The 57,671-nt window shown below is 29.5% G+C and carries 59 protein-coding genes, 1 tRNA gene, 1 pseudogene and 1 riboswitch (1 of these 62 cut by a window edge); of the genes and pseudogenes, 13 read left to right on the forward strand and 48 right to left on the reverse strand.

All coding sequences use genetic code 11. The features are described 5' to 3' along the window. Nucleotides 1-288: 288 nt before the first annotated feature. A complete protein-coding gene (locus Q5O29_RS11545) occupies nucleotides 289-1,227 on the forward strand; it encodes an L-lactate dehydrogenase (RefSeq protein ID WP_022213092.1) in 939 nt (312 codons plus the stop codon). A 58-nt stretch (nucleotides 1,228-1,285) separates the two neighbouring features. Here Q5O29_RS11545 and nifJ read toward each other — a convergent pair whose 3' ends face one another. Beyond that, complete coding sequence (gene nifJ / locus Q5O29_RS11550; protein WP_022213093.1) at nucleotides 1,286-4,804, reverse strand: pyruvate:ferredoxin (flavodoxin) oxidoreductase; 3,519 nt, start codon at nucleotides 4,802-4,804, stop codon at nucleotides 1,286-1,288. A gap of 218 nt (nucleotides 4,805-5,022) precedes the next feature. On the opposite strand from nifJ, the gene Q5O29_RS11555 reads away from it, so the two are divergent. Further along, nucleotides 5,023-5,098: transfer RNA gene (locus Q5O29_RS11555), tRNA-Met, on the forward strand. Between the two features lie 39 nt (nucleotides 5,099-5,137). Here the strand turns inward: Q5O29_RS11555 and Q5O29_RS11560 are convergent. The 5 genes from Q5O29_RS11560 to Q5O29_RS11580 form a co-directional block, all read right to left on the reverse strand. Further along, on the reverse strand, nucleotides 5,138-6,793 hold the full coding sequence (locus Q5O29_RS11560) for a cell wall metabolism sensor histidine kinase WalK (protein ID WP_022213094.1): 1,656 nt from the start codon (nucleotides 6,791-6,793) through the stop codon (nucleotides 5,138-5,140). 226 nt (nucleotides 6,794-7,019) lie between these two features. Next, nucleotides 7,020-7,643: a cyclase family protein gene (locus Q5O29_RS11565; protein WP_022213095.1), complete on the reverse strand. Its 624-nt coding sequence runs from the start codon at nucleotides 7,641-7,643 to the stop codon at nucleotides 7,020-7,022. A gap of 172 nt (nucleotides 7,644-7,815) precedes the next feature. After that, a complete protein-coding gene (locus Q5O29_RS11570) occupies nucleotides 7,816-8,262 on the reverse strand; it encodes a dUTP diphosphatase (RefSeq protein WP_022213096.1) in 447 nt (148 codons plus the stop codon). Between the two features lie 103 nt (nucleotides 8,263-8,365). Continuing rightward, on the reverse strand, nucleotides 8,366-8,803 hold the full coding sequence (locus Q5O29_RS11575; protein WP_022213097.1) for a hypothetical protein: 438 nt from the start codon (nucleotides 8,801-8,803) through the stop codon (nucleotides 8,366-8,368). A 127-nt stretch (nucleotides 8,804-8,930) separates the two neighbouring features. After that, complete coding sequence (locus Q5O29_RS11580) at nucleotides 8,931-10,220, reverse strand: uracil-xanthine permease family protein (protein WP_022213098.1); 1,290 nt, start codon at nucleotides 10,218-10,220, stop codon at nucleotides 8,931-8,933. Nucleotides 10,221-10,604: 384 nt separating this feature from the next. Here Q5O29_RS11580 and Q5O29_RS11585 point away from each other — a divergent pair, with 384 nt between their 5' ends. After that, nucleotides 10,605-11,330 (forward strand): polysaccharide deacetylase family protein, encoded by a 726-nt coding sequence (locus Q5O29_RS11585; protein WP_022213099.1) that lies wholly within the window; start codon nucleotides 10,605-10,607, stop codon nucleotides 11,328-11,330. Nucleotides 11,331-11,459: 129 nt separating this feature from the next. Here Q5O29_RS11585 and Q5O29_RS11590 read toward each other — a convergent pair whose 3' ends face one another. The 8 genes from Q5O29_RS11590 to Q5O29_RS11625 all read right to left on the reverse strand — a co-directional run bounded on the left by Q5O29_RS11590 (nucleotide 11,460) and on the right by Q5O29_RS11625 (nucleotide 18,371). Continuing rightward, nucleotides 11,460-12,842, reverse strand: a complete 1,383-nt coding sequence (locus Q5O29_RS11590; protein ID WP_022213100.1) for an MATE family efflux transporter — start codon at nucleotides 12,840-12,842, stop codon at nucleotides 11,460-11,462. A gap of 64 nt (nucleotides 12,843-12,906) precedes the next feature. Next, nucleotides 12,907-13,029 carry a hypothetical protein gene (locus Q5O29_RS11595; protein WP_279288849.1) on the reverse strand — a complete coding sequence of 41 codons (123 nt, stop codon included), beginning with the start codon at nucleotides 13,027-13,029 and terminating at the stop codon, nucleotides 12,907-12,909. Nucleotides 13,030-13,090: 61 nt separating this feature from the next. Then, the gene (locus Q5O29_RS11600; protein WP_022213102.1) at nucleotides 13,091-13,273 is read right to left on the reverse strand and encodes a DUF4250 domain-containing protein; all 183 of its coding nucleotides are present in this window, start codon (nucleotides 13,271-13,273) and stop codon (nucleotides 13,091-13,093) included. 246 nt (nucleotides 13,274-13,519) lie between these two features. Beyond that, nucleotides 13,520-14,389 (reverse strand): ATP-binding protein, encoded by an 870-nt coding sequence (locus tag Q5O29_RS11605; RefSeq protein ID WP_022213104.1) that lies wholly within the window; start codon nucleotides 14,387-14,389, stop codon nucleotides 13,520-13,522. A gap of 152 nt (nucleotides 14,390-14,541) precedes the next feature. Further along, entirely contained in the window at nucleotides 14,542-14,886 is a 345-nt protein-coding gene (locus Q5O29_RS11610; RefSeq protein WP_186834554.1) for a BRCT domain-containing protein, read from the reverse strand. A 120-nt stretch (nucleotides 14,887-15,006) separates the two neighbouring features. After that, nucleotides 15,007-16,647, reverse strand: a complete 1,641-nt coding sequence (locus Q5O29_RS11615; RefSeq protein ID WP_022213106.1) for a site-specific integrase — start codon at nucleotides 16,645-16,647, stop codon at nucleotides 15,007-15,009. 78 nt (nucleotides 16,648-16,725) lie between these two features. Beyond that, nucleotides 16,726-17,463 carry a metallophosphoesterase gene (locus Q5O29_RS11620; RefSeq protein ID WP_022213107.1) on the reverse strand — a complete coding sequence of 246 codons (738 nt, stop codon included), beginning with the start codon at nucleotides 17,461-17,463 and terminating at the stop codon, nucleotides 16,726-16,728. 38 nt (nucleotides 17,464-17,501) lie between these two features. After that, the gene (locus tag Q5O29_RS11625) at nucleotides 17,502-18,371 is read right to left on the reverse strand and encodes a hypothetical protein (protein ID WP_022213108.1); all 870 of its coding nucleotides are present in this window, start codon (nucleotides 18,369-18,371) and stop codon (nucleotides 17,502-17,504) included. A 162-nt stretch (nucleotides 18,372-18,533) separates the two neighbouring features. Between Q5O29_RS11625 and Q5O29_RS11630 the strand changes: the two genes are divergently transcribed. Beyond that, nucleotides 18,534-18,689 carry a hypothetical protein gene (locus tag Q5O29_RS11630; protein WP_022213109.1) on the forward strand — a complete coding sequence of 52 codons (156 nt, stop codon included), beginning with the start codon at nucleotides 18,534-18,536 and terminating at the stop codon, nucleotides 18,687-18,689. Nucleotides 18,690-18,745: 56 nt separating this feature from the next. On the opposite strand, the gene Q5O29_RS11635 is transcribed toward Q5O29_RS11630, so the two are convergent. The 3 genes from Q5O29_RS11635 to pepV form a co-directional block, all read right to left on the reverse strand. Continuing rightward, on the reverse strand, nucleotides 18,746-20,095 hold the full coding sequence (locus Q5O29_RS11635; protein WP_302632163.1) for an FAD-dependent oxidoreductase: 1,350 nt from the start codon (nucleotides 20,093-20,095) through the stop codon (nucleotides 18,746-18,748). 103 nt (nucleotides 20,096-20,198) lie between these two features. Next, the gene (gene pepT / locus Q5O29_RS11640; RefSeq protein WP_022213111.1) at nucleotides 20,199-21,413 is read right to left on the reverse strand and encodes a peptidase T; all 1,215 of its coding nucleotides are present in this window, start codon (nucleotides 21,411-21,413) and stop codon (nucleotides 20,199-20,201) included. 24 nt (nucleotides 21,414-21,437) lie between these two features. Further along, nucleotides 21,438-22,841 (reverse strand): dipeptidase PepV, encoded by a 1,404-nt coding sequence (gene pepV / locus Q5O29_RS11645; RefSeq protein WP_022213112.1) that lies wholly within the window; start codon nucleotides 22,839-22,841, stop codon nucleotides 21,438-21,440. A 288-nt stretch (nucleotides 22,842-23,129) separates the two neighbouring features. On the opposite strand from pepV, the gene Q5O29_RS11650 reads away from it, so the two are divergent. Genes Q5O29_RS11650 through Q5O29_RS11660 form a run of 3 tightly spaced genes read left to right on the forward strand, consistent with a single transcriptional unit; the run spans nucleotide 23,130 to nucleotide 24,196 of the window. Next, nucleotides 23,130-23,354 carry a spore coat associated protein CotJA gene (locus Q5O29_RS11650; RefSeq protein ID WP_279288851.1) on the forward strand — a complete coding sequence of 75 codons (225 nt, stop codon included), beginning with the start codon at nucleotides 23,130-23,132 and terminating at the stop codon, nucleotides 23,352-23,354. Then, nucleotides 23,354-23,614: a spore coat protein CotJB gene (locus tag Q5O29_RS11655; RefSeq protein WP_022213114.1), complete on the forward strand. Its 261-nt coding sequence runs from the start codon at nucleotides 23,354-23,356 to the stop codon at nucleotides 23,612-23,614. Before Q5O29_RS11650 ends, Q5O29_RS11655 begins: the two co-directional genes overlap by 1 nt. A gap of 3 nt (nucleotides 23,615-23,617) precedes the next feature. Next, nucleotides 23,618-24,196, forward strand: a complete 579-nt coding sequence (locus Q5O29_RS11660) for a manganese catalase family protein (RefSeq protein WP_022213115.1) — start codon at nucleotides 23,618-23,620, stop codon at nucleotides 24,194-24,196. Between the two features lie 207 nt (nucleotides 24,197-24,403). Here Q5O29_RS11660 and Q5O29_RS11665 read toward each other — a convergent pair whose 3' ends face one another. The 4 genes from Q5O29_RS11665 to codB form a co-directional block, all read right to left on the reverse strand. After that, on the reverse strand, nucleotides 24,404-24,994 hold the full coding sequence (locus Q5O29_RS11665; RefSeq protein ID WP_022213116.1) for a zinc-ribbon domain containing protein: 591 nt from the start codon (nucleotides 24,992-24,994) through the stop codon (nucleotides 24,404-24,406). Between the two features lie 219 nt (nucleotides 24,995-25,213). Beyond that, complete coding sequence (locus Q5O29_RS11670; protein ID WP_022213117.1) at nucleotides 25,214-25,648, reverse strand: DUF2935 domain-containing protein; 435 nt, start codon at nucleotides 25,646-25,648, stop codon at nucleotides 25,214-25,216. Between the two features lie 132 nt (nucleotides 25,649-25,780). After that, the gene (locus tag Q5O29_RS11675; RefSeq protein WP_022213118.1) at nucleotides 25,781-27,046 is read right to left on the reverse strand and encodes a cytosine deaminase; all 1,266 of its coding nucleotides are present in this window, start codon (nucleotides 27,044-27,046) and stop codon (nucleotides 25,781-25,783) included. Nucleotides 27,047-27,058: 12 nt separating this feature from the next. Further along, on the reverse strand, nucleotides 27,059-28,306 hold the full coding sequence (gene codB / locus Q5O29_RS11680) for a cytosine permease (RefSeq protein ID WP_022167509.1): 1,248 nt from the start codon (nucleotides 28,304-28,306) through the stop codon (nucleotides 27,059-27,061). Nucleotides 28,307-28,696: 390 nt separating this feature from the next. Here codB and Q5O29_RS11685 point away from each other — a divergent pair, with 390 nt between their 5' ends. Both Q5O29_RS11685 and Q5O29_RS11690 read left to right on the forward strand, forming a co-directional pair. Continuing rightward, entirely contained in the window at nucleotides 28,697-28,912 is a 216-nt protein-coding gene (locus Q5O29_RS11685; protein ID WP_022167508.1) for a hypothetical protein, read from the forward strand. A gap of 4 nt (nucleotides 28,913-28,916) precedes the next feature. Further along, the gene (locus Q5O29_RS11690; protein WP_022213119.1) at nucleotides 28,917-29,219 is read left to right on the forward strand and encodes a spore coat protein; all 303 of its coding nucleotides are present in this window, start codon (nucleotides 28,917-28,919) and stop codon (nucleotides 29,217-29,219) included. A 118-nt stretch (nucleotides 29,220-29,337) separates the two neighbouring features. Here the strand turns inward: Q5O29_RS11690 and Q5O29_RS11695 are convergent, their stop codons facing one another. The 10 genes and pseudogenes from Q5O29_RS11695 to Q5O29_RS11745 all read right to left on the reverse strand — a co-directional run bounded on the left by Q5O29_RS11695 (nucleotide 29,338) and on the right by Q5O29_RS11745 (nucleotide 37,623). Beyond that, nucleotides 29,338-29,655 carry a membrane protein gene (locus Q5O29_RS11695; protein WP_022213120.1) on the reverse strand — a complete coding sequence of 106 codons (318 nt, stop codon included), beginning with the start codon at nucleotides 29,653-29,655 and terminating at the stop codon, nucleotides 29,338-29,340. Next, the gene (locus tag Q5O29_RS11700) at nucleotides 29,637-29,972 is read right to left on the reverse strand and encodes a hypothetical protein (protein WP_022213121.1); all 336 of its coding nucleotides are present in this window, start codon (nucleotides 29,970-29,972) and stop codon (nucleotides 29,637-29,639) included. The genes Q5O29_RS11695 and Q5O29_RS11700 overlap by 19 nt, the downstream gene beginning before the upstream one ends. Nucleotides 29,973-30,150: 178 nt before the next feature. Further along, nucleotides 30,151-30,560, reverse strand: a pseudogene (locus Q5O29_RS11705) (peptide deformylase). A gap of 128 nt (nucleotides 30,561-30,688) precedes the next feature. Beyond that, complete coding sequence (locus Q5O29_RS11710) at nucleotides 30,689-31,459, reverse strand: formate/nitrite transporter family protein (protein ID WP_022213124.1); 771 nt, start codon at nucleotides 31,457-31,459, stop codon at nucleotides 30,689-30,691. 640 nt (nucleotides 31,460-32,099) lie between these two features. Then, a complete protein-coding gene (locus tag Q5O29_RS11720; protein ID WP_022167502.1) occupies nucleotides 32,100-32,690 on the reverse strand; it encodes a lysozyme inhibitor LprI family protein in 591 nt (196 codons plus the stop codon). Between the two features lie 336 nt (nucleotides 32,691-33,026). Continuing rightward, on the reverse strand, nucleotides 33,027-33,152 hold the full coding sequence (locus Q5O29_RS11725; RefSeq protein WP_022213125.1) for a hypothetical protein: 126 nt from the start codon (nucleotides 33,150-33,152) through the stop codon (nucleotides 33,027-33,029). Between the two features lie 428 nt (nucleotides 33,153-33,580). Further along, nucleotides 33,581-35,137 (reverse strand): ABC-F family ATP-binding cassette domain-containing protein, encoded by a 1,557-nt coding sequence (locus tag Q5O29_RS11730; RefSeq protein ID WP_022213126.1) that lies wholly within the window; start codon nucleotides 35,135-35,137, stop codon nucleotides 33,581-33,583. A 103-nt stretch (nucleotides 35,138-35,240) separates the two neighbouring features. Continuing rightward, a complete protein-coding gene (locus Q5O29_RS11735; protein WP_022213127.1) occupies nucleotides 35,241-35,798 on the reverse strand; it encodes a DUF3867 domain-containing protein in 558 nt (185 codons plus the stop codon). Between the two features lie 68 nt (nucleotides 35,799-35,866). After that, entirely contained in the window at nucleotides 35,867-36,904 is a 1,038-nt protein-coding gene (locus tag Q5O29_RS11740) for a PotD/PotF family extracellular solute-binding protein (RefSeq protein ID WP_022213128.1), read from the reverse strand. Nucleotides 36,905-37,245: 341 nt separating this feature from the next. Continuing rightward, nucleotides 37,246-37,623 carry a RidA family protein gene (locus Q5O29_RS11745; protein WP_022213129.1) on the reverse strand — a complete coding sequence of 126 codons (378 nt, stop codon included), beginning with the start codon at nucleotides 37,621-37,623 and terminating at the stop codon, nucleotides 37,246-37,248. 143 nt (nucleotides 37,624-37,766) lie between these two features. Between Q5O29_RS11745 and Q5O29_RS11750 the strand changes: the two genes are divergently transcribed. After that, entirely contained in the window at nucleotides 37,767-38,792 is a 1,026-nt protein-coding gene (locus tag Q5O29_RS11750) for a branched-chain amino acid aminotransferase (RefSeq protein WP_022213130.1), read from the forward strand. Nucleotides 38,793-38,823: 31 nt separating this feature from the next. Here Q5O29_RS11750 and Q5O29_RS11755 read toward each other — a convergent pair whose 3' ends face one another. The 8 genes from Q5O29_RS11755 to hemA are packed head-to-tail and all read right to left on the reverse strand — an operon-like array spanning nucleotide 38,824 to nucleotide 46,176. Then, nucleotides 38,824-39,630 carry a formate/nitrite transporter family protein gene (locus Q5O29_RS11755; RefSeq protein ID WP_022213131.1) on the reverse strand — a complete coding sequence of 269 codons (807 nt, stop codon included), beginning with the start codon at nucleotides 39,628-39,630 and terminating at the stop codon, nucleotides 38,824-38,826. Between the two features lie 12 nt (nucleotides 39,631-39,642). Further along, nucleotides 39,643-39,786 carry a hypothetical protein gene (locus tag Q5O29_RS11760; protein ID WP_022213132.1) on the reverse strand — a complete coding sequence of 48 codons (144 nt, stop codon included), beginning with the start codon at nucleotides 39,784-39,786 and terminating at the stop codon, nucleotides 39,643-39,645. Then, nucleotides 39,764-41,059, reverse strand: a complete 1,296-nt coding sequence (gene hemL / locus Q5O29_RS11765) for a glutamate-1-semialdehyde 2,1-aminomutase (protein WP_022213133.1) — start codon at nucleotides 41,057-41,059, stop codon at nucleotides 39,764-39,766. Before hemL ends, Q5O29_RS11760 begins: the two co-directional genes overlap by 23 nt. Further along, complete coding sequence (gene hemB, locus Q5O29_RS11770) at nucleotides 41,059-42,033, reverse strand: porphobilinogen synthase (RefSeq protein WP_022213134.1); 975 nt, start codon at nucleotides 42,031-42,033, stop codon at nucleotides 41,059-41,061. The genes hemL and hemB overlap by 1 nt, the downstream gene beginning before the upstream one ends. After that, the gene (gene cobA, locus Q5O29_RS11775) at nucleotides 42,026-43,501 is read right to left on the reverse strand and encodes a uroporphyrinogen-III C-methyltransferase (protein WP_022213135.1); all 1,476 of its coding nucleotides are present in this window, start codon (nucleotides 43,499-43,501) and stop codon (nucleotides 42,026-42,028) included. Before cobA ends, hemB begins: the two co-directional genes overlap by 8 nt. Before the next feature lie 11 nt (nucleotides 43,502-43,512). Beyond that, nucleotides 43,513-44,385: a hydroxymethylbilane synthase gene (hemC, locus tag Q5O29_RS11780; RefSeq protein WP_022213136.1), complete on the reverse strand. Its 873-nt coding sequence runs from the start codon at nucleotides 44,383-44,385 to the stop codon at nucleotides 43,513-43,515. Continuing rightward, entirely contained in the window at nucleotides 44,354-45,022 is a 669-nt protein-coding gene (locus tag Q5O29_RS11785; RefSeq protein WP_022213137.1) for an NAD(P)-dependent oxidoreductase, read from the reverse strand. Before Q5O29_RS11785 ends, hemC begins: the two co-directional genes overlap by 32 nt. Continuing rightward, the gene (hemA, locus tag Q5O29_RS11790) at nucleotides 44,983-46,176 is read right to left on the reverse strand and encodes a glutamyl-tRNA reductase (protein ID WP_022213138.1); all 1,194 of its coding nucleotides are present in this window, start codon (nucleotides 46,174-46,176) and stop codon (nucleotides 44,983-44,985) included. The genes Q5O29_RS11785 and hemA overlap by 40 nt, the downstream gene beginning before the upstream one ends. A 308-nt stretch (nucleotides 46,177-46,484) precedes the next feature. After that, a riboswitch (purine riboswitch) is annotated at nucleotides 46,485-46,587 on the forward strand. A 30-nt stretch (nucleotides 46,588-46,617) separates the two neighbouring features. On the opposite strand from hemA, the gene ade reads away from it, so the two are divergent. Next, entirely contained in the window at nucleotides 46,618-48,354 is a 1,737-nt protein-coding gene (ade, locus tag Q5O29_RS11795; protein WP_022213139.1) for an adenine deaminase, read from the forward strand. Nucleotides 48,355-48,427: 73 nt separating this feature from the next. Here ade and Q5O29_RS11800 read toward each other — a convergent pair whose 3' ends face one another. The 4 genes from Q5O29_RS11800 to Q5O29_RS11815 all read right to left on the reverse strand — a co-directional run bounded on the left by Q5O29_RS11800 (nucleotide 48,428) and on the right by Q5O29_RS11815 (nucleotide 52,078). Beyond that, nucleotides 48,428-49,930 carry a DUF1846 domain-containing protein gene (locus tag Q5O29_RS11800; RefSeq protein ID WP_022213140.1) on the reverse strand — a complete coding sequence of 501 codons (1,503 nt, stop codon included), beginning with the start codon at nucleotides 49,928-49,930 and terminating at the stop codon, nucleotides 48,428-48,430. 264 nt (nucleotides 49,931-50,194) lie between these two features. Next, the gene (locus Q5O29_RS11805) at nucleotides 50,195-50,845 is read right to left on the reverse strand and encodes a nitrite reductase (RefSeq protein WP_022213141.1); all 651 of its coding nucleotides are present in this window, start codon (nucleotides 50,843-50,845) and stop codon (nucleotides 50,195-50,197) included. Between the two features lie 59 nt (nucleotides 50,846-50,904). Continuing rightward, entirely contained in the window at nucleotides 50,905-51,717 is an 813-nt protein-coding gene (yidA, locus tag Q5O29_RS11810; protein ID WP_022213142.1) for a sugar-phosphatase, read from the reverse strand. An 88-nt stretch (nucleotides 51,718-51,805) separates the two neighbouring features. After that, nucleotides 51,806-52,078, reverse strand: a complete 273-nt coding sequence (locus tag Q5O29_RS11815) for an ATP cone domain-containing protein (RefSeq protein ID WP_302630641.1) — start codon at nucleotides 52,076-52,078, stop codon at nucleotides 51,806-51,808. A 233-nt stretch (nucleotides 52,079-52,311) separates the two neighbouring features. Between Q5O29_RS11815 and Q5O29_RS11820 the strand changes: the two genes are divergently transcribed. Then, the gene (locus Q5O29_RS11820; RefSeq protein WP_022213144.1) at nucleotides 52,312-52,821 is read left to right on the forward strand and encodes a L,D-transpeptidase; all 510 of its coding nucleotides are present in this window, start codon (nucleotides 52,312-52,314) and stop codon (nucleotides 52,819-52,821) included. On the opposite strand, the gene Q5O29_RS11825 is transcribed toward Q5O29_RS11820, so the two are convergent. Both Q5O29_RS11825 and Q5O29_RS11830 read right to left on the reverse strand, forming a co-directional pair. Further along, nucleotides 52,814-53,467, reverse strand: coding sequence for a peptidylprolyl isomerase (locus Q5O29_RS11825; RefSeq protein ID WP_022213145.1), 654 nt, complete (start codon nucleotides 53,465-53,467; stop codon nucleotides 52,814-52,816). The genes Q5O29_RS11820 and Q5O29_RS11825 overlap by 8 nt on opposite strands. Before the next feature lie 143 nt (nucleotides 53,468-53,610). After that, complete coding sequence (locus tag Q5O29_RS11830) at nucleotides 53,611-54,027, reverse strand: DUF3785 family protein (protein ID WP_022213146.1); 417 nt, start codon at nucleotides 54,025-54,027, stop codon at nucleotides 53,611-53,613. A 172-nt stretch (nucleotides 54,028-54,199) separates the two neighbouring features. Here Q5O29_RS11830 and Q5O29_RS11835 point away from each other — a divergent pair, with 172 nt between their 5' ends. Further along, nucleotides 54,200-54,760 carry a hypothetical protein gene (locus Q5O29_RS11835; RefSeq protein ID WP_022213147.1) on the forward strand — a complete coding sequence of 187 codons (561 nt, stop codon included), beginning with the start codon at nucleotides 54,200-54,202 and terminating at the stop codon, nucleotides 54,758-54,760. A 65-nt stretch (nucleotides 54,761-54,825) separates the two neighbouring features. On the opposite strand, the gene Q5O29_RS11840 is transcribed toward Q5O29_RS11835, so the two are convergent. The 3 genes from Q5O29_RS11840 to Q5O29_RS11850 form a co-directional block, all read right to left on the reverse strand. Beyond that, nucleotides 54,826-56,127 carry a homoserine dehydrogenase gene (locus Q5O29_RS11840; RefSeq protein ID WP_022213148.1) on the reverse strand — a complete coding sequence of 434 codons (1,302 nt, stop codon included), beginning with the start codon at nucleotides 56,125-56,127 and terminating at the stop codon, nucleotides 54,826-54,828. Between the two features lie 116 nt (nucleotides 56,128-56,243). Then, nucleotides 56,244-57,191 (reverse strand): ABC transporter permease, encoded by a 948-nt coding sequence (locus Q5O29_RS11845; protein ID WP_022213149.1) that lies wholly within the window; start codon nucleotides 57,189-57,191, stop codon nucleotides 56,244-56,246. Further along, nucleotides 57,191-57,671, reverse strand: partial view of an ABC transporter permease gene (locus tag Q5O29_RS11850; RefSeq protein WP_022213150.1) — the 3' portion only. 608 nt of this gene lie beyond the right edge of the window; only the last 481 of its 1,089 coding nucleotides appear in the window; the start codon falls outside the window, past its right edge; it ends in the stop codon at nucleotides 57,191-57,193. Before Q5O29_RS11850 ends, Q5O29_RS11845 begins: the two co-directional genes overlap by 1 nt.

Raw genomic sequence — 57,671 nt, forward strand, 5'->3', positions numbered from 1 at the left:
AATATCTGTTATTAATACGCCTAAGAGATATATACCAAAAATTATTATGGCTTCTCTAAATAACTTCATTTTTCCACTCTCCTTAATGTTTTTATCTTATTATTCTACAATCCTCATGATGATTATAACACTTATTTTTCAGTGTTATAAAATTTTCAAAAAATTAAAATAATTCTTCTCCTGTCTATAGTACTCTCTATAATCATAAATTATATTGAAAAGAATAAATTCATATTTATTCACAATAATAAATATATGGCTATTAATATTATAAAGGAGTGTTTATTAATGAGTAAAATATCTATAATTGGTGCAGGTTCAATTGGTGCTACTACAGCCTTTGCTCTATTACAAAAAGGAGTTGCCACAGAAATAATCCTTAATGATATAAATCAAGAAAAAGCTTTAGGTGAAGTACTTGATCTAATACATGGAAGTTCCCTTTGTAAACCTTGTAAGATTTCACTGGGAACCCTTGAAGATACAGCAAATTCAGATATAATTATTATAACTGCTGGTTTAGCTCAAAAACCTGGAGAAACAAGATTAGATTTAGTTGATAAGAACTATAATATCTTTAAAAGCTTTATTCCAACCTTAGCTAAGCTAAGTCCTAATTCTATCCTTTTAGTAGTTTCAAATCCTGTAGATATACTAACCTACATGACATATAAGTTATCTGGATTCCCTAAAAACAGAGTTATTGGTTCCGGTACTGTTCTAGATACTGCTAGACTAAGAAGCTTACTGGGAAAATACTTCGAAATTGATGGTAGAAATGTTGAAGGATATGTACTTGGTGAACATGGTGATAGTGAATTTGTTGCTTGGTCAGAACTATCTATCGGAAATATTCCTGTTAAGAGCTTCTCAGAACAGTTTAATATAGAATGGGATAAAGAAACGGAAAATGTTATTGCTACAGATGTAAAAAATGCAGCATATGAAGTTATCAATAGGAAAGGTGCTACTGCTTTTTCAGTTGCCCTTGCACTAGTTAGAATAGTTGAAGCATTTTTAGGTGATGAAAAATCTATCCTTACAGTTTCCACACTACTAGAAGATTACCTTGGCGTAAGCAATGCTTACTTAAGTGTTCCTACTATTGTTGGAAAAAATGGTATTGAAAAAGTTCTTGATATTTCATTAAGCGATGAAGAAAAGGTAAAATTCATCAATTCCGCTAACTTAATGAAAGAATATATAGATAGCATTGATAATAAATAGCTGTATTAAATACTGGTAGTAAATAATAAAGCATAGCTTTTTAGCTATGCTTTATTATTTAATTTATTTCTGATAGTTTCTTATACATACCATATCTTCTAATAGCATCTTCTTTAGTCCTTGCAAATAATTCTTCTGCCAGTTCTGGATATACCTTAGCTAAAGCAGAATATCTCACTTCTCCCATTAGAAAATCATTAAACAAATCATAATTTGGTGCTTTAGAATCTAAAGAAAATGCTGGTTTTTGTCCTACTAAATCTGGATTGTATCTATATAATTGCCAGTATCCACAAGCTACTGCCTTCTTTTGTTCACCTGGTGTATCTCCCATTCCTGATATAATTCCATGATTTATACATGGAGCATAAGCAATTATAAGAGATGGTCCATTATAGCTTTCAGCTTCTGCTATTGCTTTAACTGTTTGATTCATATCAGCCCCTAAGCATACTTGTGCTACATAAACATAACCATAAGTCATAGCCATTAGTCCTAAATCTTTCTTTCTTATTCTCTTACCTGATGCAGCAAATTTTGCTACTGCTGCAGTTGGTGTTGATTTTGATGCTTGCCCTCCTGTATTAGAGTATATTTCTGTATCCATTACTAAGACATTAACATCTTCTCCACTGGCAAGTACATGGTCTAATCCACCATAACCAATGTCATATGCCCAACCATCTCCGCCAAAAATCCATTGTGATCTTTTAACTAAAAATCCTTCATCCTTCTTTATTGCCTTAGCTAGTTCACTTTCTTCATTTTTTAAAGCTGCTTTAACTTTTTCAGCTCTCTCTCTTGTTCCTTCACTTTCATCTTTATTTTCAAGCCACTCTCTTAAAACAGATTTAACATCTTGGCTCATGTCACTTTCCAATGCTTTTTCAATATTACTTGCTATTCTTTCTCTTACAGCCTTAACTCCTAAATACATTCCAAGTCCATATTCTGCGTTATCTTCAAATAATGAATTTGCCCATGCTGGTCCATGACCATTTTGATTCTTTGAATATGCTGTAGCAGCTCCTGCTGCAGCCCATATTGACGTACATCCTGTAGCATTAGCTATCATCATTCTATCACCAAATAACTGAGTTACAAGTTTAGCATATGGAGTTTCTCCACACCCTGCACAAGCACCTGAGTATTCAAGCAAAGGCCTCTCAAATTGACTTCCTTTAACTGTAGTTTTCTTCATAGGATTTGCTTTATCTTTAACCTTATCTGTAGCATAATTCCAAGGTTCTATTTGATTATGCTGAGTTTGTTGTGGTCTCATTATCAATGCTTTTCCTGGTGCTGGACAAATTTCTGCGCAATTTCCACATCCTACGCAATCTAAAGGACTTACACCTATAGTAAAATACTTAAGCTCTGGATCTTTAATTCCTTTAGCATTTATTACCTTAAAATATTTAGGTGTCTGTGCTTTTTCATCTTCATTTAATAAAAATGGTCTTATTGTAGCATGTGGACATACATATGAACACTGATTACATTGAATACAATTTTCAGGAATCCATTCTGGAACATTTACTGCAATGCCTCTCTTTTCAAATCTTGTAGTACCTGATTCAAAAGTATCTCCAGCTCCAGTTTCTACAAATTTTGAAACAGCTAATTTATTACCTTGTAATTTATTTATAGGCTCACATATCTCTCTATAGAAATCAGTTAAATGTTTTTCTATTTTTTCTTCGTTATCTGTAGCATCTTTCCATGAATCTGGTACATTTATCTTTTTAACGGAATTAATACCTGCATCAATGGCAGCAAAATTCATATTGACTACTTTTTCACCTTTTTTACCATAAGAAGTTACAACTGCTTCTTTTAAATACTTAATAGCATCTTCTACAGGTATTATATTAGCTAGTTTAAAGAATACTGATTGCATAATCATATTTATTCTTCCGCCAAGACCTATTTCTTGAGCTATTTTAACAGCATTTATTGTATAAAAATTAATATTATTTTCAGCTATATAACTCTTTAAACTTCCTGGAAGCTTTTCTTCTAATTCTTCTTCATTCCAAATAGTATTTAAAACTAAAGTACCATTTTTCCTTAATCCCTCTACTATATTATATGAAAATACATATGATTGATTATGACAAGCAATATAATGTACTGAATCTATTTCATAATGTGACTTAATAGGTTTATCTCCAAATCTTAAATGTGAAATAGTTATACCGCCTGATTTTTTAGAATCATATGAAAAATAACCTTGAGCATACATATCAGTATGATCTCCAATTATCTTAATGGCAGTTTTATTAGCTCCAACTGTTCCATCTGAACCTAATCCCCAAAACTTACAAGCAGTAATACCTTCTGGTGTTACATCAATATTTTTTACTTCTTCTAAAGATGTATATGTTACATCATCATCTATTCCTATAGTAAACCTATTCTTTGGATTATCCTTACAAAGATTTTCATAGACAGCTACAATATGTGATGGATTTGGATCTTTAGAACCTAATCCAAATCTTCCACCAACTACTACTGGTGCATCTTCCATTTCACTTACTGCCTTAAGTACATCTAAATATAAAGGCTCACCTGAAGCTCCAGGTTCCTTTGTCTTATCAAGTACAGCAATTTTCTTAACAGTCTTAGGAATTTCAGCTAATAATCTTTCATAGCTGAAAGGTCTATATAATCTTACTTTTATCAAACCAACTTTTTGACCTTTATCCATCAAGTAGTCAATGGTTTCTTCTATTACTTCAGCTACAGCTCCCATTGCTATTATTATTCTATCTGCATCTAATGCTCCATAATAATCAAAACAGTGATATTCCCTTCCTGTAATGTGTTTTATCTTATCCATGTATTCCTCTACTATATCTGGTATAGCATCAATATATTTATTGATTGATTCACACATTTGGAAATATACATCTGGATTCTGATTTGTTCCTCTTATAACTGGATGATCTGGATTTAATCCATATCTTCTAAATCTTTCTAATGCTTCTTGGTCTATAAACCCTTCTAGATCTTTACTTTCAATCACCTCTATCTTTTGTAATTCATGCGAAATTCTAAATCCATCAAAAAAGTTTATAAAAGGCATTTGTGCTTTTATAGCAGATAAATGTGCAACTGCTGATAAATCCATAACTTCCTGCACAGATCCTTCACAAAGCATTGCTATACCAGTTTGTCTCGCTGCCATAACATCTTGATGATCTCCAAAAATACTTAATGAAGATGTGGCTATAGCTCTTGCTGCAACGTGAACAACACCTGGAAGCCTTTCTCCTACTAGTTTATATAAATTTGGAATCATAAGTAATAATCCTTGAGATGCTGTATATGTAGTCCCAAGAGTTCCTGCTTGCAAAGCTCCATGAAGTGCTCCAGCTGCCCCTGCTTCAGATTGCATTTCAACAACTTTTACAGGTTGACCAAAAATATTTTTTCTTCCTTTAGCTACCCATTCATCAACATGTTCAGCCATAGGAGATGAAGGAGTAATAGGAAATATTGATGCTACTTCAGTAAACATATAAGATATATGGGCAGCTGCTGTATTTCCATCCATTGTCTTCATTTTTCTCATTATCAGTTCCTCACTTTCCTTTCTTCACTATATAATTATTTTTTATCAAATTAAAATTAATATACCTTCATAGTATTTTTATTATTTAGTTAACTATGCAATTATCTTTTATAAAATTCTCTTTATGTTATAATAAAAAAATTATATATAGTTGACTTTTAAAAATTATAGGCATATAATTAAATTATACCTCAAGTAAACGTTTAAATACATGATGTCGCGGGGTGGAGCAGTTGGTAGCTCGTCGGGCTCATAACCCGAAGGTCATAGGTTCAAATCCTATCCCCGCAACCAAAAAAGAAGTTTAAAACATTTAAACTTCTTTTTTTAGTATTAATATAATTCATATATATCTGAAAATTCTATATTTATTTTTTGTACCAATGGTTTACTTTCAGCATCCATTACTTTATTATAAACATCTAATTCTTCATCAATTTTAATATTAGGTAATTTAACAACAAATTCACTGCCTTTAGAAACTTTTTCTAAATATACTTCTCCATCATGTAACTCTACTAATGACTTAACTAAAGCTAATCCTATACCGCTTCCTTCTTTTTTTCTATTAAAGGACTTATCTTCTTGAACAAATCTATTAAATATTTCTTCTCTAATATCCTCTGAAATTCCAATACCATCATCTTTAACCCTAATAAAAACATACTTCTCATCAGCTTCAATAAAAACCGAAATATTGCCATTATTATCAGTAAATTTAATAGCATTAGATAATAAATTTAATATTACCCTTTCCATACTTTCAGGATCACATCGTATTTTTAACTCTTCTATATATGTATCAAAAACTATATTTATATTCTTTGATTCCACATATGGAACAATTGATAATGTAATATCTTCTACTAAACTTACAATTTCACAATTAATAAATATAAGCTTCATATATCCAGAATCAATTTTAGTCATATCCACAAGATTATTTACTAACCGCAATAGTCTATAACAATTTTGTTTTAATGTATGCTCATATTTATTATAAGCATCACTTAAAGATTTTTCACCATTTTTTTTATTTATATCCAATAATTGAATACAAGAATAAATTATATTAATAGGAGTTTTTATTTCATGAGACAAATTAGCAAAAAATTGACTTTTAGCTTTTTCTATTTCCTTTATTTCTTTATATTTTATTTTTAGTTCATCAAAACCACTTACTTTATTATTTAAACTTATACTTTCCTCAATTTTCCTTATAACTTCTATATATAATCCAATTAATAATATAGTATAAGCAATTAATGTTAACATTTTATTATATTCTAAAATCTTGTCACTATACTTAAAAAATATATCAAAATTAAATATCCTTCTAATTGTAAATATACTAATAGTTGTTATAAATATTGTATATATAAACTTATTTTTTCGTATACATCTTATTGACAATAATATTAGTAGTATAAAATAGTAAATTAATATACTTCCTTGAAAAATATTCCACAAAATTTTATTATTGCTTATTAAAATATAATTTACATTAAATTTCACCTCTATAAATGTAACAACAAAGTTTATTATCATTGCTAAAATAATAGATATTCTCTTATTTTTAAGAATTTTATTGGCATATTTACCTTCATTAAAAATTGCTATTGTAAGTAAAAAAACTCTAAAAACAAAAGTAAATGTTATTAAATGTTGTGTTAATACATTATAGCTATTAATAAAATTCACATAAATATATTCAATTAAAATACTTACATATGATAATGTTAATATAAAAAATTCATTATTTCTATACATATAATAGTATAATATGCAAGTTGGAATAGCTATTATCCCTATAACTATATTAATTGAATTCAAGTCTTCAAGTATAGGCAAACTATTTATACTATTAATGTCTATTATCTGTATTCCTAAGATAGCACACCCTAAAAAAATAATTGTAGTAAATAGCATGTACATAATATGTTTTCTGTTTTTATCTCTATAATCCATTTGTTCACTCTTTAAAATCATATAGCTATAATCTCTTTTCCATCAATATTTATTTCTAATAATAACATAAATTGTCTAATTATGCTATATTTAAATATAGTAATATTTTCAATACTAGCTAATAATAGTTAAGTGAATGTTTTATTGATTTAGATTAAATATTATAATTAGATTACACAAGGAAATATATTTTATCCTATTTTTTCATACTTATTTTACATTTCCCCCCATATGCTTTTTCCTAAAATTAATACCCCTGATATTGAGCAAAGGCTCTAACCAAGCTAGCTTCTGCATTAATTTTTAATGGTTGAGCAAAAACTTCAAACTTTTCAACATATACTAAATCTTTTAAATTTGTTATGTTTTCTAACAATGCAATATCATTCTTTAAAAGTATCTTATGAATATTGTATGGATGTTTATCAGGAGAAGGAGCATCAATTCCTATCATTTTTATTTTCTTAACTACTAAAAATTCAGCAAATTCCTCACTTATCACTGGATGATCTTCAAAATAATCATCTTGACCAAACTTACTGCTACATCCAGTGTAAAATAAAACTATATCATTTTCCTTAATCTTTTTATAGTATTCTTCCTTTAAATTGATAATATCTTCTCCTACTACGTTAATTAATACACCGTTTCCAATAAATCTGTCCAGCGGATATTCACTTATATATTTGCTATTTTCACACATATGCATAGGTATATCTATATGAGTTCCTACATGCAGTCCTGTACTTATATTATAAGCAGTATAACCGTCCTTTTCCAAATCTGCTGCTTGTTTAATACTAAAACTTTCATCTCCAGGATATACCTTTGTATCATTATCTATTATTTGAGTTAAATCAACATACTTCATAAGTTTATATCTCTCCTTCTAAAAGCTTTTATTTTTTCCTAATTTTACCACATTATTTATTATAAGACAACAATTGACTTTGTCAATATTTACATACATTTAAAATTATGCTTTATATATATATCACTAAAGGGTTTATATTAAAAACTTTTAATATAAACCCTTTAAATATCTATTTTACCCCCGTAGTTCCAAATCCTCCACGATCAGAATTTCCAAAGTTATCAACTTCTTCAAGCTCTATTTCTGGCATTACTTCCATAATTCTAAATTGACCTATTTTATCACCTTTTCTTATCCAAGTACCATTCTTTTCATTGTCTTTTCCTTGTAGGCAATATACTGGCATATGCCATTGATCATTATCTCCTATATATGTATCATCAACAACCCCTACACTGTTTGTTTGAATTATTCCCCATGTTTTAAAAGTTGAACTTCTTGGTGCTAAATGTCCTTCCCATCCTTGTGGTAATTCTAAAGCAAAACCTAACGGTATCATCTCTCTCTCATTTACAGGTACAAACACATCTTTATTGGCATAAACATCAATCCAATTACCTTTGCTTATCTTTTCCAATTTCCTTGCTTCTTCAAAATATTTAATTCTTATCTTCATATTTTAATCCTTTCTTTTGTACTATATTCAAATCCTTTTTTATATAGTATCATATATTTTATTGGGATGATAGGATATAATTACAAACCTATCATCTCATTTATCATTTCCTTATCTTATTAATTACAAGAACAGTTTCTTCCTGATTTTCCTCATCTATTGTAACTTCATTCCATTCCATATATGTCGGTTTCTGAAAAAATCTTCTATCTACAATAGCTATCACTCTATAACTACCTTTTTTCAAATTTACAAAAGTAACTTGGCCTTTTTCATTTGTTAATTTTGATGAAATAAGCCTCGGTGAAATTCCATTTAACATGTACAAATTTATTTTACTAGAAGATATTAACGTTCCATCTTTACTACCTAATTTAGATATAACATTTATCTTCCCTCTAATATCTACATTTTCCTTTTTATTATTTTCTACCGGCTCTACCTCATAACTTTCATAAGTTACTATATTTTCTTCAGTGATATTAGGTACTATCTCTTTATCGTCTATACTTCCATAATCATCATCTATTTTAATTTTCATCTTCACCTCTCCTTTTATCATATATTGACATAATATGCTTAAATCCTAATTTTGTGATAAAAAATTAAAATTCACTATAAAGACAAAAAATGAGGCTTAGTTTTAACCAGCCTCATTTCTAATAATACTATTTATTTTTTCTATATGTTAAATTCATAACTTGATTTAAAATAACACCAACAATTCCTGCTAAACTTAATCCTGAAATACTAACACTGCTTGTTACTCTAATTCCTATAGGAGTACTTAAAATATTTCCTGATAAACCAATAAATAATATGGCTATAATTATTATTATATTTTGAATATTCATCTCAACTTTTTCTCTTTTTATTGTTTGCACTCCAACAATAGCTATCATTGAAAATAGCATCAAACTTATTCCACCCATAACTGGGCTTGGCATAGTTACTATTACTGCTCTAAATTTACCTATAAAGCTTAATAGTATTGCAAATACTGCTGTTATTCTTAATATTGAAGGATCATAATTTTTAGTTATTGCAAGTACTCCTGTATTTTCTCCATAAGTAGTATTTGCTGGTCCTCCAATTAGTCCTGCTGCAAAAGTTGCTAATCCATCTCCTAGCATTGTTCTATTTAAACCTGGATCTTCAATAAAGTTTTTTCCTACTACTTGACCATTGGTTGTTATATCTCCAACATGCTCCATAAATACTGCTAATACTACAGGAACAATTATTACTATGGCTGATAAATCAAACTTAGGAAGAGTAAAGTTTGGTACTGCTAGAAGTGCTGCTTCTGATATAGCTCCTGTTTCAACTATTCCCATAGCATATGAAATTCCATATCCTACAACTACTGCTATTAATATTGCTACCTGCTTTAACATTCCTTTGCCATAATGTTTAATTATTAAAGCTAAACCTAAAGTTACAGCTGCTATTAAAACATTTCTTATTGCTCCTGATTCTCCGCCTAACAATCCATTAACTCCAGCATTTTTTAATGCATCTGGAATTAAATTAAGTCCTATAACCATTATCATTGGTCCTACCACTTGTGCTGGTAATACTTTTCTAATTTTATCTACACCAATCTTCTTAATTATAAAAGATAATATTACATAAATCAGCCCTACTGTTACAATTCCACCTTGTGCATATCTTAAATCTCCATATTCTTTTGCCACCACTTGAATTACTGGAATAAATGCAAAAGATGATCCTAAGAATACTGGAACCTTTCCTTTTGTACAAAGATGAAATATTAATGTTCCAAGCCCTGCTGAAAACAATGCTACTGCTGGATCTAACCCTGTTAATAAAGGTACTAATACTGTTGCTCCAAACATTGCAATAAGATGCTGAAACCCTAATATGCCCTTAAAAAATCCGTTTCCAACTTTCGCTTTCTTTAAATCCTTACTTATTTCTTCTGTAAATTGCACCATATGTGGTCACTCTCCTCTTAATTTAATATAACAATGTTACTTGTCTTAACTAGCTAAAAGCCAATTTTCTTAAGGAGAAACTCTATTTCTCCCTTTATAGCCTCTCTGGACTATTATTAAAGGTATTTACATCAAAAAAGCTCCTTACCTGGTCGGTAAGAAGCTATAGATATCACAAAAAAACATAGAATACCACTATATGCTACTTTCCGACCTCTCTGGATCGCTTTAAAGATAAATCTTAAACTAATTATACATAGATGCTTTACTTTTTGCAATGCTAAATCACATATTTTTCTACTTTATTTTAATATTATTCGGAAATACTATAAATATGATTAATTTAATTTTTTTACTTCCTATATTTTGAAAGGAGACTTTTTTATGTGTAATTTTTTTAAAAAAACATCATTTTTCTTGTTGTTTCTAATGTTGATTACTCCTTTTTTTAAGGTGAGATGTGAAGAATGTTCCCTAGAAGAAGAAAGTAAGAAAACCGTCTATCTTACCTTCGATGACGGTCCTGGAGGTAAAGTAACCCAAGAAGTCTTGGACACTTTACAAAAAGAAAATGTTCCTGCAACTTTTTTTATAATTGGTAATCAAGTCTGCGGACAAGAAAATATTATCTTACGAATGAAAAATGAAGGTCACAGCTTAGGACTACATAGTTTTTCTCATGATAGAAATATTTTGTATAGAAGTAATGGTGATTTCATTAATGAAATGAAAAAATGTCAAGATGAATTATTTAAGGTTACAGGGGATTACTACACTATTTTAAGATTTCCCTTTGGTAGCAATAATAGTACCTATAAATTAACTAAAACCATGGTTGATTGTGTACATCAAAACGGCTTCACTATTTACGATTGGACTCAGGATACATTAGATGGCGCTAACCCTAATTCTCCTCCTGAACAAATTTTAAATAGAGCTATTTCTACTAAAGATACGGTGGTAATTTTAATGCATACTTCAAATATTAATATTAATTCTGCCAAAGCTCTTCCTAGTATAATTAAGTATTATAAATCTCAAGGATATATATTTAAAAAAATAACTTCTCATACTGATGAAATTTATAAAATAACAAGACCCAACTGTTAGTTTAATGATGAGTGATGAATTAATAAATAAACTTTCTTAAATAGAGTTTAGAAAATATTATTTATCAGAAACTTTTTAAGTTTCATTATTAATTCATCATTAATTCATTATTAACTAAATTGTGACAATTTAACTAATTGAATTAACGCAGCTACATTCACTGTTTAATTTCTTAAAGGACTTTAGTACCATGAAATAAAAGGCTATAACTAAAAGTATTCCTTTCACCACACTAGAAAGACTTATACTCCACCAGACTCCATCTACACCTAAAGCTAAGCTACTTGCAAGAATTAAGGCTGCTGGCACTCTTAATCCTGTAAAAATTGTACTTATAACAGATGGAATCATAGTTTTTCCAACGCCAAAGAATGCTCCAGTAGTAGTTATTTCTAAACACATAAATACCTGTGAATATCCTAGTATCCTTAAATAATCTGCTCCCTGCTTTATTACTTCAGGTTCATTTATAAATAAGGAGAATAACCATTCACCACCAAATATCAACAATCCAGTAGCAAATATTCCAAGAATAGATGATAGCATTAATGTTTTCTTGTAACCTTCTTTTACTCTTTCATATTGACCTGCTCCATAATTTTGTCCTACAAAAGCTGTTAAAGCAGCTGAAAAACCATCTGCTGTCATCCATGAAATTGATTCTATTTGTGAACCTACCTTCTGTACTGCTATAGGTGTTGCTCCCCATTCTGCAATTATTCTGCCTATTAGCATTGCAAAAAATGAAAATAAGCAATTTTGTGTTGCTGAAGGAGTTCCCCACTTAATAATTTCTTTAGCACTATTTTTTTCTAAATATTTAAAGCTCTTTCTATTTATCCTATAACCCATTTTATAAAATACATAAATAAATATTAATGTTACCATAACTTGTGACAATACTGTTGCAAATGCTGCACCTTTTACTCCCATTGCCTTAAAAGGACCAATACCAAATATCATCACAGGATCTAATACTATATTTATAATTAAGCCTATTGTATTTACTTTAAAGGGAAGTTTGCTATTACCTGAAGCAGTTATTATCCCTGTAAATTGAGGATTCAAAAAAGCACAAATCATCCCTAATGATACAATTACCAAATAGTTTGTTGCCATAGATATTATTTCTTTATCTCCTAATTTAAAAAATCCAATTAATGCATCCTTAAAAATAAGTAAAAATGCTGTATATGCTACTGCAATTATACTACACATAAAAATACTTGTATGTATATATATGTCCTTCTTATTCTCATCTTTTTTTCCTATAGCTTGAGAAACCCCTACTTGTGCTCCAGTTTTTGTAATCATAACCAAAGAATTGCCAAACCAAGTAAAAAAGCTTGCAGTACCTACTGCTGCAACTGCTGCACTTCCAACCTTACCAATCCACATCATATCCACTAAGCTATACGCCATTTGAATAAAAGATGTACCTAAGATTGGTATTGATAGTGTTAATAATGTTTTAAATATATCACCTTTCACCAAATCAACAGTTTTTTTCATAAGCTCCTCCTTTATTTTTTTACAAAAGAAAAAGACGAAGTTCGCCTTTTTATTAGGTATTTATCTAATTATCCTCTTCTTTTGAAACTCTCTTTTTATCATCTAATATTATTTTTACTAAGGCTGTTGATGCTGCAACTAAAGCCGCCAGTTTCAAACTTTTTTTTAATTTCATTTTATGTTTCACCTCACCTATATAATATTAAATACTCTTTCACAATTATACTCTTTTATTCTTATAGAGTAAATTATTTAAATTGATTTAATTGAGTATTATATTCATATCCTACTTTTGATAGCTTCTTAATCAATTCATCTTTATCTATATCTGCATCCTCACAATACTGGTCTAAACTATCATAAAAATCTCTTAACTTCATATTTACAATACTAACTAATATATTAGAATCCATATCTAATAAACTACTCATAAATTTTTCCTCCTATATCTAATTATATATTAATAAAAGCTGCCAAAAAAGGCAGCTTCCACCATTATACTAGAATTACTAAGCTTAGCTTCATTTTATTTTTCCTTACCTACTGAATTAACTTCTGGTACTCTAGCAGCATCATTTTTTTTATGCCCTTTATAACGCTCATGTTCCCAACTTGCTCTTTGATCTTTCTTTGCCATAATACCACCTCCAATAATAGTATTGATATTATGGATATTTTTATTCTAAAGGATTTTCTGGATCTAAGAATGAATATTTCTCTCCATCCTTTTCCCATCCTAAAATTGAATTCATATTTACATTTGTTGCTGACTTAAATATTGATTTATCTACATCTTTAAAATTCTTCTTTAATTCAGCTATCATATCCTTTATTTCATGTCTCTTATTACCAATCTTCTCTGCTGCAACCATGCATGCACAGTTTAATGGCCAAAGACCTGTATATCTGATAAATCTCTTTATATACTCTTCTTCCACAAGATAAAGTGGTCTTATAAGTTCTATTCCTTCAAAATTATCTGCTTGAAGTTTTGGTAGCATGGTTTTGAAATTACCTGCATATAAAACATTTAGCATAGTAGTTTCTATTACATCATTATAATGATGTCCAAGAGCTAACTTGTTACATCCAAGTTCTCTTGCCTTATTATATAATGACCCTCTTCTCATTCTTGCACATAAATAACAAGGATAATCTTTTGCCTTTTCATCAATAATTTCAAAAATTCTTGATTCATATATATGTACAGGAATATTTAAGTGTTGGCAGTTTTCCTCTAATAGTTCTCTTATTTGAGGATGATATCCTGGATCCATAGCTATGAACTCTAGTTCAAATTTTGTTTGTCCATGCTTTTGAAGTTCTTGGAATAACTTTGCCATAAGAAGCGAATCTTTTCCTCCAGAAATAGCTACTGCTATTTTGTCTCCTTTCTCCACTAACTTATACTCTTTTATTGCTTTAATAAATTTAGACCATATAGGTTTTCTATATTTCTTTACAAGACTTCTTTCAATTTCTTCAAGAGTCTTCTTTTCCTCTTCTGGTACTATTCTTGGGCATCCTTGTCCTGCTATACCGCTCATACTATCACCTCATATTTAACTTATGTTTAACTTTTTATCTTAAAAATCCTTTAATTCACTAACTTAAATTATTTTACTTAATTTATTTCATAAAAGCAACTCTATAATTATTGGTGAACATCACCATCTCTTTCAATATTCATAAGCTCCTGCTATATATTTAATATATCTAAGCTTAATTCAATTTCTTTAATATCATTTTCTTCATCTTTTCCCATTAATATATTATAAAAATCATCACAACTTATTATTTTACATCCCATTTTTTTTGCTTTTATAAGCTTTCCACCAGGCTTCTCTCCAACAATTAATAGAGTTGTTCTACTAGTAACAGTACTTTCAACTTTTGCTCTGCAGTTTCTTGCAAATTGAGCTAACTCCCACCTTACTGTAAAACCTCTTCCGGTAAAAACCACAACTTCATTCTCTAATGTTTTTCTGCCTTCATCATAATTAAAATTTCTAGAATCTACTCTATCAATCATTACTTCTGTCATTCCTCTTAGTTTATTTTAATATATTTATATATTATCTAAATATATTTATAAAAGCAAAATTTAATTTATTTCTGGCAATACTTTTAAAAATAAAGGAGCTTTGTTTACAGCTCCTTTTAACTATCCTAAATATTCCATATATTTGAGAATATATTTATCTTTATTCTTCATAGTTTCCTTTATTTTATTTTTTTGCAAATTACTTATAAAACCTTCATCATATAAAAAATTAAAATAATGACTAAGAGCATAAATTTGTGCTTTTATGCTACTTACACTGGTGGCACAAGTAGAAATAAACCATTCTCCTAAATACCTATCAACCATCATATTATCAATTTTCTTAAGTTCTTCTTCACTTTCATAACATAAAAAATCACATATAAACAACTCTATATTTCTACAATATAAAAGAGCTGTTTTTTCCTTAAGTCTCTTTTCTTCAATAAGATACTTGGCAAATTTATTAATATGTTCTTCTGCAAAATAATATAGTTCATCTTCCTTATCATTAATTATGTTCATAAATTTATGAATTATATTTTCATTTTTGCCATATAACTCCTTACATTCTTTATATTTTTCAAGTACATCTCTTTTTTCGTGTTTTGCTTGCTTCACAAATTTTTCCACATTATTCATATGGAAGTTAGATTCTTTATTTTCTTTTATCTTTTCACCATACATCTTTAATAGTTCTAAACCTAACTTAGTTAAGTTATGACCTATTTCATCATTAAAAACATTGGCAGCTTTTTCAAAAAAATCATTACTTTCCTTAAGACCGCATATTATTTCTTCAATTAAAAATGTTCCTAAATATGTTGGTGCTAACAATCCTAAATAATATGAAAATACTGTAGTAAAATAAATATCAAAATACACTCTTATTTCTGTACCCATTATAAAAGCACCTACATTATCACCCATAAGTACCTGTGCAAACTTTATAGTTTCTAAAATATTCTTATCTTCTGTAAGTTGGTCTATATTTTCAATAAAATTATTGGCAAAAGGTAATAATTCATCTATAAACCTATTAAAATCCTCTTCTTTTATGTCATTATTTAAAAATTCTATTATCTGCTTTCTTGTTGCTTTCTTTTGAACATTATTAATATTATTTATATTTCTCATGGTTATGTTAATGGTTGCTTGGAAAATCCTATTTAATTTCTCCTTATTCGACAACATCTTAAAATCTATATAGCTTCCACTCACTTGAAAACATTTACAGTTTATTGCTCTTATTTCTTCAATAATATTTAGTTCCTGACATAATTGAACTAGATAATTTACATAATACAAACTTTGAATTGTAAACTTTCTAACTACACTATCACTAATAGTTAAAATTTTTTCACATTGATTTTGAAATATTATTGAAGGATTAGCTACATTCATCAACATATCTATATCATTAATAATAGGATGTTCCTCTAAACTACAATATTGAAATTCTACATGAAGATTTAAGTTATTATCCTTTACATCATAAAGTAATACAGGTAAAATTACATAATTGCCTGGAAACCTTTGTTGAACTATACTATTAATTAAATAATTTGGAGTTATATATGTTTCATTTATCATAGAAGAAAAGAGCCAGTTTCTAAAAATTTCATCCTTTATTTTTAATAATTCTTTCTTTTCTTTGTTTTTTAGAAGATCATACTGTTCTTTAAATTCATTAATAAAATCTAAAAATAATTCCTCTATATAAGCATTATTTTTTATATATTCAATTACCCCTGATTTCATAAATTTAACTCCTTTTGTAAGATTATTATTTTACTAATTATTATTACCAAAGTTAAATAATATAAATCATAAAGATAATTACAATCTCAAAAATTTTCCACTTCTAATTTCTTTTATGAAAATATCTAAATCTGGTATTTGCTTTTCTATTGCTTCTGCTATTACTTTCTCATTATCATATTTTACCCTTCTGAAGTTTACTCCAAAAGAAGCCTTCTCCTTAAAGCCATATTCCCCTTCAAGTATTACATAAGAAGCCATTGGTATATTATCATAAGGACATCCTACACTCCCTACATTAAACAATATCTTTCCATCCTCAAGATAGTCAATAAACGCACCATGAATATCTCCATATCCAACAATATCAGATTTAATCCCCTCATTATCTAGCCTGCTGATTTTAGGAATATCAAACATTTTTAACTTTTCCTCAATTTCAAGATTAGGATACATTCTTAAATACACATCTTCACTATGAGCATGAAATAACCTAACAAATCTTCCACTTAAATAAAATCCTACAGATTCTGGTAAACCTCTTAAGTATTGTAGTCTCTCATCACCTATCCTATCTAAATACCACTTATTTCTTTCCTCCATTTTATGAGAAAGAAACTTATCCCAATTTCCAGCCACCACAATATCACATTTATATCTACAAAAATCTATAACTCTTTTACAGCTTGGGCCCTTACCAACTAAGTCCCCTAGACATATTATCTTATCTATATCATTTTTCTTTATATCATCAAATACAGCTTCTAAAGCTGGCATATTTCCGTGAATATCAGATATTATTGCTATTTTACTCAATTTATACTCCTCCCCAAAATATATTTTTAAATATATAATTATTGTTTAGTTTTTATATCTATCATTTGTTCAACTACTCCATATAATTCCTCATTAAATATAGATAACTTATCATATAATTCTGTTATATCCTTTTCTGCTTTTAAAGAAAATTCTTTTCTTTTTTCAATATCATCTAACCCTAAATTTGCAAGCTTCATCATCTCACTATCAACTACACATATATTCTTTAAAGCTCTTATATTTTCCTTATCAAAAGTATCTTCTAAAGCTCTCTTTAATTCACCTTCTTTTATATTAGCAAGAGTGATATTAAATTCATCTATAGTCTTATTAATCCATTTTATATCATCACTTTTTATATACGCATCATTGCTATTATAGAATCCATTTCCTTTTTCATCTTCTTTGAATGCCCCACTTATTATATCTTCAATTATCCTATTAATCTTTGAGTAATAGCTCATAAATATTATTTCTATCTTAGTAAACTCATAACCTTTATATGCTGAATCTCCTTCCGTAAATAAATTATCTCTTAATTCATCAACTATATCACTATCTATAGTTAAAAAACCTGTACTAAAATTTCCTGATTCAGCTCCTATAAAAGCAGCCCTTTCTGTCATTATTATCTTACTATTTTTATCTAAATTAAAGCTACTATTTATTTTATTGATTCTTTTTATATTTTCACCTTTTATAGTATCAATATCAGATATTACTGTTATTTTCCCCTTTAAAGACTTTAATGAATCCATAAGCTGAATATTTCTCTGACTCTTGCCAAAAGCCATTATGTAAATTTCTTTGGCTTCCTGTAACTTGCCTAATATATATTTATAGCAACATTCATCACTAGACTGTACAACTTTATAGTAATCACTTATATTTGTTTCAAAAATCATATTTTTGACCCCTTTCTTTTTTGCTTTTAAAAATATTGTATTACTTTTTGTAAAAACTATCTATATTTTTATAAATATCATTTATTACCTAATTTTTTTATTTATTTTACTGTTCATTTCAACTAAAATATTATACATAAAAATAAAAAGAGGTAATTAAAGATGAAAATTGAAAAAAAAAGCTCTAATGCTTCATTGATTTGTCCAATTTGTGGCGATACAATGAAGGATTTCAATTATGCATATGATAATAAGCAATATGGTAAAAATTATTACAAATGTGACACATGTGGTCATAAAGAATGCATTGTCAAATAATTTTTTCATAAAAACCAGGGATAAAATTCATTAAGAACTTTTATCCCCTTTTCTTCTTATAACCTTATGGACTGTTCAAAATCAAAAAAGTTATATGGATCATATTTCTCTTTGATTTTTCTTAATTTTTCTTTAAACGGACCATAATATTCATCTTCATAACTATCTAATTCCTTTAAAGGGAAATTAATAAATGAACCTTTAGTCATCGTCTTTAATAGCCTAAACTTTTCCAACATCCATTTTTTATTTTCTGGAGCATACTTTTGCTCTTCCCACAACACTTGGAAGCCCATTATTGCTTCAGCATCTCTATAGTAAAAACTAGTATTCTCTTTAGGTATTTCTTTTATTACTCCTCCTAGCCCATAAAAAGACACTGCTGCATATTCAGCTGACTTAGGTATATCTGAAATAACATCCACCATCTTAATTATTTCCTCTTCACTATAATCATCATATACAAATCTTCCAGATGACTTATATTTTTCATACTCTGGATGACTATCTTGAATTTTTCTATTGGCTTCAAGAACAGTAGTATATTCCAGATTAAAATCACTATTTATTCCTATATCTTTAAATGGTTTTAAAGCTTCCATAGTCTCTTTTTCATTACCATAAAACAGCCCTGTAATTTTTATCCCAGTACCTTTATGCATGGAATTATATATGGCAGTTTTTAAATTAAGCCTTATATCTAAGCTCTTAAATTCCTTTTGCCAAAGCTTAAATATTAGAACCTTTTCATCAATAGTTAAATTAGGATAATCTATATTTATCAAGGTAGCCTTATTAATTTTATGAGGAAGTTTAAATTTCATAGCAGTAACAATACCAAAATTTCCTCCACCACATCCTCTAAGTGCCCAGAACAAATCACTATTAACCTTTTTATCAGCTAATATTTTTTCTCCTTTATAATTAATGAGCTCCACTTGTAAAAGGCTATCAATCCCTAATCCTAAAAGCCTACTAGAATATCCCCAACCTCCACCTAAGGTAAAACCAACTACCCCGACTGTTGGACATCCTCCTCCTGGAAATAGATAGCCGGCACCACAAACAGCTTCATAAAGTTCTCTATTTCTTACTCCACCTTCTATGGTAACTGTTCTTTCTTCTTCATTTATGTATATTTTATTCATTAAGCTTATATCTATTACTAAGATATCATTACCATTGGAAAATCCCTCATAATGATGTCTTCCGCTTCTTATCCTAAAAGGTAATTTTTCTCTTGCTACAAAGGCCATAGCCTCTATTATTTCATCCTCATTTTTACAAAAAACTATTGCTAGCGGATATTTTTCTACTCCTCTATTCCAGCCTTGCCTTTCTTCTTCATAAGCAAAATCATCTTTGGTAATGACTTTTCCTTTTAATTTTGCAAAATCCACCTTCATTCTCCCACCTGCTTTATCTTTAGATTTCTTATAAAAAAAGCCTCCTGAAAATGGCTGCAATATTTCCTCTACTGCAGCCATTTAAATTTGGCTTAATTCATAACTATTTAGCGTAATTTTTTAAGATTTCTACTATTATATCTGCACATATATCCATGCCTTCAACAGTTATATGTTCATACTCACCATGATAAGCAAATCCACCTGTTCCTAAGTTTGGACAAGGTAACCCCATATAGCTTAATGTAGCTCCATCAGTACCACCTCTGATTGGTTCAATGATTGGCTTTACATTTAAAGTCTTCATGGCAGCTATAGCATTATCTATTAAATGCATACATGGCTTAACATGTTCTGCCATATTTTTATATTGATCAGATATAGTAATCTTTACTGTGCCTTCTCCATACTTTTCATTTAGTAATTTTTCAGCTAATAATAAAGTTGCTTTTTTAGCCTCTAATTTGTTATTATCATGGTCTCTTAAGATATAACTCATCTTAGCATAATCTGTATTGCCGCTGAAACTTTCTAAATAATAAAATCCTTCATAACCTTCAGTATGTTCAGGTTTTTCACATGATGGAAGCATTCCATTTAACTCTATACCTACGTTTACTGCATTAATCATGGTATTTTTTGCACTTCCAGGATGCACAGATACACCATGGATTTCTATTTCCGCTGCAGAGGCATTAAAGTTTTCATAAGAAATCTCACCTTCTATACCTCCATCTATTGTATAAGCAAAATCTGCTCCAAAGTTCTTTACATCAAAATGAGCAGCACCTCTACCAACTTCCTCATCTGGCGTAAAGCCTACACATATCTTTCCATGAGGTATATTTTCATTAATTATTCTTTCACAAGCTGTAAGTATTTCTGCTATACCAGCCTTATCATCAGCTCCTAAAAGAGTATTTCCATCTGTTGTTATAAGTGTTCTTCCTTTTAATTCCTTTAAATGTGGAAATTTGTTAACTGATATAACAGTGCCATTTAATAAAGTAATATCTTGGCCATTGTAATTTTCTACTATTTGTGGATTTACATTTTCTCCTGGAGCCGCTGGTGCAGTATCAAGGTGTGCTATAAGCCCTATTGCTTTTCTATCTTCATATCCTTCAGTTGCTGGAATATATCCATATACATAGCACTTATCATCAACTCTTACGTCTTTTAATCCTAATTCTTTCATTTCTTCCACCAACATATGTGCTAAATCAAATTGTCTCATTGTTGATGGCACAGTTTCAGATTTTGGATCAGACATAGTATAAACCTTAACGTATTTTAACAATCTTTCATATGCTTTCATAATCAATCTCTCCTTAACTATATTCTAGCTGCAAAGTTGAATTATTGCTTCAGTAAATATCTTGGCACTTAAAATTAATTCATCTACTACGGCAAATTCATCATCACCATGCATATTATTATCAGTTCCTGGCATTGTACATCCAAATGCCACACCATTTTTTAAGTTATGGACATATGTGCCTCCTCCAATGGCAAGACACTCTCCCTTTTGACCGCTATATTTTTCATAACAACTTAAAAGTGTTTGAACAAATTCTGAATTTTCATCAACATGATGTCCTGGTAAAACTTCACATGGTTCTAAAATGATACCATTATCCTTTAAATTCTTTGCCACAACATCTCTTAAATTTTCGTTAGTAGCACAAAGTGGTGCTCTACAATCAAAAGTTCCTTTTAAGGAAGTCATATTATATTCAAAGATAGTAAATGATAAAGTAAGTTCTCCTGATACTTCATCACTGATATTCACTCCTATAGCTTTTCCTTTATAGTCTCCATGTGGGAATAATTTATTTACAGCACATAACCTTTTAAATCCTTCACTTTCTGCAAAAGGCATTTCACATAATAATTCAAGCATAGCAGTAAGTGCATTATTACCACTTTCAGGATAAGCTGCATGTGCTCCTGTACCTCTTATATTAATTACACATTTATTATCTTCTTCTGTAATTTTATATGTTATACCTAAAGGTAAAAATTTTCTTTCACAATAGCCTAAAAGCTCATTGTAACTTATACCTTCTATCACTGCAGAAGCTCTGTCTGGAATAACATTCACCTTTACCCCTGAATTTACAGAAACTATTCTTGGAAGCTTTTTATCTTCTACAAATTCTGCTCTAAATTCTGGCTTAAAACTTCCCTTTTCAACATTTATAAGAGGAAAATCTGCATCTGGTGAAAAAGTCATAGGAGCTTCTTCTTCTCTATCATAATAGTACTTTATATCTGAACTTCCACACTCTTCATCAGTTCCAAGGATAAGCCTCACATTTTTATTTAACGGAATATTTAAATCTTTTACTGCCTTCATGGCATATAAAGCTGTTACCGCTGGTCCCTTATCGTCAGAAGCTCCTCTTCCATAAAGTTTTCCATCTTTTATTATAGGTTCAAATGGTTTTGTTACTGTCCATTCATCACTTACTGGTACTACATCTAAGTGTGCTAAAATATCTAATGCCTTTTCTTTTTCATTAAAGTCTACTGCTCCTACATAATTTTCATAATTTTTAGTGACAAATCCCATAGAAGCTGCCATACTTAATGCTTCTTCTAAAACCTTAGCAGGTCCTTCACCAAAAGGCATCCCATCTTTAGCTTCACCTTTATCACTCCTTATTTTTATAAGCTTAAATATATCATTAATCATTTCATCCTTATGGATATTGAAATATTCTTCAATTTTATCTTTATACACCTTATGCCCTCTCTTTCTAAATAAAATTATATTACTATTTTAATACTTTATTATTCTTATTTCTATAACTATCCTAAAGATTCTTTCTTAAAGGGAAAGTTTATATTTCATTATTTTCCCATAACTAAAAACACTCTTATTATATCGACATTTATTTATCTACTTTTTATTTTTTAACACTTTTTCTCTTTTTATTGCATAATATTATCTTGTACAATATTTATTAATGAAAGGATATATATCATGTACTTTTATAGAAAAGACGATTGTATAAAATGTAATGATTGTATGAATGATCCTTGTGATGCTTCTTGTAACACAGCCTGTAATCCAAAAGTAAATTGCTATGAATCTTATAAAGTATTTGCTCCCAATATATATGCAAAACCTTATATTACTTTACAGCCTTATGAACATTTATTTAATTTAAGTGATGCTTTTTATGCTGGCACTATTTTTAAAGATCTTTATAGCCCTTATTGCGATGTAAAATATGTTAAGGGGGTTAAATGATGGATAGAGAAGATTTATTAAATAATATTAGAAAAATGTTATTTTATTGTGTTGATTTAAATCTTTATACTGACAGTTTCCCATGTTGCGAAAAATCCACTGAAGATTATGAAATAATGTCTTCAAAATTAAAAAAAGCAATTTATGAATACGAACAGCAATATGGTCCTTTAATTAATTTCGGATTAGCTTATATGCAAAATCCTAAAGCTTGGATAGATACCCCTTGGCCATGGGAAAAATGTAAGGATGGTGAATAATATATGTGGTGCTATGTAAAAACTCTTCAATATCCTGTTAATTTAAAATGTTCAGATTTAAGTATGGCAAAACTTCTTATTACTCAATTTGGTGGCCCTGATGGCGAACTATCAGCAGCTCTAAGATATTTAAGCCAAAGATTTTCTATGCCTACCAATAAATCTAAAGGTATGCTAAATGATATTGGCACAGAAGAAATGGCCCACGTTGAAATAATTGCCACAATGGTTCATCAAATAATGGAAAACTCTACAATAGATGAAATAAAAAAAGCAGGTCTTGCTGGCCATTATGCAGATCATGGTAAAGGTGTGTATCCTACAGATGCTACAGGTAATCCTTGGAGTGCTACCTTTTTTCAATCTAAAGGTGATGTAATAGCTGATTTACATGAAAATTTAGCTGCAGAACAAAAAGCTCGAGCAACATATGAATGGCTTTTAAATTTAACAGATGATTACGAAATCAAAAAAATTCTGGGATTCTTAAGAGAAAGAGAAGTAGTTCATTATCAAAGATTTGGTGAAACACTAATGCACGTACAAGAGAATCTCTCTCATAAAAATCCAAATTGTAAATAAAACAAACTAGCTATCACAGATAGCTAGTTTTTATGTTATATATTTCAAAATATGATAATAATAAGAATATCAAATATTATAACTGAAATATATTAGAAATCAAAATTGGTATGGCAAAAAATATCAATGCTTTTAATATATTATGTTTTACAAGATTTACCCCCATATTAAACTTTCCCCTTAAGCTAAAATTCCACCTCTTTATTTCTATTGTCTATTATAATATTCAATTCCATCAGATGGCTTAAAATATGTTCTTATATATCCATCTTTTGATACAAAGACAATTTCATTATTCTCTGCATCATAATATATATCATCTCCGTCTTCTGCTTCCTGCTTATGTTTAGAAGAAGCTGAAGTTACTACTTCATTAGCCCCCTCTAAATAATCTTCTTTTGTTGTATAACCAAATTCACCACCATGCTTTAAGAAATGCTCCTCCCATAAATTATCATTACGGAATTCTAAAACACCATCTGCTTTTTGGCTTTGTAGCACACTTCCTATGTTTAAGGCATCAAAATTTATATTAAATACCTTACCTATAAATGATAAAAGAAGTACTACTGCCACTATAATAATATTTCTAAATTTTTTACTTTTATTCTTACTGTTAATCCTTTGGATATTAGTCTCTTTTATACTCTCTTTTTCATTATTATTTATATTCTTATTTTTCTTTCTACATTCACTACATCTCTTTGGCAGATTAAGACCCTTATCATTATAAAATTTTATTTCTGAATCTGTCAGTGTAAATTCCTCTCCACATTGTTTACACTTTCTTTTACCCACTATGTACCTCCAATTATCTTCATTTTTATATTAACCATATATTCTCTTAATAAATTTTCAAATAATATAAATATATTTATTATGTTATCATATAATAAAAAGGAAATCTATTTTTTATACTTGTGATTATTATATGATTATAAGATTTAGGTTTATATATAATTTAAAATCAATAAGAGCAGGTAAAAAACCTGCTCTTCTGCTACATTATTTAAAGCTTTATTCTTCATAAGCTTCTAAAATCCTTAAATAATGATTTGCTTCCCTTAGCACATGGTCTGAAAGAAGTGGTAGGATTATTGACTTTATCTCACATCCTAATATGCCCTTGGTGGCTGCCTTCTTAAAATCAATTAATTTGGCTGTCTCAATCAATGTATCACTTACAATAGTGGTACTGGTAGCTTCATTAATATCAGATGTTTTTTTCATTAACTCTTTAAATTTCTTAGCAAACTTATCAGCAGAATTTATGAGCTTTTCTTCACTTGGATCAAGCATCCCTCTAATAAACATGGCATGCTCCATGAAGATTTCATTCCAAAATCTCTCTACTTTTTTAATTTTATATTGCTCTATATCAATATTATTTTCAAGATCTTTTATATTCTGCTGGTACTTTTTAGCCTCTTCTATTATATGTTCAAGCATCATAGGGTAATTAGAAGTAAATAGCTTACATTTAATTCTATTACTTACCTTGCTCTTCCATCAGCCATCTGGTAATTTTCCTCTAGCAAAAAAGAGCTAGCTATGAGCACTAACTCTTTTTAAAAACATTCTCCACTATCTTTTAAATGTCACTTCTTTTTCTTCATTCATATTTATATAGGACTTGCTTGGTATAGTTTTAGCAATTACTCTTCCTTCTCTTATAGAATATAAGACTTCCGCTCTTCTTCTAACGGCATCATATCCGCTTTCAGCATTTAGTAATATTAAATTCCCTGGCTTGCCTATTTCAATTCCATATTTATCTTCTATATTTAATGTTCTTGCACTATTAGTTGAGATAAATTTTAATGATTCATTTATATCATCATAACCCATCATCTGACATACATGTAAACCAAAATGAACTACTTCTAACATATTTCCTGTTCCCATTGGATACCATGGATCAAATATATCATCATGACCAAAGCATACATTAATTCCTGCTTCATTTAATTCTTTAACTCTTGTTATTCCTCTTCTCTTTGGATATGTATCAAATCTTCCTTGTAAATGTGTATTTACTAAAGGATTAGACACAAAGTTTATTCCTGACATCTTTAATAATCTAAAAAGTTTATATGTATATGCATTGTTATATGAACCCATAGCAGTAGTATGGCTTGCTGTTACTTTATTCTTTAAACCACTTTCTAAAGCTCTTGTTGCTACAACTTCTAAAAATCTTGATTGCTCATCATCTATTTCATCACAATGAACATCCACTAATACATCATACTTTTTAGCTAATTCAAAAATCTTATTTATAGATTCTACCCCATATTCTCTTGTAAACTCAAAGTGTGGTATAGCTCCAATAACATCTGCTCCTAATTTTATAGCCTCTTCAACTAATTCTAACCCATTAGGATATGAAAGAATTCCTTCTTGTGGGAAAGCAACTATTTGTAAAGTAACATAATCCTTAACTTCTTCTCTTACTTCTACCATTGCTTTTAATGCAACTAAACTCTCATCAGTCACATCCACATGAGTTCTAATAAATTGAATTCCATTTGCAACTTGCCATTCAATAGCTTTTTTAGCTCTATTTTTAACATCTTCTTTTGTTAAAAACTCTTTTCTTTGAGACCATCTTTCAATTCCTTCAAAAAGCGTACCACTTTTATTCCACTCTGGCTCTCCAGCTGTTAATGTAGTATCTAAATGAATATGTGGTTCTATAAAAGGAGCTGAAGCTAATGCTCCATTTCCTTCTATAATTTCTTCACCTTCCTTAGCTTGAATTTCTTCAGCTATTGCTTCAAATTTTCCATCTGTTATTCTTATATCAAATAATCCATCTCTATCTAAAAGTCTTACTTTCTTAATTAACATAATATTATCACCTTATCTGTTAGTTATTTTTGTTCCTATTACATAAACTAAAATTGTTGTTACTATTGCATTTAATGCTATAACTCCTACCGACACAACATTAGCCACTATAAATCCTACTAAAAATGCTACTATTGCAATCCAATTTATATTTTTAAATTTTGTATTATCCATAGTATCATATTTTCTTTTCTTTACAAAGAAGTAATCTGCTATTATTATTCCACCTACTGGAGGAAGCATTGAATTTAGAAAAGTTAAGAATGCTGTAAAATTATTATTTAGCCATATTGAGCCTACTGTTCCAATTAATCCACATGCTATTACTAATTTCTTTTTAGGAAGCTTTGTTATATTTGAAAGTCCTAATGCTGATGTATATAAAGCATTATCATTAGTTGTCCATATATTTAATCCTAAAACCAATATTGCAGGTATTACTAATCCTTGAGAGAACATTACATCTGCTATATCAGAATTTCCTGTAACCATTGCTCCTACAGCTCCAAATAAGAACATCAATGAATTTCCTATAAAGAATGCTACAACTGTAGTTGATACTGCAACTTTTTTATTTTTTGAGAATCTAGCAAAGTCTGGTGTTGCTGTTCCTCCACTTATAAATGAACCTACACATAAAGTTACCGCCGTTACTAATGCCATTTTAGTAGTTGGTTCTATGTTCATTAATCCTTGAACTCCACCTACTGAACTTGTTGCCATTGCTACTGATGTACTACCTAATACTGCTATTGCTGGAACAGCTATAGCACTTAATATTGTTAGTGACTTCATTCCAAAGTAAGCTGTTGCCGTCATTAATATACCTGTAATTGCTACTAAAAGATATAAATTTATATTAAATCTATTTGCCACTGGTATTGCAAACATTGCTATACCTACTCCAAACCAACCTATTTGAGTTATACTAGTTATAAATGATGCTACATATGATCCCTTTTCTCCAAAAGAATATCTAGCAAGCAAATGCATTGAAAGTCCTGTATCTGCCCCTATATATGCCAGTGCTCCTGTGTAACATGCCAATATTAAATTACCTATAACTACTGCTATAAAGAAATCTTTTAAAGGTAAGCCTGTCCCTAAGTTTCCTCCTGTCAGCATACTTGCTGAGAAGAATGTAAAACCAAGCATTACTACAAACATTGAAAAGAATCCCTTTTTATCTTTCTGATGAACATGTTCTAAAGCATAATCATGATCATCTATTCTTTCTTCCATTATTAATTTTTCTTCCATTTTTAATCCTCCTAAATTGTATATTTAGGAAAACCAGTACTTATGTGCAAAAAACGACCCTTCTAAAAATATAGAAAGGTCGTTTACACATATAATTAGATATTCATATTAAGCACGTAAAATACTTTCATATTTTGCATATATCACGCTATTCTTTAATTCTATCTAATTATTTTATCTGCCGTATTCTTTCGACCTTATTAATCTCTCTGGACTAAATTTAAAGGACTAGTTTTCTTGAAGACATTATATACTTTTTTGTCGGAATAAGTCAATATAATTTTATTTTATTTTTATTGCATAAAATTCCTAGGATAATTTAAAGCTTATGACACCTCCTAAGATATATGTTTTTTAATTTTTAAAAATTTTATTAGGAGTGATATCAATATGAAGCAACTTTCACAAGTTGAAATTTTATCTTTAACAGCTATATTAAAAGCTGAAAGCGACGGCCTTAAAATGCAAAGAGCTTTAAACACTGTAATTACAGATGAAGATTTAAAGAGACAGTCAGAATCAAGCATTCTAGCTGCAGAAGGAAGAATAAATGGATTAATTCAATTCATTAATGAAAATAACATTTTAACTAATAAGGAGGAATAGTAAAATGCTAAAAGTAATTGGAGATTTGATTAAAGACAATGTAAATATTGATGATAAGGTAATATCTGAAAGTATGATGACAGCAGCAAAAGATGGAGCAATGCTTTATCTTACTTCTGCTTTAACAAGTACTACTCCTGAACTTAGAGCTATTTACTCTGCTGCTATAGGTCAAATGGTAGAAGGTCATACATCTCTTACAGCATTAGCTGTAAAAAAAGAATGGTTAAAGCCATATGAATCACCTGTGAACATGCTTTCTTGTGCCTATAATTGTGCTAGCAACACAGCTGCTAATAAGGATTAAGTCCTTACTAAATAAAAAGAGTTAGGAAAACTCCTACCTCTTTTTATATGTATATTAAATCATTAAAGTCTTGTCCAAAAAAGCATTCTCTTTATTAATGCTTTAATATTTTATATAACTAAACTATTGCTGTACTAGTACCTAAAAACTTCTTTACTGGTCTTTCAACTATAGGTAAGAAAAATTGAATTGTAGGTCCTAAAAGTAATGTTGCTACAATTGTTCCTAAACCAAAAACTCCACCTAATAAGTATCCAGCAACTACATATGTTAAATCTAAACAAATTCTAATCCATCTATATTGAATTTTAAATGATTCTGAAATTACAAATGGAATTTCATCATGTGGCGCCACTCCTAAATTAGCAGTTTTTTGAATTGAAAAACCAATAGAAATAACTACACAACTTATAGCAACTACAAGTATACGTACCACAAAAAAGGCATTGATTCAATAGATAACTTTTGTATAGCTTCATTGGCTATATCTAAAAACATTCCTGCAGCAAGTGTAGCTAAAAAAGTTCCTAAACTTATTTTATTCCTTGCAAAAATTAATAATAGTACTAAAGCACAAAACATAAATATGTAATTTGCAGAACCTACAGTAATATTTAATGCCTTACTTATTCCTTGAATAAATACTACACAAGAATCTCCCCCTGTATTTGCATTTATAAAAGCAGCACATCCTATTTGAATAATAAAACATCCTAATAAAAAACAAAATATTTTTTTAATATATAGCTTCACATTAACACACAACCTTTCTTTAACATTTTTATGTTATCATTTACACTAAGTTTCGTCAATCATTTTTTTCCATTTTTCTCAGATTTATTCTATTTTCATCATAATACTGTTTTTTATTTTTTTATTGAAGAAAAAATGAAGCATTAAAAGTGCTTCATTACTATTAAATAATTATTTATTAAATTATTATTCCATTACAATGATCAATTTCATGCTGGATAATCTGAGCTACAAATCCTGTAAATTTTCCTTTTTGTTTTTTAAACTCTTTATCAAAGTACTCAACTTCTATACTTTCATATCTATTAGTCTTTCTAAATCCAGTTAGTGACAAACAACATTCTTCCGTTTCATAAGAATTTTTTTATCTGTTATTATAGGATTAATCATTGGAACTATCATCTCTCCTACTGAAAATACTATAATACGTTTCTTAACACCTATCATATTTGCAGCCATACCTACACAATCATCTAAATTAGCTCTTAATGTATCTATCAAATCATCAACAATATATAGATCATCCTTAGTGGCTTCTTCTGATTTCTGTGCTAAAAATAATACATCTTTCATAATTGGTTTTATCATTTCAATTCCAACCTTTCTTCTATCTATAATATACAATAACATATCTATATTATCATATTATTTTCTTATACATTTTAATAAAAAAAACTCTAATTTAGCAAACTAAATTAGAGCTCTTATTAATTATCTTATTGTGATTTTTTTGATATTAAGTAATATGGAATTGCTACAAATAGTATTCCTCCAACCATATTACCTAAAGTAACCATTCCTATATTATAAATATATCCAGATATGCTTACTGCTGCTGTTCCTGGAGCTAAAAGTGCTATAGTAAGTAATGTCATATTAGCAACACTATGTTCAAAACCACATGTTATAAAGATAAATAGGCACCAGAATATCATTACTAATTTTGATATATCATCTTTACATCTAAAAGTACACCATACTGCTAAACAAACTAGTATATTACAAAATACCCCTCTAAAGAATAATTCATTAGCTGGCAAACTCATCTTGGTAGCTGCCGTATTTGCAATAAATTCTCCAACTGATCCTTTAGCAAGCCCTGTTAAATAGAACATATATCCTGCAAGTATTGATCCTGCTAAATTACCAATAAAAGCTGCTACCCACACTTTTATAGTATCTATCCATGATACAGCTTTATTTAATGATCCAACTGTCATGATAAAATTATTACCAGTAAATAATTCAGAGCCAGCAAAAACAACTAAGCTTAAAGCTCCTCCAAAAGAAATACCCATTATGATCTTAGTGGCTGCTGATCCTGCTGCTGTAAGTAATCCTCCAATTGTAAAAATAAGCATTATGGCCATACCTACATAGATTCCTGCTAACATAGATGAAATAAAATATCCTAGCTTATTATTTTTTAATAATTGATTTTTTGCACTAGCTGCACCTGCAACTTTGTTAAACTCTTCCTTAAACATTAAATTTCCTCCATCATCATTTGTTATTTTTATAACTATCTCTTGTTAATATAATAACTTACATTACCACTTATTACCGTGATTTTTATCACGCTTTTAGTATTTTTTTTAGCACTTATTCTGTTTTTTATCACATTTTCTATTATTTCTTGATATTTTTTTATCAATACTTTGTCTTTAAATATACATTCTAAAGCTTTACTTTTATCTTAAACATAAAAAAGCACCTCCACTTTTCATGTATAGGCAGCTTATTACCATTTCCAATCTATTTTAATAGCTTCATAATTAATTTATTTTCTTTCACTTTTTAATTCCTCCCTATAAAAATCTTCTATCTATATTTCATTATAAAGCCAAAAATAATAAGCCCCATATTACACATCTTTAAATATCTAACCATGTGTATATGAATGCTTTATTCATTACTATGCTCCTAATAAGCCACCTACAATTATCCCAAAATAAGTTCCTATTACATACCCTAAAGTTCCAATAAGCATAATTGGTCCAATAAGTTTTGTCCATCCTCTATTTGTTATTGTGATATTTTCCCTATCTATTTTATACTGTAATGACTCTTATGTAAATTTAAAGTATATAAAAAGCTAGCACTAAAATGTACTAACTTTTATTTTAATTAATCTGTCATATACTGATTTACTAATTCATAACATTTTTCCTTAGTTGCTTCATACAAAACTATATATCCTGCAACAGGCTCAAAAGTTCCTCCTTTGAACTTTGCTTCTTCTTCCCTAGCTTTTCCCTCTTTCTCCTCTATCCATTTAAGCTGTTTAATTTCTAAATCATTCATTATCTCTGGAGATAACTCCTCTTTTAGCAAAGCATAAATATCATTGAGTTCTTTATCATACATTTCATAAGCTTTTCCATAATAACTCTTCATAGCATTTGTAATACCTTCATCGGCATTCTTCTTTTCTGGTAATTCATCAAGCTTTTTTTGTATGTTATCTAATCTCTCTATATACTCGTTTCTCCTTCCTTCTACTTTACTTACTACATCCGGTATATCTGTTGTTTTAATATCTTCATTTGCTTTAGTATCATCTACTATTTGTTGTGGTTTACTACTATCAGAATCACTAATCATACTGTTACTTGTATCATTTACTGTTTGCTTTGAACTTTGATTATTACAACCAAACAGAGTACCACCAATTATGGTTATTATACTTATTGTACATACTAATTTTATCTTATTCATAAATACCTCCATACCACTTTATCACATGTAAAACAAACAAACTATTCTATGCACAGATCCTCACAAATAATACATTCAGTTTACTATTAACAACCATTTGTACAATTATTTTAAAATTTTGTAGTTAATGTACCTTGATGAAACATCATTAAATTTTAGATAGTCCTTTATCGCAATTCCACACAAAATAGCATATTTTTTAATACATCAGTAACTGTAGCTTCCTATGTTGTTGCATAAATTATATGTCATGATACTGACGATAAAAATCCAACTGTAATTGTTCCTGATAAAATTAAATATAATATTATCTTTCTAATTCCTATAATTCCTTTATTATTTTTTAAAATTTTTCTTACAAAATAAAACATTTAATAGAAAATAAGTATCAATAATCATTATACTTAAATTTTTCAATGTTCTAGTTTCACTTAAATCAAATCCATAAAAGCCTATGCTCATAATAAGAACTCCATAAATAACAAGTAAAAATAAAACAAGCAAAATAAAATAATCTTTATCAGTTTTTAATTTTGTAATATTAAAAAAAAAATTTTACTATCTTCATCTTTATTTTTCATTAAACAAAATCCCTTTTTTATATATAATTTTACCATATATTCTAATAATTTCAATAACAGTTTATCTGACTCATTCTTTTCACTATAAACAAAAAGAAACTCCCCTAAAGGAGTTTCTTCATTAACTATTAACTTCTATTTCTTATTTATTAACTATAAAGTTATATTTCTCATGCTACTTATCACTTCATATTAATGCACTAAAATTCAACCAATCAAATTAATTTTTCATTTTTAATTTTTAATTTTCCTAAGCATTCATCATTCATCACTCATAATTCATAATTTGCTCTATCTCTAACTTAACCACTAAACTACTTTAGTTGTCCACTCTTCACAGTTCCAAATATCAGTAACTACATCTCTGTAGAATTCAGGTTCGTGACATACTAGAAGAACTGATCCTTTGTATTCTCTAATGGCTTTCTTAAGCTCATCCTTAGCTTCAACATCTAAGTGATTAGTAGGTTCGTCTAAGATTAAGATATTTGTTTCTTCATTAATAAGCTTACATAATCTTACCTTTGCTTGTTCTCCCCCACTTAATACGCAAACTTTACTTTCAATATGCTTAGTTGTTAAACCACATTTTGCTAAAGCAGATCTTATTTCATATTGAGTCTTAGACGGGAATTGCTCCCAAACTTCTTCAATACAAGTATTATAGTTTGCTTCTTTTATTTCTTGTTCAAAATAACCTATTTGCTGATAATCTCCTAAATGAACCTCTCCACTAAGTGCAGGTATTTTGCCCATTAAGCTCTTTAAAAGAGTTGTCTTTCCTAGACCATTAGCTCCAACAAGAGCAATCTTTTGACCTCTTTCCATTGATATATTTAATGGTTTTGTTAATGGTTCATTGTATCCTATAACAAGATCCTTAGTTTCAAATATAACCTTACCTGAAGTTCTTCCTTGTTTAAAGTTAAACTCTGGCTTCGGTTTTTCAGCTGCCAGCTCAATCATTTCCATCTTATCAAGCTTCTTTTGTCTAGCCTTAGCCATACCACTTGTAGCAACTCTTGCTTTATTTCTTGCAACAAAATCTTGTAGCTTAGCTACTTCAGCTTGTTGTCTTTCATAAGCAGCTTGTAACTGTGCCTTATTTGCTTCATATATTCTTTGGAATTCATAGTAATCACCTACATATCTTGTAAGCTGTCTATTTTCCACATGATATATTAAATTAATTACTGAATTTAAGAATGGAATATCATGGGATATTAATATAAAAGCATTTTCATAATTTTGTAAGAATCTCTTTAACCACTCTATATGTTCTTCATCAAGATAGTTAGTAGGCTCATCAAGTAATAATATATCTGGTGTTTCTAGTAATAATTTTGCCAGTAGTACCTTAGTTCTTTGTCCTCCACTAAGCTCAGTAACATCTCTATCTAAACCTACATCTAAAAGTCCAAGACCTTTTGCTACTTCTTCTGCTTTTGCATCTATTACATAAAACCCATTGTTATCTAGCATATCTTGAATAACCGCTGTTCTTTCAAGGGCCTTATTCATTTCATCATCAGTCATTTCTCCCATTCTTCCATAAAGCTCATTCATTTCTGCTTCCATATCAAATAGGTATTTAAATGCACTTCTTAGTACTTCTCTTATAGTTAATCCTTTTTCAAGTTCAGCATGTTGATCCATGTAGCCAACTCTAACTCTATTGCTCCAGATAACTTTCCCTTCATCAGGCATAAGCTTTCCTGTAATTATATTCATAAAAGTAGATTTACCTTCACCGTTAGCACCTATTAATCCTACGTGCTCACCTTTAAGTAATCTAAATGATACATCTTCAAATATAGCTCTATCACCAAAACCGTGACTGATATTCTTTACTGTTAGTACACTCATCTTATTCCTCCTAAGCGTAAAAATAGAGTGCGAAACATAAATTCACACTCTATTTATTATACATTATATTAAGCTAAAATAAATAGAAATTTCTTTCTAAATTTTAGTAATCATATGCTTTGCTATAATCACAAATAATAACTTTTAATTTATCATCATTTAAAGTCTTCCTATATGAACATAAAAATTCATTTAATTCAGTATCAGCTAAGTCAACTTTATCTTTGCTTCTTATTATTACATTATGATCATCTAATAAGATAATTACATTATTTTTATCATTTTTGATGTAATATTCAGTAGTTGGCTTTACCTTAATTCTATCTTTATATTTCTCCTGAAAACTCATGGTCTTCCTAGCTTGTTCATAATCTAGCGAATTATTAGTTAATTTATCTAAACCTAGTGATTTAATTTGCTCTTCAAAACCTTTAGTATCTAATCCATATCTCTCCATAAGTTTAGTTTGAATCTTTAAAAATTTATCTTGAGAAATATTGTTATTTTCCATATATGCTGTCATTTCTTTTGTGAATTCAGCCATAGTCAATTTACCTTCAGCCATCTTATAGTATAAGCTATATATATAAGACTCGAAATTATCTATGTCTTTTTCATTTACTTTGTTCTTAAGTTCATTAAAATCAATTATCTTATCCATTCAGCTTACCCTCCTAAGCACCATTTATTATTTATTATATACCAACTTTATTCATTATACTACTATTTTTAGCTCTTCACTTCCAACCATACTTTTTCGTATTTTAATAATTCTTCTTCATTTAAATACTTATAACTTTCACATCTATTCATAATTTCTTCTGGCATATATGCACCTGGATTATTTCTTACCTCCTCATCTTGCTCCATCATAGCACCTTCATGTGGAGTAGTATAACCTATTTCCTCGGCAACTCTATACGCACTGTCTTTTTCACATAAAAAGTTAATAAATGTTTCTGCTGCTGATTTATTTTTTGTGCCTTTTGGAATTACTAATGAATCTATCCAGAAATTAGCACCTTCCTTTGGTACTATATATTTTAAATAATCATATTCATCTGCTAAAGTAAGTCCTTCTCCTGACCAAATCATTGCAATAGCTCTCTCACCAGATATCATTAAATCTTTAACATTATCAGCCCCATAAATAGTTCCTAATTTCTTTTGCTCAATTAAGGCAGCTTTAGCCGCTGAAAGTTCTACTTCATCAGTGCTATTTAATGGATATCCTAAATATTTAAGTGCCATACCTATAGCATCTCTTTGAGAATCTAAAACAAATATTTCATCTTTATATTTAGGATTCCACATGTCACTCCAACTATTTATATCTTCACTAATTAGTTCTGTGTTATATATTATTCCTATAGTTCCATTCATATATGGAAGCGAATAAACATTACCTGGATCAAAGCTTTTATTTAAATTACTTGATAAAAGTTCAGTCCAATTAGGAATATTTTGTTTATCTAACGCTTCTAATCTACCTTCTGAAATCAGTCTTTCCACCATATAATCTCCTGGTACTGCCACATCATATTGAGTCTTACCTGAAGTAAGTTCCTGATACATTGCTTCATTATCATCAACAAATACTTCATTTACTTTTATATTATATTTTTCTTCAAACTCATCTATTAACCCTTCTGCAATATTTTCTCCCCAATTTAAAAAGTTAATTGTAGTTTTTTCATCTTTTTTGCATGATATCATTGTTGCAGATATCATAATGAAAACCGTAAAAATAGCTATTATCTTTTTCATTTATTATTTTCCTTTCAATAAATATGTATTGTTCTATAAATAATATATGCAAATATACAACGTATATTTGCATATTAATTTGCTATCTAAATTTTCTTTAACCACTTCTATTATAACAGAAGAAATATACTCATTATCATCTTTTAATAGAATCTTTTCTATTTTTTTCAACATATGTAATATGTACTTATTATACTGCAAATTTTGCTATAATAACAGGCATTTCTGCTTATTTTTTATTTTTCTAAATATTATTTAAATATATGTAAATTTTTAATCAAAAAACTAAATCATTTTTAATAATAATTTAGCTTTTTTTAAACTTTTCATTGAATTTTATACTATTTAATAGCTATAGCCTCTATTTCTATAATTGCTCCCTTAGGTAACTTAGCTACTTGTACACAACTTCTTGCTGGTAGGTTATCCTTGAAATAATCCCCATAAATTTCATTAACTTTTTCAAAATCATTAAGGTCTTGAAGAAAAATCGTTGTTTTAATCACCTTTTCTAAAGAACTTCCTGCTGCTTCTAAGACAGCTGAAAGATTTGCCATAACTTGTACAGTTGCTTTGCTAATTTCAGTTACTAATTCTCCATTTTCAGGATTTAATGGAATTTGACCAGAAGTAAATACTAAATCTCCTACTATCATTCCTTGAGAGTATGGTCCAATTGCTGATGGTGCTTTTTTAGTTGATATTATTTCTTTATTCATTTTTATCCTCCTCATACAATATCATAAATTGATTATATACTATTTTACTTATATTTTTGAATATTATTTTTCTACATTTATCATTTCATATTAATGTTAGTAGTGGTAAAATATTATAAAATAAATAAAAAAGGGTGATACTTATGAGTAAAATTATAGATTTAGATTGGAATAACTTGGGGTTTGAATATATAAAGACTGATTTCCGATATATATCAACTTGGAAAGACGGTAATTGGGATAAAGGATCACTTACTGATGATAATTATCTCCATATTAGTGAAGCATCTTGTGCTCTTCATTATGGACAACAATGCTTTGAAGGGCTAAAAGCATATAGAACAAAAGATGGCTCAATTCAATTATTCAGGCCTGATAGAAATGCTGAAAGATTAAATTCTAGCTTAAGAAAACTTCTTATGCCAGAAATTCCTGTGGAAAAATTTATTGATGCATGTATACAAGTAGTAAAAGCAAATGAACATTTTGTTCCACCTTATGGTAGTGGTGCAACTTTATATTTAAGACCTTTCGTCATAGGTGTTGGTCATAACATTGGCGTAAAACCTGCTCCTGAGTATATCTTTTCGGTATTCTGTACCCCTGTAGGTGCTTACTTTAAAGGAGGATTAACTCCTTGCAATTTTAATGTAGCTGAATATGACAGAGCAGCTCCTCGTGGAACTGGACATACAAAAGTTGGGGGTAATTATGCCGCTTCTCTTCAAGCACACAAACTCTCTGCTGACAAAGGCTTTGCCGATTGTATTTATCTTGATCCAGCAACTCAAACCAAAATTGAAGAAGTTGGTGCAGCAAACTTTTTTGGTATTACAAAAAACAATGAATTTGTTACACCAAAATCACCTTCCATATTGCCGAGCATCACAAAATATTCACTTATGGAAATAGCTAGAAAATATCTTCATATGCCTGTTTATGAACGAGAGGTATATATAGATAATTTAGATGAATTCAAAGAAGCAGGTGCCTGTGGTACTGCTGCTGTCATAACTCCTATTGGTGGAATTGAATATAAAGGTAAACTTCATGTCTTCTATAGTGAAACTGAAGTAGGTCCTGTTATAAAAGAACTTTATAAAATTCTTTATGGGATACAATTTGGTGATATAAAAGCACCTGAAGGGTGGATTTACAAAATCAATTAAAAAAGACACAGCTTTTGCTGTATCTTTTTTATTATGCTACTTTCTCAGCTTCTTTTGTAGATTTTTTCTTATCAGTAATAAAATAATATGGTAATCCTACAAATAATACTCCACCTATAAAGTTTCCAAGGGAAACCCAAGCTATATTGTGGAACCATCCTCCAATTGTAACTGCTGCATCATGTGGTAGTAATAATCCCATAGTTAAGAATCCCATATTAGCAACACTATGTTCAAAACCTGCAGTTATAAATGTAAATAAGCACCAGAAAATCATTATTAATTTAGCTGTTTCTTCTTTTAATTTATAGCACATCCAAGTTGCTAAACAAACTAATATATTACAAAGTAATCCTCTTAAAAATAATTGTCCAGAAGGAGTTCCCATTTTTATAGCAACTTGCTCTACTATAAACTCACCTATATAATCGCTTTTTCCTAAAGCAGCACCACTGTAAACATATAGGCATGCACCTATAACACCACCCATTACATTTCCAATCCAAACTGCAACCCATATTTTCACTGCATCTAGCCATGTTACTTTATTTTCTAAAGCACCTATAGTCATTATCATAGCATTACTAGTAAATAAATCTCCACCTGCCATGAACACTAAACTTAAAGCAACACCAAAACATAATCCCATTACTATTTTGTAGGTTCCAATATCAGCATGATGCATTATTCCACCAATAGAATAAATAAGCATAATTCCTAAACTTACAAATAAGCTTCCAAGCATTGCTGATGTTAAGTACTTTGGCACGCTTTTGTTAAATAATCCAATCTTAACTTCAGCTGAATGAGATAAATTATCAATCTCTTTTCTATACATTACTACTTCCTCCTATAAATCACATATTTTTTCTTTATCACACCTATATGACCTTAATAATAATACAACTTTTCCCCCTTTTTGTAAATTGTCAGAAAAGTCAATCATTTCAAGATATAAATTGTGTATTTCACTATATGGAAACAATGAATTCATTTTCCGCAAACTCCTTAAAAGCTGATAAGAATTTTTTAACATGATCTTCATTATGCTCACTACTTAAAAATAATGCTTCAAACTGCGATTGAGGAATATTTATTCCATTCTTATTCATACATAAGAAATACTTTTTGAACATTTCCAAGTTACAACTTTTAGCATCTTCATATGTTCTTACAGTATCTTTATCAGTAAAGAATATGGTCATCATTCCACCAAATCTATTTACCACTACATTTATATTATTTTCAGAAGCAATACTTTCTACACCTTTTTGTAACATTTGTCCTAAATAATTTATTTTATCATATATTTCTGGCTTAGATTTTAATATATTAAGCGTAGCAAGTCCTGCTGACATAACTATTGGATTTCCAGACATAGTACCAGCTTGATATACTCCCCCTAGAGGTGAAAGATTTTCCATTATTTCTTTTCTTCCTCCATAAACACCTGCTGGAAGTCCACCTCCCATTATCTTAGCATAAGTTATAAGATCAGGGCTTACATTAAATAATTCTTGTGCTCCTTTAAAAGCAACTCTAAAACCACTCATTACCTCATCAAAAACAAGTAATGCGCCATACTCATCACACAGCACTCTAAGAGTTTCCATAAATTCATTATCTGCTTTAATAACACCCATATTACCTGCTACTGGTTCAATAATAACAGCTGCAATATCATCACCATAAGCTTCAAATAATCCTCTTACTTGTTCTGCATCATTATAAACACCAATTAATGTATTTTTTATACTATCTTGTGGTATACCAAGAGAACCGGCAATGCCTTCTGTAAGCACACCTGATCCTGCTTCTACTAAGAATCCATCAAAATGCCCATGATAGCATCCAGCAAATTTGATTATTTTATTTTTCTTGGTATATCCTCTAGCTAGTTTTATGGCACTCATAGTTGCTTCTGTTCCTGAATTAACCATTCTCACCATTTCAACATTATCCATTTCCTCACATAGAAATTTTGCCATTTGAAGTTCTAATTCTGTTGGTGCTCCAAAGGCTATTGCACTTTCACTTATTTCCTTTATGGCAGTCACTACCTCATCATTACAATGGCCTAATATCATAGGTCCCCATGCTAATACAAAATCAATATATTCCTTACCATCTTCATCTTTGATTATTACACCTTTTCCACTCTTCATCACAGGAGGATTTATTCCCATATCCCTATATGCCCTTACTGGTGAATTAACTCCACCTGGCATATATTCGTTTGATTTAATAAATATTTCTTCATTTCTCATTAATTACTATCCTCCTTTAACCATCTTGCTGCTTCTATTGCATAATAAGTCATTATCATTTTTGCACCAGCTCTTTTCATAGACATAAGCATTTCTAAAGCAACTCTTTTTTCATCAATTAGTCCTGCTTCTCCTGCACTCTTAACCATTGCATATTCTCCACTGACATTATATACGCATAATGGTACATCATATCTATTTCTTGCTTCTCTTACTATATCAAGATATGACATAGCTGGTTTAACCATTATAATATCTGCCCCTTCATTTATATCTGCTTCAATTTCTAGCATTGCTTCTCTTGAGTTAGCAGGATCCATTTGATATCCCTTTCTATCGCCAAATTGTGGAGCTGAACCAGCTGCTTCTCTAAATGGACCATAAAATCCTGATGCATATTTTGCTGCATAACTCATTATAGGTGTCATTTTAAAGCCATTATCATCTAAAACCTTTCTAATATGACCAATTCTTCCATCCATCATATCTGATGGTGCAATCATATGTGCACCTGCCTTTGCATGTGATAAAGCTATCTTTCCTAAATACTCTAAAGTTTCATCATTATCTATGCTCTTTCCATGAATGATTCCACAATGTCCATGATCTGTATACTCACACATACATACATCTGTTATTATATACAGTTCATCATCTAATTCTCTAAGCTTTCTTATGGCTTTTTGAACTATTCCATCTTCATTATAAGCTTCTGTTCCTTTACAATCCTTATGTTCTGGCACACCAAAAATTATTACTGATCTTACTGCTGTTTCCTTTAATTCCTTTACAAGTTCACCTAGTCTATCTACTGACCAATGATAATTTCCTTTAAGAGAGCTTATCTCTCTTTTTATATTTTCACCTTCCACCACAAAAATAGGAAGGATAAAATCTTTCACACTAAGCTCATTTTCTCTTACAAGATCTCTTATAATTACTGTATCTCTTAATCTTCTTCCTCTTCTAAACATCATATTCCTCCTTTATACCTATTATTTCTTCCAAAAATCCTTCTTCTGAATGCTTTTTGCAAGTATAACAATGAATATCATTAGACTTTAATGCCTTAGCAGTCTGTCTACCAATGGCTATTGATATCTTCTTGCTTATTTCTTCTTTACCAAATACATTAATCATATTATGTACAGTGCTTGGACTTGTGAATAATACATAATCTACTTCTTCAAGAGCCTTTTTGTTTTTCATATCTCCGCATACTGTATCATAAGTATGAACTCTATCAACATTTAATCCTAAGGCTTCTATTTCTTCCTTTAAATACTCTCTACTACTTGAAGAACACGGAATAAGTACATTTTCTCCTTTTTTAAGATATGGATTAAGTACTTTAAATAATCCTTCACCTACAAACTCCCTAGCCATGATAAAAGGCATTACTCCACGAGCCTCTAAAGCCTTTCTTGTTGCTTTTCCTATAACTGAGAAATTAGCCTTAATAGTTCTAATATCTATTTTCTCTTTAATTAAATAATCAAAGAACATATTTACTCCATTTACAGAGGTTAAAATTATATGGTCATATTTATCAATCTTTTTCTTTACTTCATTTAGATTATCCATTGTAGACTTTCTCTTAATAGAATTAATTTCTGTAACTTCTGCACCTAAATCTCGCAACTTATTTTTTAAGTTTGAAGATTGCTCTCTTGATCTAGTTATACAAATATTTGCTCCAAATAAAGGTTTTTTCTCATACCATGATAATTTTTCATTTAATGATACTACTTCTCCAACCACTATGATACATGGAGACTTTAATCCTACTTCTCTCACCTTAACACATATGTCATCAACAGTACCAATGACTTTTTTCTGCTTAGACGATGTACCTCTCATAACTACAGCAGCTGGTGTACTACCATCTTTACCATTTTCTAATAAATTACTCATTATTCTTTCAATATTCTCAAGCCCCATCATAAATACTAAAGTACCTATTTCCTTTGCTAATGCCTGCCAGTTAATCTTTTCATCAGCTGCTGTCATACCAGTTATTATATGGAATCCTTGTGACATTCCCCTTTGAGTTATAGGAATACCTGCATAATTAAGTACTGCTATAGGAGAAGTAACTCCAGGAATAACTTCAAACTCTAAGTTTTCTTCCTTTAAAGCTAATACTTCTTCGCCTCCTCTACCAAAAACATATGGATCTCCACCTTTTATCCTACCTACTACATGGCCTTCCTTTACCAAACTTACAATCATCTCATTTATTTCTTCTTGAGTCTTATAATGACATCCTGGCTCTTTTCCACAATAATATATTTCACAATCTTCCTTTAAATAATTTAGTATATTATTAGATACAAGCCTATCATAAAGAACTGCTGTACATTTCTCTAATACCTTTACTGCTTTTACAGTTAATAACTCCTCATCTCCTGGCCCTGTGCCAATTATATATGCTTTGCCCATTTTTAATCCTCCTATACTTCTAATATGCTTTCTGCTAATTTAATACCTAATTGTATATTATCATCCTTTTTTCCAGTTATATCTTTAACAACTATTTTGCCATTAACTTCAAATGTTCCTATGATATAAAGATTATCCTTTTTTATTTCAGCATAGCATCCTATTAATGTATGGCATCCACCATTAAGCCTTTTCATAAAACTTCTTTCTGCCTCTACAGCAATTCTTGTATCTTTATCATCTAGTGCCTTAAAATATTTTCTACTTTCACTATTTTTTAAACATTCAATTCCTAATGCACCTTGACCAACAGCCGGTATAAATACCTTTGGATCTAAATATTCTGTTATTATATCTTCCATTCCAAGTCTCTTAAGACCTGCTGCTGCAAGTATTATCCCATCCATACCTTCATTTTTCATCTTTTCTAATCTAGTGCCTACATTACCTCTTATAGGTACAATATTTAAATCACTTCTTATCTTTCTTAATTGTGCTGCTCTTCTAATACTACTTGTTCCAATTATAGCTCCTTTTCTTAAATTCTTTAAGGAAATTCCATCTCTTGATACAAAAACATCTCTTACGTCTTCTCTTTCTGGCATTGCTACTAATTCAAAATCTTCTGCTAATTCATATGGTACATCCTTCATTGAATGAACAGCCCCTTGTGCTTTTCCTTCCAATAAAGCAAATTCTATTTCTTTAACAAAAAGACCCTTACCACCAATCTTATCTAAAGTTACATCTAGTCTTTTATCTCCTTCAGTAACTACTAATAATTTTTTTGCATCTATCTTTTGCTTTTCTTTAAGCATTGCAATAATAGTTTCTGTCTGTTTCTGTGCAAGCTTACTTTTTCTTGTTGCTAAAATCAAATTCATTTATTTTCTCCTTATAAAATAACTCTAATACTATTTTCCCCTTACCTTTATCAAATATATATTTAAAATCTTCACTATTAACAAAGGAAAGTAGCTTTAGCTTTTCTGCATTTTCCATATTAATAGTATTTCTTAAATTTCCTGTAAACTCCATAAAATCATCATATCCTACAATTTCTTTTTGAAGTTTATCAGCCAGCATCACTGCACCTTTTGGATTACCAACCTTGGTGTTTATACTCATTAAAATATTACTGCTTTCCCTTTTCACTGGAATAACACCCATACCCTTTTTAAAATTTGCAGAATTAATATATATTTTAGCTAAAGAATTACAATCTCTTATTATATTATCTATAATTTCTTCATCTGATATAGCTATTATGACCATATGTTTATCTTCAATAAATCTTTTATAATATTCTTTTTTTATTAATGTAACTGAAATATTTTGGAAATCATCAATAAATTCTCTTGATAGCACTTCCACTTCCACTCCATTACTACTTAAAGTCTTTGCTTTAATATATGAACCTCTTCCCCCTCCAATAATACCAACTCTTAAAGTATTAGCAAAGAAAGTTATTGGCATATATTCTATTTTTTCGTAAATATCTCCATTAAAATTCTTAGACACTGTTCTTCCCTACCCTTTGCCTTTTCATTCTTTAGCACTTTTATGGCTCTATTTATATAATAATCTGCCGTACTTTTTATCAGTATTTCTGCTAATTTAGCATCTTCTTTATTCTTACATTTATTTTCAAAAGATTTAACTCTATGGCTTACGATAAAATCACCTGAATCTTTAAATTCTTTAATATAGTTGGTAACACATCTTAAATTCAACCAATTCATATATTCTTTTATGTATTTATCAATAATATATTTATTTTTTTGCATTCTTTCCACTCTTAAATGCTTATTTTCATCATCAAGCTTGCTTATCTTATCAATATCTAAAAGTTGTACTCTTTCATAATTCTGAAGCTGTGGATCAATATCTCTTGGCATGGCTAAATCTATCAATAATATATTCTTACCTTCCTTATTTATATGATATTTTTCAACTACAAGATGGCTAGCTGCTGTACAGCTTATTAACCCATCCATTTCATTTAATCTTTCTCTAGCCTCATTGTAAGTTAATATATTTACCCTCTGGTCAGTAATTTTCTCTACTTTACTCTTATCTCTTACTACTATGTTTATTTCTTTAAGCTCTGTACCTAAAGCATATTTAATCACTAGCTTTCCTATAGTTCCATAACCCATAACCATTAATTTTTCAGCTTTACTTTCTATAACTTTATTTACAGCTATAGAAGACGATGATACTGGAATCTCATAAAGCTTAGTATCACTCCTAAATCTTTTACCACAGCTTATGGCTTCCTCAAAAAGTCTCATAAGCTCTGAAAATATATATCCTTTTTCAACTCCTTCTAAATAAGCATCCCTTATTTGACCTAAGATTTGATCCTCACCTAATATTCTGGAATGAAAACCACAAGCAAGCTCAAATAGATGTTTTACAGCACTTTCACCATCTATGTAAAATACATACTCTAAAAGACTCTTATCCCAATTTAAAACCTCAAATATCAATTCCTTATCTATGCCTTGACCTTTAAAGTAAATTTCTGTCCTATTGCATGTGCTTAATATTACAAATTCATCAGTAATATTTCTCAATGAGTTACTTATTAAATCTTTAGTTCTTGGTGAAATCACTAATTTTTCTCTAATACTTACATCTACACCCTTTTTTATCCCTATTAGACCTAACATACTTCACCACCTACTTTTTATTTAAAAACATACTTATAATTATATACACTACCTCATACATTAACAACTTTTCAGCATAATTTTATTATATCCTGTGAAACATCTCTTTCATTATTCATTAAAAAATATTTTCGTCACTTAACACCTTAAATTTAGGTAAATCTCTCGAAATACTTATCTATATTTTTTCTCCTCCCTTTCCTCTACTAAATCATTTTTACTTTTTTTTCATATTTATTATTATTTTCAATTTATAACTATCTTGGTGCTTATATAAATTATTCTTTGACATAGTTACGTAAAATTACTATAATATAAACAATAACTTTCGTATAAGCTTAATAATACGGTTTAAGCGTCTCTACAATATCACCGTAAATGATATTTACTATGAAGAAAAGTCCACGAAGGTTAAGTACATATAAAGAGGTGGATTTATTAATGAAAAAAGATGTATTTATCAAAAACATACAAGCTGCATCTAAGCAAATAATTTCTGACTTGGTCATAAAAAACATCACCATTGTAGATGTTTTTCAAAACTCTACATTCATTTCTGATGTTGCAATTTGTAATGGATATATAGTAGGTATAGGTGAATATAAAGGAAAAACTGAAATTGATGGTACTGGAAAGTACATTTGTCCTGGTTTAATAGATGGACATGCTCATATTGAAAGTTCACTATTAACACCTAAAGAATATTATAAAGCCGCATTACTTCATGGAATAACTTCTATGATTGTTGACCCCCATGAAATTGCAAATGTATTAGGTATAAAAGGCATTAACCTTATGATGGATTTAAGTGAAAACTTACCGTTAGATTTCTACTTTATGCTTCCTTCTTGCGTTCCATCAACTCCTTTTGAAAATTCTGGTGCTATATTAAATAACTTAGACCTAAAGCCATTATATGATAATAAAAGAGTTTTAGGACTTGCAGAAGTTATGGATAGCCCATCAGTTATTAACTGTAGTGAACATATGATATGTAAACTTTATGATGCAGTTGAAAACAACTCCATTATAGATGGTCATGGAGCTGGCTTTGATATTGATAAAATAAATAGCTATGCTGCTGCATCTATTAAAACTGATCATGAATGTCACACTTATGAGGAACTTATTGAAAGAGTTCGTAGGGGAATGTACGTACTTATACGAGAAGGTACTGTAGCTAAAAATTTAAATGAACTAGTTAAAGGTGCTTCAATACATAATAGCAGAAGACTTTGTCTTTGTACAGATGATAAACATATAGATGATTTATTAAAAAATGGTTCCATTGATAATTCAATTAAAATGTGTATCCGTGATGGACTACGTCCAGAGACAGCAATTCAAATGGCTACTTTAAATACCGCCGAATGTTATGGTTTAAAAACAAAAGGTGCCATTGCTCCTGGATATATTGCAGACTTTATCATTCTTGATTCTTTAGTTACCTTTAAAATTTCTTCTGTTTATAAAAATGGTAAACTTGTAGTACAAGATAATAAACTAATTACTAATAGCTCTGTTGAGGTAACGGAAATTAACATTGAGCCAACTATTAATATTCCAAAGCTTACAAAAGAAAGCTTTAATATATCTCTTGAAAATAAGACACAATTAAATGTAATTGAAATCATACCTAATAACTTAGAAACTAATCATCTTAAAATAAATATTTCAGCATTAAATTTAGATAAATCTTTCATCCCATCTATTGATGAAGATTTATTAAAGATAGCTGTAATAGAAAGACATCATAATTTAGGTAATATAGGTTTAGGAGTAGTTAAAGGATTAAAATTAAAATCTGGTGCCATTGCAACTACTGTAGCTCATGATTCTCATAATTTAATTGTATGTGGTACTAATGATACTGATATGATTCTAGCTTGTAATGAAATTAAGCGATTAGGTGGTGGAATAGTTGTGGTGAAAAATGGTTTAGTTCTTGCTTCTTTAAGCTTAGAAATTGCTGGTCTAATTACTAATAGAAGTGCTGATGAGGTTATAAATGATTTAGTAAAATTACATGCTGCCATTGATAAAATTGCTCCATCAATAAACTTTAATCCATTTTTAACTTTATCATTTTTATCACTGCCAGTTATACCTGACATAAAAATTACAGATAAAGGGCTTTTCAATGTTAAAACCTTTGAATTTATAAATATAGCTGAATAAAAAACAGGAAATAGCCGTTAGGTTATTTCCTATTTTAATTAAACAGTACATATCGTTGCACTTATGCACGTAATTAATAATAAAGGCTTTCTGATGGATATACTGCATCACAGGTTATATCTATTCCAAGCTTTCTGAAAGTTTGTTCATCATTAGTTGGAATTATTATTGTTGAATGTGCTTGCCCACCTGTAAGTAGTGGTAATTTATCCATTGCTGCTTGAGCCATTGGATTTGTTGCTGCACAAATACTTAATGCTATAAGAACCTCTTCACAATTTAAGGCAACATTTTTACTTGATAAAGTTTCAGATTTTAATTTAATTATCGGTTCTAATATTACTGGTGATATTAAATGAATGTCATCTGAAATATTTGCTAAATACTTAATTGCATTTACTAAAACTGAAGCAGAACTATCTAAAGTTTCAGTATTTCTACCTGTGATTATTGTTCCATCTTCTAACTCTAATGCAATAACTGGCACTATCTCATTTTTATCTACTGTTTCTTTTAAATTTTCTGCACGTTTTCTAGCTGGTAAAACCACATTTCTATCTTCTTCTTTTAAATTAACCTGTTCCATGATAAGTTTTGCAGCTTCAAAAGTTTCTTTATCTACATAACCTTTTTTATATTCACAACCTGTTTTAAAGTATCTTCTAATTATTTCTTGTTTTGATGCTTCTTTAACAACATCATCATCTATTATTCCAAACCCTACTCTATTAACTCCCATATCAGTTGGCGATTTATATACAGATTCCTTACCAGTAATCTTCTCTATTATTCTTTTTAATACAGGAAATGTTTCAAGATCTCTATTGTAGTTTACTGCTGTTTCTCCATATGCATCTAAATGGAAGTAATCTATCATATTTACATCCTTAAGATCTACTGTTGCTGCTTCATAAGCTATATTTAAAGGATGCTTTAATGGTACATTCCATACTGGAAAAGTTTCAAATTTGGAATACCCTGCCGCCTTTCCTCTTTTGTATTCATGATATAACTGACTTAAACAAGTTGCTAACTTTCCACTTCCAGGACCTGGTGCTGTAACTACCACTATTGGTTTACTAGTTTCTATATATGGATTTTTACCATATCCCTCATCACTAACAATTGTATCCACATCTGTAGGATATCCTTTTGTAGCTCTATGCTTATAAACCTTTATTCCTCTTCTTTCGAGTTTATTAATAAATACTGTTGCCGATGGCTGGTCATTATATCTAGTTATAACTACTGAATTAACTTCTAAATCATAAGATCTTAAATCATCAATAAGTCTCATAACATCCATATCATATGTTATTCCAAAGTCACCTCTTATTTTATTTCTCTCTATATCACCAGCGTATACACAAATAACTACTTCCACATTTTCTCTTAACTTATGTAATAATTTAATTTTAGCATTTTCATCAAAACCTGGTAGCACTCTCTTTGCATGAAGGTCGAATAATAGCTTTCCACCAAATTCTAAGTACAGCTTATCATAATTATTTACTCTTTCTAAAATATATTTAGATTGCTCTTCTAAGTATTTTTCATGATCAAATCCTATTTTCATTTTTTCAACTCCAGTATATTATTTTTATTTCTTTTGTAATACATAAACAATTATATTATACATAATTTCCTGTATCTTTATCATACATATTCATATTTCATTTTTACAAAATATATAATATTATCACATAGAAAGACATTATTGTAAACATAAACCCGAAATCTATTTTAAATTACTTATTTATAATTCGTAAAATTAAAACCAAAAATCATATTTTTTTAAATTCCATTCAAAGGACGTTATTCCTCAATTCATCACTCATCATTATCTTAATTTTACTCTTTCAATGAAGCTCTCAACTCCAATTCTTTCTATCATTAAGCTAAGTTTTTCTCCTAGTTCTGCTTCATCTTTATAATATTCAAAGATATTATCTACTAATTGTAGAGCTTCTTCTTCTGTAAGATCCTTGGCAATAACATCTGCCACTCTTGGATGAAAGCCTGCTGAGCCTCCTGCCACCACCATCAATCCTGACTTATCAGCTATTACACCAACATCTCTAGCATAAACACTTCCACAGGCATTTCTGCATCCAGCTACTCCTATCTTAGTTCTACAAGGCATTTCTTTTTTAGCATATTTCTTAGTAAGCTTAACACCTATACCAATGGTATTATACTTACTTCTTTTACAAAATCCTGCTGGACAGCTTTCTATATTCTTTACAGAGTTAGTTGTTATAACTGCTGGCTCCATTCCAAGTTCTTCCCACACCTTTGGTAAATCCTCTTCCTTTAAATTAGTAATTAATATCCTTTGCCCTGATGTTATCTTTAATACAGCTTTATATTTTTTTGCCACCTTAGCAATTTTTTCTAACGTTTCTGGTTGTATAAATCCACTTGGAATATCTGGTGTTATTCCAAAAGTTCTTTTCCCATCACGTATCTTTTGTAAATTCCCATAATGCATAAATTTCTCTCCTAACTAAATATAAGAACTCTATAAAGAGTCCTTATACGTAAATATTATTAACTATTTAAAACTAAATGCTCTATTGCTTTGGCAACTCCATCATTTTCATTAGTGTCTGTAATATAATTTGCAGCTTTCTTAACTTCTTCAAAAGCATTTCCCATGGCAACACCCATACCTGCACATTCAATCATATGAAGATCATTTCCTGCATCTCCCATAGTTATTACTTGATCTAATGTTATTCCCATATGCTTCGCTAGCATTTCAACACCTACACCTTTATTTACTTCTTTATTTAAAAATTCAAGGAAATATGGCGTACTTCTAACTACTGTATACTTATCATATACTTCCTTTGGAAGATTATCTACAGCCTTCTGTAATACTTCTTCTTCATCAATCATCATTATCTTTATTATGCTATGCTCTTTTTCTAACTTATTAAAATCTTCAATGTTTATCTTAATATTATTAATATTTGCTTCTACTTCAGTGTACTTACTATTTTTAGGTGTAATTAATCCTTTTGTTTCAGAGAAAGCATGAATATTTACCCCTAAATCCTTACTTACTTCATATAAATAATGTAAATCTTCACCAGTTAAACCTATTTTACAAATTGGCTCTCTATCCTTAGTCTTTAAAACTAAACCACCATTATAGCTAAGTACATAGTCATTTTCACCATACATATCTAGTTCTTCTAAATATCTAGTTACACCATCTATAGGTCTTCCTGTAGCTAATACTACCGTTACTCCCTTTTCTCTAGCATCATCTATTGCTTTTTTAGTTCTTTCAGATACTGTTTTATCCTTTCTTAGTAACGTTCCATCCATATCTAATGCTATTAATTTATAATTCAAAAATACTCACCAATCCTTACTTATACTTTTACTTCTTTAATTATTAATCATTATATCATAGTTATAAATCCAATAGCAAAAATATACATCATTGTTTTTCATAACCTACGTATTTCTCTATTATGTCAGAAAATCCATCTCTTTTTAATATAGCAATTACTATACCAGATATTTCATAACTTGAAGTGTCTTCGCCATCTTTCCTTACTTCTTTCATTTTAGAATTGATGTCTTCCACTAATATCTTTACATCTGATTCATTTAGTAACTCTTTACTATCATTAGTAGCACTTAAAATACTAATTTTTATTTTTTCAAGATCAAGTTCTTGAAGTCTTCCATCTTTCTTAATAACTTTCATCATATATCACCTCAAGAATTATTTTGTCTTGTTCCCTAAAAAATACTCTTTCTATATGGTGATTTTATTTTTTTATCATAAATTCCAACTATTTTATTATTAAAATATTATCAATTCTCATAGATGATATCATCATAAATATCAATCTATAGCATATAAGTTATAAATTTCATACCATTTTATATTTATTTTTATAATATATAGTATATTAATGATTTGAGGATTTCTAAATTATGATTTCTAAATTTATAAAAAAAATTCATACGAAACTTAATTTAAAAAACCTTCATCCATTTTCATCAAAACGTTATGCAAAAGACTACTTATCAAATGCCGAATCTTTTATAAATTCAAAAAATATTAATAGCTCAAGCATTTATCTAATCTGGGTTGATACTGACCATTTCAAAACTAATATCTTTAAAAAATCTAAAAATTCCTGGACTCTATATAAAAGCTTTTTATGTACCATAGGTAAACCATGGGAACCAACCATTAAGGGAACCTTTTTCGTTGGCGTAAAAGGTTATTCCTTTGGTGAAAATCGTGGCTTTAGATGCCTCTACTACACCCAAATTAAAGGAAACTATCTCTTTCACTCTATAGTCTATTATCTAGATGGTACCATAAAGGATGATAGACTTGGCATGCAACTCACCGATGGTTGTATTCGCCTTTCCACTGAAAATGCCAAATGGATTTATGATAACATCCCTGAAGGAACAACCATCTTTATTAATTAATCTTTTCCACTTCTGGATAATTAACTCCCTTTGTATCTACTGTAATAGATTCTATAACCACAGCTTCCTTTGGCTTATCGTTGTTATCTGTTGCTACTTTGCTAATGTTCTTTACTATATCTAGTCCACTTATTACTTTCCCAAAAGCAGCATATTGACCATCTAAATTATTGAACTCACCTACCATAATAAAGAATTGGCTTCCTGCTGAATCATTACTTCTTGCTCTTGCCATTGATAATACACCATCAATATGCTTTAAATCATTTGCTTCATAACCATTACTAGAAAATTCTCCTGCTATAGAATATCCTGGACCACCAGTTCCGTTTCCTTCTGGATCTCCACCTTGTATCATAAATCCATCTATAATTCTATGAAATGTTAATCCATTATAAAAGCCAGAGTTTGCTAGGGAAATAAAGTTATTCACTGTATTTGATGCTTTACTTGGATATAACTCTGCTTTTATAGTTCCATAGCCCTTTACCACTATTGTAGCAATTGGTAAATCACCATTTTCAACACTAACATCATCCTTACTTTCTTTTACTTCTGTACTGCTTTCATTCTTAGTACATCCAATTGCTGCAATTATTGCTGTACAAACCGTTGCAGCTAAAATAATTTTTTTAACAATCTTCATATTTCTACCTCAATTTACTAATTTTTTACTATAGCACTTATTATATCATTTTTTCCATATAAAGAGGAACACTATTTACTTAATAGTATTCCTTCATAAATAGCTATATTTATTCTAAATCCTCTCCATTCATATACTTATATCTATATTTCAAATTCCTCTATTTCCACTGAATAGCTTCCGCAATGCTTACATACATTGACTAATACTATATAGCTATTATCCACTTTCCCTGCCTTTTGCAGCCTGTTAAATGAAAGTCCTTCGTATTCTTTATCAATTGAACTTATAACAAATTCTCCATTCTTAGTATATATGTAAAAATTATATCCTAGAAAAGCAAAGAATTTTTTCTTTTCCCTAAGACCATCTTTACATTCTCCACATGGCATATCAAAGTACTCTTTTGAAAAATCCACTTCATTACTATTTGTCATTATTTCTAATACTTTATCTAAATCAATATTTTTTATAGGATTTTCCTCATCATTAATAAAATAATCTAAGTTTTCTTTATTTAGTTTATATTCTCTTCCTTCGAAAGTAAATCTGTATTCCATCTATTTTTTTCCTTTCTTTTTTATTAACTAATTCTATCATAAGATATCTTATAAATAAACAATATATTGTACCTATTGACATTTTCTTAAATAATTATTAATGTATTTCACTTTTTATTAACATTGATGGAATTTTAGTGTACAATATACTTTATATAATGGAGGGATAGTTATGAGCTCAAAAAATATTTATTTAGTATTTTCAAAAACTGGTACAATGTTTTCACACTTAATTTCTTTATGTACTCACGAAGAATATGCTCATGTTTCACTTTCTTTAGACAACACCTTCACAAAAATGTATTCTTTTGGCCGTATTAATCCAGCTAAAGTGCTTCCTGCTGGATTTGTATATGAAAATATATATGACGGAGTATTTGCTATGTTTCCTGAAAGCAAATGCCTAATTTATAAAGTTAGTGTTACTGAACACCAGTATCATAAACTTGTCAAAGAAATACGTATTTTCGAAAATAACAAAGATAATTTAAAATACAATATTTTAGGGACAAGCCTTGTATACTTTAATAAACCAAAAAAAAGAGAAAATTATTATTTCTGCTCTGAATTTGTCTCTGAAGTATTAATAAATAGCGGTATCTTTAATACCCATAAAAAACCTGAGGAAATCTTACCTTTAGACTTATTGGCAGTTGAAAATAAAACATTAATTTACGAAGGATATATTAATAAACTAAGTTTTGCAAGTGAAACGTTAACCAGCGTAATTTAAATATAAAACAGCGGATGTAATAAACACATTCCCGCTGTTTTTTATATTAACCTCATATCTTTAATTTATCTAAAATCTTCTATTCTTATTATATTATCAATACTTTTAACAGTTTTCAAATCATAAAGCCTCTCTATTGAATCCATAATTAATCCTTCTGTGGTACTATGAGTTATCAAGACCAATGTGACGTCAATATTTTCTTCCTGCTTTACACCCTTTTGAATTACTGATTTTAAACTGACTTTATTGGCACCAAATATTGTTGTTATCTGACCTAATACACCTGGTTTATCACTTACTGTAATTCTTAAATAATATCTGCTTTCAATATCCTTTAAATCTTTAATATTCATTTCCCAAAGGTTGTTCTTAACTACTGGCTGCATATTTTCAACTTCTACATTATTTCTTAATATCCATATAATATCACTAACTACTGCACTTCCTGTTGGAAGACTTCCTGCTCCTCTACCATAAAACATCATATCCCCTACAGCATTACCATTAATGAATACTGCATTAAATGAATCATAAACATTAGCTAAAGGATGAGTTTCTGGAATCATGGTTGGATGTACTCTTAATTCAAGTTCTCCATTCTCTTCTTTAGCAATAGCTAGAAGTTTTATTACCATACCAAAGCTACTAGCATATTCCATATCTATAGAATTTATCTTTGTTATACCTTCTCTATATACATGTTCAGGTTTTATTTTGGTACCAAATGCTAAAGAAGACAATATTACAAGCTTGTATTGTGCATCATATCCTTCTATATCAGATGTGGGATCAGCTTCAGCATATCCCTTATCCTGAGCCTCTTTTAACACATCCTCAAAGTTCAAATTCTCAAGTTCCATCTTACTTAAAATATAATTGGTAGTACCATTAATAATACCATATAAAGTATTAATTTTATTAGCTGTTAAGCTTTGACTTATTCCATTAATAATAGGAATACCACCTGCTACACTTGCTTCATATTGGAAACTTACTCCCATTTCATCAGCTTTTTCAAATACTTCATCACCACAAGTAGCTAAAAGCATCTTATTAGCTGTAACTATTTGTTTTTTAGCTTCCATAGCTCTGATAATGTATTCTTTTGCTGGCTCTATACCACCCATAACTTCAACAACTATCTTTATTTCATTGTCATTTAATATCTCTTCATAACTTGTTGTAAGTATTTCTGTTGGTACTTCTACACCTCTATCTTTCTTTACATCTCTTACCAGTATCTTAGCTATTTCTACTTCATATCCTGAGCGCTTAACTATTTGTTCTTTATTCTCTCTTATTATTGATAATACACCTTTTCCTACATTACCTAATCCTAAAAGTGCAATTTTTACTTTTTTCATAAATATCCCCCTTTGTTTTTAGGTTAGTGTAAAGTTTTATTGCATAAAAAACAACGATCTCCTAATTTTATGTTAAAATTGAATATCCAACAAAACAAATTATATATCTTTATTACCTATCTCTTTCCTGCATCAAATGGTTCTCCAGCTGCTTTCGGAGCTTGTGTAGATTTAGAGAATATAATAAGTGCTATTAATGTTATTACATAAGGGAACACCTTTAATAGTACTAGTGGTATCTGTTGTAATTGTGGAATTACTTGTGAAACATTGGCAAGTGTAGACGCAAATCCAAAGAATACTGTTGCTCCTAAAATTCCAAGTGGTTTCCACTGTCCGAAAATTAATGCTGCTAAAGCTAAGAAACCTAACCCTGCCACACTTCCATTAAACTCTCCTGAATAAGTAACTAATATTATACATCCACCTAAAGCTGATAAAGCTCCTGAAATTATAACCCCAAAGTATCTCATCTTTGTAACGTTAATCCCTACTGCTTGTGCAGCTTGTGGATTTTCACCACATGCTCTTAATCTCATACCAAAAGCTGTCTTATATAATAAAAATGTACTTACAGCTAATATAACAAGTACTAACCATGTTGTTGCATAAGTTCTTGTAAAGAATAGCGGTCCTAATACCGGTATATCTTTTAATATACTTATACTTTGTGGTACAAACCCCATAGTTATTCTTATATTACCACTACCAGTGATATTTCTTGCTAAAAATACTGTTAAAGCTCCCGCCACCATATTTATAGCTGTACCACTTATTACTTGGTCTGCATTTAAATTTATACTAGCAAAAGCATGTAATATCGAAAATAACGCCCCAACTAAAGCTGCTACTAATAAGCCAATCCATAAAGCACTTTCAACACCTGCTGCTTGAAGCTTAGATATAGTTAAAGCTCCTGCAAAAGACCCAACAATCATAAATCCATCTAATCCTATGTTAATTATACCACTTCTTTCACAATATAATGCACCTAAAGCTGTAATTAGCATTGGTATTGTATAAGCTATTGCATAAGGAAAAATCTTAACTAATATATCCCACATTATTTTTCCACCGCCCTTTCAGTAGTTTTACCTGCTATAACTTTTTTCTTTTCTTCTTTTATTTTCTTAAACTTATTTATTACCTTATCCATAATCATACTTGTAGCTGCAAAGTAAATAATTGTTGCTATAATTGTATCTGCAAGTTCTGGTGGTACTTTAACATTAGCATTCATAAATCCTTTACCAACATAAAGAACACCAAAGAATAATGCTGATAATAATACTCCAAATGGTGAGTTATTACCTAATAAAGATACTGCTATACCATCAAATCCTTGTGAAGGCATAACCCCTATTTGCATAACTTGTGAGTTACCCATATATTGAACAACTCCTGCAAGACCAGCTAGCGCCCCTGCAATCATCATTGATACAACAATATTTCTATTTACTGGCATACCTGCATATTCTGCACCAAATTTATTATATCCAACGGCCTTTAATTCATATCCTAAAACCGTCTTATTAAGTATAAGC

It is taken from the genome of Clostridium sp. CAG:265, assembly GCF_000436575.1.
GTDB classification, from domain to species: domain Bacteria; phylum Bacillota; class Clostridia; order Clostridiales; family Clostridiaceae; genus Clostridium; species Clostridium lentum.

Excerpts from the sequence above, each read along its gene's own strand:
- Q5O29_RS11720 (WP_022167502.1), bottom strand. The coding sequence starts at position 32,690 with ATGAATAAGATAAAATTAGTATGTACAATAAGTATAATAACCATAATT.
- Q5O29_RS11615 (WP_022213106.1), bottom strand. The coding sequence starts at position 16,647 with ATGAAATCAGGGGTAATTGAATATATAAAAAATAATGCTTATATAGAG.
- Q5O29_RS11735 (WP_022213127.1), bottom strand. The coding sequence starts at position 35,798 with ATGGATAAGATAATTGATTTTAATGAACTTAAGAACAAAGTAAATGAA.
- ade (WP_022213139.1), top strand. The coding sequence starts at position 46,618 with ATGAAAAAAGATGTATTTATCAAAAACATACAAGCTGCATCTAAGCAA.
- Q5O29_RS11740 (WP_022213128.1), bottom strand. The coding sequence starts at position 36,904 with ATGAAAAAGATAATAGCTATTTTTACGGTTTTCATTATGATATCTGCA.
- hemB (WP_022213134.1), bottom strand. The coding sequence starts at position 42,033 with ATGTTTAGAAGAGGAAGAAGATTAAGAGATACAGTAATTATAAGAGAT.
- Q5O29_RS11710 (WP_022213124.1), bottom strand. The coding sequence starts at position 31,459 with ATGTTTAAGGAAGAGTTTAACAAAGTTGCAGGTGCAGCTAGTGCAAAA.
- Q5O29_RS11835 (WP_022213147.1), top strand. The coding sequence starts at position 54,200 with ATGAGCTCAAAAAATATTTATTTAGTATTTTCAAAAACTGGTACAATG.
- Q5O29_RS11830 (WP_022213146.1), bottom strand. The coding sequence starts at position 54,027 with ATGGAATACAGATTTACTTTCGAAGGAAGAGAATATAAACTAAATAAA.
- Q5O29_RS11560 (WP_022213094.1), bottom strand. The coding sequence starts at position 6,793 with ATGATTTTAAAGAGTGAACAAATGGATTATAGAGATAAAAACAGAAAA.
- Q5O29_RS11845 (WP_022213149.1), bottom strand. The coding sequence starts at position 57,191 with ATGTGGGATATATTAGTTAAGATTTTTCCTTATGCAATAGCTTATACA.
- Q5O29_RS11820 (WP_022213144.1), top strand. The coding sequence starts at position 52,312 with ATGATTTCTAAATTTATAAAAAAAATTCATACGAAACTTAATTTAAAA.
- Q5O29_RS11675 (WP_022213118.1), bottom strand. The coding sequence starts at position 27,046 with ATGTTAATTAAGAAAGTAAGACTTTTAGATAGAGATGGATTATTTGAT.
- hemL (WP_022213133.1), bottom strand. The coding sequence starts at position 41,059 with ATGAGAAATGAAGAAATATTTATTAAATCAAACGAATATATGCCAGGT.
- Q5O29_RS11815 (WP_302630641.1), bottom strand. The coding sequence starts at position 52,078 with ATGAAAGTTATTAAGAAAGATGGAAGACTTCAAGAACTTGATCTTGAA.
- pepT (WP_022213111.1), bottom strand. The coding sequence starts at position 21,413 with ATGAAAGCATATGAAAGATTGTTAAAATACGTTAAGGTTTATACTATG.
- Q5O29_RS11570 (WP_022213096.1), bottom strand. The coding sequence starts at position 8,262 with ATGAAGATAAGAATTAAATATTTTGAAGAAGCAAGGAAATTGGAAAAG.
- Q5O29_RS11745 (WP_022213129.1), bottom strand. The coding sequence starts at position 37,623 with ATGAATAAAGAAATAATATCAACTAAAAAAGCACCATCAGCAATTGGA.
- Q5O29_RS11730 (WP_022213126.1), bottom strand. The coding sequence starts at position 35,137 with ATGAGTGTACTAACAGTAAAGAATATCAGTCACGGTTTTGGTGATAGA.
- Q5O29_RS11545 (WP_022213092.1), top strand. The coding sequence starts at position 289 with ATGAGTAAAATATCTATAATTGGTGCAGGTTCAATTGGTGCTACTACA.
- Q5O29_RS11575 (WP_022213097.1), bottom strand. The coding sequence starts at position 8,803 with ATGAAAATTAAAATAGATGATGATTATGGAAGTATAGACGATAAAGAG.
- Q5O29_RS11590 (WP_022213100.1), bottom strand. The coding sequence starts at position 12,842 with ATGAAAAAAACTGTTGATTTGGTGAAAGGTGATATATTTAAAACATTA.
- Q5O29_RS11635 (WP_302632163.1), bottom strand. The coding sequence starts at position 20,095 with ATGAAGGTGGATTTTGCAAAATTAAAAGGAAAAGTCATTACCAAAGAT.
- Q5O29_RS11625 (WP_022213108.1), bottom strand. The coding sequence starts at position 18,371 with ATGATTTTTGAAACAAATATAAGTGATTACTATAAAGTTGTACAGTCT.
- Q5O29_RS11690 (WP_022213119.1), top strand. The coding sequence starts at position 28,917 with ATGCTAAAAGTAATTGGAGATTTGATTAAAGACAATGTAAATATTGAT.
- Q5O29_RS11755 (WP_022213131.1), bottom strand. The coding sequence starts at position 39,630 with ATGTATAGAAAAGAGATTGATAATTTATCTCATTCAGCTGAAGTTAAG.
- Q5O29_RS11565 (WP_022213095.1), bottom strand. The coding sequence starts at position 7,643 with ATGAAGTATGTTGATTTAACTCAAATAATAGATAATGATACAAAGGTA.
- Q5O29_RS11800 (WP_022213140.1), bottom strand. The coding sequence starts at position 49,930 with ATGAAAATAGGATTTGATCATGAAAAATACTTAGAAGAGCAATCTAAA.
- hemA (WP_022213138.1), bottom strand. The coding sequence starts at position 46,176 with ATGTTAGGTCTAATAGGGATAAAAAAGGGTGTAGATGTAAGTATTAGA.
- Q5O29_RS11725 (WP_022213125.1), bottom strand. The coding sequence starts at position 33,152 with ATGAGCATAGGCTTTTATGGATTTGATTTAAGTGAAACTAGAACATTG.
- Q5O29_RS11750 (WP_022213130.1), top strand. The coding sequence starts at position 37,767 with ATGAGTAAAATTATAGATTTAGATTGGAATAACTTGGGGTTTGAATAT.
- cobA (WP_022213135.1), bottom strand. The coding sequence starts at position 43,501 with ATGGGCAAAGCATATATAATTGGCACAGGGCCAGGAGATGAGGAGTTA.
- Q5O29_RS11685 (WP_022167508.1), top strand. The coding sequence starts at position 28,697 with ATGAAGCAACTTTCACAAGTTGAAATTTTATCTTTAACAGCTATATTA.
- Q5O29_RS11660 (WP_022213115.1), top strand. The coding sequence starts at position 23,618 with ATGTGGTGCTATGTAAAAACTCTTCAATATCCTGTTAATTTAAAATGT.
- Q5O29_RS11805 (WP_022213141.1), bottom strand. The coding sequence starts at position 50,845 with ATGCATTATGGGAATTTACAAAAGATACGTGATGGGAAAAGAACTTTT.
- Q5O29_RS11760 (WP_022213132.1), bottom strand. The coding sequence starts at position 39,786 with ATGAATTCATTGTTTCCATATAGTGAAATACACAATTTATATCTTGAA.
- Q5O29_RS11600 (WP_022213102.1), bottom strand. The coding sequence starts at position 13,273 with ATGAGTAGTTTATTAGATATGGATTCTAATATATTAGTTAGTATTGTA.
- Q5O29_RS11585 (WP_022213099.1), top strand. The coding sequence starts at position 10,605 with ATGTGTAATTTTTTTAAAAAAACATCATTTTTCTTGTTGTTTCTAATG.
- Q5O29_RS11670 (WP_022213117.1), bottom strand. The coding sequence starts at position 25,648 with ATGATGCTTGAACATATAATAGAAGAGGCTAAAAAGTACCAGCAGAAT.
- hemC (WP_022213136.1), bottom strand. The coding sequence starts at position 44,385 with ATGAATTTGATTTTAGCAACAAGAAAAAGTAAGCTTGCACAGAAACAG.
- Q5O29_RS11840 (WP_022213148.1), bottom strand. The coding sequence starts at position 56,127 with ATGAAAAAAGTAAAAATTGCACTTTTAGGATTAGGTAATGTAGGAAAA.
- Q5O29_RS11650 (WP_279288851.1), top strand. The coding sequence starts at position 23,130 with ATGAATGATCCTTGTGATGCTTCTTGTAACACAGCCTGTAATCCAAAA.
- Q5O29_RS11630 (WP_022213109.1), top strand. The coding sequence starts at position 18,534 with ATGAAAATTGAAAAAAAAAGCTCTAATGCTTCATTGATTTGTCCAATT.
- Q5O29_RS11605 (WP_022213104.1), bottom strand. The coding sequence starts at position 14,389 with ATGAGCGGTATAGCAGGACAAGGATGCCCAAGAATAGTACCAGAAGAG.
- Q5O29_RS11655 (WP_022213114.1), top strand. The coding sequence starts at position 23,354 with ATGGATAGAGAAGATTTATTAAATAATATTAGAAAAATGTTATTTTAT.
- nifJ (WP_022213093.1), bottom strand. The coding sequence starts at position 4,804 with ATGAGAAAAATGAAGACAATGGATGGAAATACAGCAGCTGCCCATATA.
- codB (WP_022167509.1), bottom strand. The coding sequence starts at position 28,306 with ATGGAAGAAAAATTAATAATGGAAGAAAGAATAGATGATCATGATTAT.
- Q5O29_RS11580 (WP_022213098.1), bottom strand. The coding sequence starts at position 10,220 with ATGGTGCAATTTACAGAAGAAATAAGTAAGGATTTAAAGAAAGCGAAA.
- Q5O29_RS11825 (WP_022213145.1), bottom strand. The coding sequence starts at position 53,467 with ATGAAGATTGTTAAAAAAATTATTTTAGCTGCAACGGTTTGTACAGCA.
- Q5O29_RS11610 (WP_186834554.1), bottom strand. The coding sequence starts at position 14,886 with ATGACAGAAGTAATGATTGATAGAGTAGATTCTAGAAATTTTAATTAT.